Raw genomic sequence first — 46,833 nt, forward strand, 5'->3', positions numbered from 1 at the left:
ACAGAATAATCAACTATGGATTTTTTATTAGTTCAATTTCATTTTACAACAGGTCGTTAATAATTAAAAGAAAACCAAGTAACAATAGGAGGAAAATAAGTGAAGAATAAATTAAAGAATATTCTATTTCTTACTATGAGTGTATTTCTTATTATTTATATATTTAATGAAAATATATGGAGCGTTTCTGCAACATCTAAAGCTGCAAGTAAAAAGGTAATTTACTTAACCTTTGATGATGGACCTAGCCCTATAGTAACAAATGAAATTCTAGATGTATTAAAAAAGTATAAGGTTAATGCAACATTTTTTCTAATAGGCAACCAGATTAAATGCAATGAAGAGGTGGTAAAAAGAATTTATAATGAAGGAAATAATATAGGGCTCCATAGCTATACCCACGATTATAAAAAAATTTATAGCAGTGAAGATAAGTTTATTCAAGAAATGATTCAATGTCGTAACGAGATAAACAGAGTTATTGGAATTTCACCCAATATACTTAGGTTTCCTGGCGGCAGTGCCAGCCATCTGAATAAAAGCTTTTTGAAAAGATTGCATGATAATAATTTAAAAGTATATGATTGGAATTTAGATACGACAGATGGGGTAAACCCAAAACTATCACCTAATAAGATATATAGAAAAGTTAAAAAGGGAAGCGAAAAATTACAAACTATAATACTTCTTATGCATTGCACCGATGCAAATGAGAATACATATAAGGCTCTTCCTAAAATAATAAAGTATTATAAATCGCGAGGATATGAATTTGCTACTATTAATGAGAATACTCCAGAATTATATTTTCATATAAAAGAGTGAATATAAAACATTTATGTTATATATGTTTCAATAATAAAATTACAGTTAGGATGTCTATCCGCTAAATAAATATTCAGATGGAAAATGTAGAAAAACAATTGCAACATATAAAAAATCCAAAAATAATTTATATTAGAATCTTAAAATAATAATTGAAAAAGGATTTTTTATAATATATAATGATAACAATTAAATCTCAGGAGGAAAAGTTATGAAAGCATTTAATATGAAACTAATAAATTTCATACATCATCATCGGTAAGACTTGGTCTGTTTAAAAGCAGATTCAAGTCTATAAATTGTAGGCTTGTATCTGCTGATGGTGATGAATTAAATGTTAGTAGTAATTTATTGAACCATGCAGGATATGCCTGCATGGTTTTTTGTATATTAAAGTAAAAATAAGTTTGTGGAATAAATGTTAGGAGGAGAATAGAATTATGAAAATTAATAAAATACAGCCAAGTATATTACCGGGGTTTATGGAGCTATTGCCTAAGGAACAAAAAATATTTAAGGATATATTAAGAAAGATAACAAAAGTATATGAGGAGAATGGATTTTTAGAAATGGATACACCTATTATTGAAAAATCAGAGGTGTTGCTTGCTAAGAGTGCAGGAGAAACAGAAAAGCAGGTTTACAGATTTAATAAAGGAAATAATGATTTATCTTTGAGATTTGATTTAACAGTGCCTTTTGCTAGATTTGCTGCTCAACATTTTAATGAACTTATATTTCCGTTTAAAAGATATCAGGTTGGAAAAGTTTTTAGAGGAGAAAGAAATCAAAAGGGAAGATATAGAGAGTTTTATCAGTGTGATATTGATATTATAGGAAAAAATGAACTTAGTATTAATAATGATGCCTTAGTAATAAGTTTGGTATCAAAAGGATTTAAGGCTATTGGCCTAAAGAACTATAAATTTCAAATAAATAATAGGAAAATACTAACAGGCATTTTAAAGAGTTTAGAAATAATAAATATAACTGAGGTTATGAGATTAATTGATAAGTACGATAAAATAGGATCTGAAGAATTTAAACAATCTTTATATGAATTGGTTGGAAAAGAAAAAGCCGATGCTGTTAATAAGATCATCAACATTAATGGAAGCAATGAAGAAATAATTGAAAAATTAAAAAAATTAAATGTAAATTCAGAGGAATTTGAAAAAGGTATTGATGAGCTTGTCTCGGTTGAGAAAATGCTAAAGCTTTTTGGAGTAGAAGATAAAGAGTATGTAATAAATTTAAAGATAATAAGGGGACTTGATTATTATACAGGAACAGTATTTGAGACATTCTTAGTAGGAAATGAAAACTATGGTTCTATATGTTCAGGGGGAAGATATGATAACTTGGCTCAAAATTACACAGATAATATCCTGCCTGGAGTTGGAATATCAATTGGCCTCACAAGGTTATTTTTTGTGTTAAAGGAAATAGGGTTTATTGATAATTATAAAGTTGAAAAATCAATAGAATATTTGATTATTCCAATTGGAAATACCTTAGAATATTGTGGTGAGGTATATAAGAGACTATTGGAAAAACAAAAATATACAGAGATATATCTTGAAGACGATAAACTTAAGAAAAAACTTAACTATGCCAATAAATTAGAAATAGCCAATATAGTGCTTGTTGGAGAAGAGGAAGTTCTAAATAGACAAGTGAAACTTAAAGATATGTCTAGTGGAGAAGAAAAGATAATCAATATTTATGAAATTTAAAAAATGTGAATGTATGAAAAAAATTAATGCTATTAATAAATGTGACATGCAGTTGTCAGTTTTGCCTAATTATAATAAGAATATAAGAATCAAAATTAAGTATTGATTCTAAAATAAGGAGGATATTTTTATGGAAAATTTAATTTGTCAAAGCTGCGGTATGCCTATGGAATCTAAAGAAATTCATGGTACAAATAATGATGGAAGTAACAATGCAGAATATTGTATTTATTGTTATCAAAAGGGAAATTTTACTTCTCCTAATGTAACTATGGAAGAAGAAATTGAAATTTGTGTTCCTTTTATGAAACAAACTGGGATGCCTGAAGTTGAAGCAAGGAAGCTCTTAAAAGAAACCTTTCCTAATCTTAAAAGATGGAAGAAATAAGAGGAATTGTTTGAAGGATAAGAAGTATCTTGGGGTATTTCTTATTTTTCAATACAAGAAATTACCATATAAATAAGAAAAGGTATTATATAAAGAAATTTTTTGGTAAAATGGATATAATGAGAATAAGTTATTTTAGCGTAAGCATAGAGAAAAATAAAAAGGGAGGAACTATAATGAATAATACAATTACAAGGGAAGAAGCATTTGATTTGCTTAAAAAATATAACAAGGAGCCATTTCATATACTTCATGGTCTTACAGTTGAAGGCGTTATGAAGTGGTACGCAGAGCAGCTTGGTTATGGAGAAGAAGCTGAATATTGGGGGAACGTGGGACTTTTACATGATATTGATTTTGAAATGTGGCCAGAAGAGCATTGCATAAAAGCACAAGAATTATTGAAAGAAGCCAATGTAAGTGAAGATATAATTCATTCTGTATGTAGTCACGGATATGGACTTTGTGTTGATATCAAACCTGAGCACACTATGGAAAAGGTATTATTTGCAACAGATGAATTAACAGGCTTAATAGGTGCAGCAGCAAGAATGCGCCCTTCAAAGAGCGTAATGGATATGGAATTATCTAGCTTAAAGAAGAAGTTTAAAGATAAAAAATTTGCGGCAGGATGCTCTAGAGATGTTATTAAAGATGGAGCAGAAATGCTTGGCTGGAGCTTAGATGAACTTTTAGAAAAAACAATTTTTGCAATGAGATCCTGTGAAGAATCTGTAAATGAATCAATGAAAGCCTTTGAATAATTAATTTTAAGGAGTTGAAAGGATAGAACATGTTAGAGAAAAAAAGATGTAGTTGGTGTTTAGATGAAGGAATAATGCAGGATTATCATGATCGTGAATGGGGAATACCTGTTCATGATGATAGAAAGCAGTTTGAATTTATCACACTTGAGATAATGCAGGCAGGATTAAATTGGAAATTGATGCTTAAAAAGAGAGAAGTTTTCAGGCAGTGTTTTGATAATTTTGATTTTGATAAAATAGTTGAATATGGAGAAGAGAAAATAGAAGAAATCTTACTGACTGATGGAATGATAAAATCAAGAAGAAAAGTAGAAGCAGTCATCAATAATGCAAAAAATTTTCAAGAAATAATAAAGCAATATGGTTCTTTTGATAAATACATATGGGGCTTTACAGAGAGAAAAACAGTGATTTACAAGGAACATCAATCTGGAAATATACCATCTAAAAATGAATTATCTGATGAGATAAGTAAGGAATTAAAGAAACGAGGTTTTAAATTTCTCGGATCTGTCACTGTATATTCTCATCTACAAGCCAGCGGTATTATAAATGATCATGTTTGTGATTGCTTTATGTATGAAGACTTAATAAAAAAATATCCTGTTATATATAAATAATGAAAATGTTTAAAGCACTATTCTATAAACTGCTCCTTGTCAAGTAGACATAGAGTAGTTAAGAATGAGTGCTTTTTTAGTGTAATTTATATAAATCACTAGAACTCAAAAATTTTTGTTGCAATATTCTTTGAAAATTCACTATCGTGTTCTACAAATAAAATGGTTGGTGAGTATGACAGTAATAATTCTTCTATTTGCATACGCGAAATAACATCTATAAAATTAAGAGGTTCATCCCAGATATATAAATGAGCTTTTTCACAAAGGCTTTTGGCAATTAATACTTTTTTCTTCTGTCCACCGCTAAAAGCTGACATATCCTTTTCAAATTGAGTCCTTGAAAAATCAAGTTTTCTTAAAATAGATTTAAAAAGACTTTCATCAATATCATTATATCTAGCATAATCGGTTAAATTACCATTAAGATTAGATGTATCTTGTGAGACATAGGATATTTTAAGCTGACTTCCTTTTCTGAAAGTGCCTGTATAATCTATATCCTCACCATAAATAAGTTTCATAACACTTGATTTTCCACAACCATTTCTACCTATAAGGACTAATCTATCACCTTGTTCGATAGTAAAGCTTACATCCTTGCAGATAGCAGCATCACCATAAAGTATTGATATATTTTCAAGTTCTACAAGTTTGTCTTTATGATACGGAAGCTGAGAAATTTTTAAGATCTCAGAGTTTTCAACATTTTTAAGAAGCTTAGATTTTTCATCAATAGCAGCTTGTTGTCTGGTTTCAATTGATTTAGAGCGCTTCATCATTTTAGCAGCTTTATGTCCAATGTAGCCTTTATCCACCTTTGAACCAGAGTTTCGCATTCCGTTTTTTGTCTTCTCTACTTTGTCAGACCAGCTACCTGTTTGTTTAGCAGCTTGAGATAATCTATTGATATCTTTTTTAAGTTGTTCATTTTCTGCAAGCTCAAAACCATCTTGTCTTTTTTTATTTTCCCACCATGAGGAAAAATTGCCCTTTTGAATTTCGATATTGGTTTTATTGATTGAAAGAATATGATCAACACAGTTATCGAGAAAAGCCCTGTCATGTGATATTAAAATAAAACCTTTTTTAGTATTAAGATAGTTACTAACAAGTTTTCTTGCCTTCATATCAAGATGATTTGTTGGCTCATCAATCAATAAAAAGCTATTTTCCTTAAGAAACAAAGCAGCAAGGAGCACTTTTGTCTGCTCTCCATAAGATAATGACTTAAAAGGGCGGTACAAAATATCATCAGAAACTTCAAGTAAAGAAAGTTCACGCATTAATTTCCACTCAAGAAAGTCTGGATAAATCTCTTCAACTACATCAATAGTTAGATAATCTGTATTTTTTACCTTAAAAGGAAAGTATTCGAAGGTTACATTAGAAGAAATGCTACCACTATATTCATATTTGCCAAGGAGTAAATTAAAAAATGTTGTTTTACCTCTTCCATTTCTTCCTGTAAAACCTAGTTTCCAATCAGTATTTATTTGAAAGTTTACTTTTTCAAATATATTATCATAGCTGCCATCATAGGCAAAAGTTAAATTTGTTACGTTTATTAAAGACATGAATTTATCCTCCTGTATAAAAAATTGAGCTGCAAGAAAGTTAATTCTTGCAGCTCAATAAATACAGCAAAATCAAACCAATTATAGGCATGATTAATATATACCGTACGAGTGAAAAGATTAATAACTTTCTTGCATAAGCACAATAAAACAAGCGATATTTTCGCCTTTATAAGTCTATTATGCTTTAAAATATTAGCAAGAAAAGTTAATCATCTTTCCACCTCCAATCGTTTTGTTAATAAGTACTATAACATAATGCTAAAATAATTTCAACAAGTAAAATATTGTTTATCTAGATAAGTTATATGTTTGCAATGATTATTTATCACTATTTTAGGCTAAAGCTATAGTTATACTATAAAATTTTTAATTAAGGGATAGTGTCACAAGATAATTCATGTAAAGTGCTATTGTGGAAAATTATTAAATTTAAGGAATATGCCTATATATGAATGAATGAGCAGTAGTTTTATGTTATTTGACAAAAACAGACTCAACTATACTTTGAAAGTTATAACGATTTGGAATATAATTTTATAGAACATATTATTTTTGGAAAACGTGTTCCAAAAAATAAAAGTATTCTTTGTAAATAGAATAATATTAACTAAAATTATCATAAGAGGTGGAAAAATGGGAAAGATAGTAACAATAGGAGAAATGATGCTTAGACTTTCGCCAGTAGGGTATGACAGATTTTCTCAATCTAAGCAGTTTAACGCATTTTACGGTGGAAGTGAAGCAAATGTATCAGTTTCGCTTGCTGTATTTGGAAAGGAAACAAGTTACATAACTAAACTTCCAGATAATGATATAGCACAATGCGCAATAAATGAATTAAGAAAATATGGAGTTGATACTAAAGACGTAGTTAGAGGCGGAGAAAGAATAGGTATTTATTTCAGTGAATATGGAGAATCTCAAAGACCAACTAAGTTTACATTTGACAGAAAAGGCTCTTCAATGGCAACAGCTAAGAGAGAAGACTTTAACTGGGACAAAATTTTTGAAGGAGCAGAATGGTTCCATTTTTCAGGAATAACTCCAGCGCTTTCAGAAGAATGCGCAAAGATTACTTTAGATGCAGTAAAAGCAGCTAAGGAAAAAGGATTAACAATAAGTGTAGATTTAAACTTTAGAGAAACTCTATGGAATAAAGAAGCATTCAGCAAAGCAATAAGAGAACTTCTACCATATTGTGACGTATCTCTTGGAAGTCTTGATGAAGCACAAATGGCATTAGGTGAGCCAATAGATGAAAAAGCAGATTGCAACGAGATACTTAAAAAGTTTGTAGAAAAATTCAATATGAAGTATGCTACAATAATTTTAAGAAATAGATTTACAGCAGAAGATGTAGACTGGACAGCAGTATTATATGATGGAAAAGAATTCTATAATGCTAAGAAGTACGATATACATGTTATAGATAATATAGGTGGAGGAGATGCTTTTGCTGCATCACTTATATATGCAATAACATCAGGATATTCAACTCAAGATATCATTGAGTTTGCAACAGCTGGTTCATGCCTAAAATATAGTATGATGGGTGATGCTAACCTTTCAACAGTAGCTGAAGTTGAAAATCTTATGTATGGTGATGCTACAGGTAAAGAAAAAAGATAATATAAATACGTATATAGCAAAAAAACCTGCATTTAGCAGGTTTTTTTGTGTTTACTCTTGCACTATATAGTTCGAATTATTCCACCATCAATAATATGCTCACTACCAGTAATATAAGAAGCTCTGTCTGATACAAGAAAAGCAGCAAGCTCAGCAATTTCTTCAGGTTTTGCAGGACGGCCAAGTGGTATGCCGCCGAGGTTATCCATTAGTTCTTGACGTGCTCCATTATAATCAGTTCCGGAATTTTGTGCCATCCTTTCAATGAGGCGTTCAGCGGCTTTTGTTTCTGTAAAACCAGGAGCAATCGTATTTATTCTTATACCATCTCCACCAAATTGTGTAGCTAGATTTTTGCTGTAATTGGTTAAAGCTGCCTTAGTAGCAGAGTATGACATAGTCATTATTCCAGGAAGTTTTCGTTGGATAGATGAAATATGAATTATTACACCTTTTTGCTGTTTAACCATAGATGGTAGAAATCCACGATCAAGTCGTACAGCTGAAAAAAGATTTTGATTGAAGGTTTGCAGCCAGTCGTCGTCATTTAATGTTAATGCTCCGGCAGTGGAAGATGAGGAACCACCCACGTTGTTTATTAAAATATCCAAACCACCAAGCCTATCAAGGGTTTCGCTAATAATTTTTTCAGTGCCCTCTGGTGTACTTACATTTGCTTGAATGAAGCCAACAGAATTAGGTAAGTCATTAGGTATACTTCGGGCAGTTGTTATTATTGTTGCACCAGCGTTAAGTAAACGATCAACAATTGCTCTTCCAATACCTTTAGTTCCACCTGTTACAAGTACGCGTTTACCATCAAGTTCTTTGTTAATATCAAACGATAAAATATTTTCCATAAATAAAAATACCTCCTAAATAAATTAATTAATTAATTAATTAATTTTAGGCATCTTAAAGAAAGTAGATTAGTTATTCTTTTGAATGTGCCTTATTTAATTAGTATAACCAGGTAAACTTGACGACATCATGTCAAGTTTACCTGGTTATACTTATTTCTTTCATAATACCAGGATATTATGCTCTGAGTTTGTGTGTAAGTATAGTTAATATTTTAGATTAGGTTTATTTTTAATTTAGCTATATAACTTGACGTGATGTCGTCAGGTTATATTTGATATATTTAAAAGAGATCAATAATATAAAATAAACATTAAAAAATAGAGTTATAAAGGAGATACACTAATGAATATAAAATTACAAGAACCTATTAAAACTTATTTCAACTCATCAAATAATTCAGATTCTAATAAGTTTATTTCAATTTTTGATAAGAATGCTATTGTAATTGATGAAGGGCAAGAGTACATTGGTCTAGATAAAATCCAAGAGTGGAGTTTAAAACATCACTTTGCTGTTAAGCTCAAATTAGAAGTTATAAATGCTGCTAAAAAGAATTCAATAGATGTAATTACAGCTAAAGTGGATGGTGATTTTGATAAAGCAGGACTTCCAGATCCTCTTCTATTAGATTTTCATTTCTCTGTAGTAAAAGGAATAATGGTAGCTAAGTTAGAAATTTTGCTTGCTGGAAGCAGGTGAATTAAAGTGAAACGATGCGAAAGAAAGAGAGTGTATGAATGATTTTATTATAGTAAATTCTGAAAAATGTATCAAATGTGGCTTGTGTGTAAAAGTCTGTAGAGGAACCTTAGTAATGAGTGATTCAGGACCAAAAGTAGCTAAGGATCTTTGTATCGAATGTGGTCATTGTGTAGCTGTTTGTCCAAATGGTGCCTTAGATAATACAAAAAACCCACTACAGAAACAAGTTGAAATACGAGAAGATAAATTGATCAATTCCGATACTGCTGACATTTTTCTTAGATCTAGAAGATCCATTAGATCATTTCAGAAAAAAGAAGTATCTCGTGATACAGTTTATAAGCTTCTAGATATAGGTAGATTTGCACCAACAGCCTGCAATTCCCAAGGAATTTCATATCATGTTATCGATAATCGCATCATTCTACAAGAGATTGCTTCAGCTATAGCTGACTGGGCGGAAGAATCTATAAAAAATGGTGCATTGAAGAATTCACCATGGGTGCAAAATACTGCTTCAACTATAAATCAATATCGTGAGGAGAACAAAGATACTATTTTAAGAGAAGCCCCATGTTTAGTGGTTGCAACTGCAAAAAGAGATCAACAAGCACTTGGCCGTGACAATACACATTTCTCATTAACATATGTGCAATTATATGCTCAAACATTGGGGCTTGGAAGTTGCTGGTCAGGATTATTTGAATATTGTACTATGACAGAATATGAACCTCTTTTGAGGTTACTGAATATTTCTAAGGAGAGAGTGGTAACAGGTGGATTACTGATAGGATATCCGCTATATAGTTTTAAAAGATTGGTAGATAGAAATCCTTTAGAGATTATATGGCAGTAAAAAGTTATAATAGAAAGAAAAATATTTTAAATTAATAACAAAAATAAGGAAAATAATAAAAAGTAGATAATCTTATTATTTTCCTTATTTTTATTTTTTTAATAATAGCTTTATTCCAAAGAAAATCTAGATAATAAATACGAAAGTATTAATATATTTATGAAAGAAATTTAAAATACAATCGGCTATGCTGATAAAATGATTAGGGAATTTAAGGAAGTGAAAGAAAACGAAAGAAAGAGTAATGTAGTTAATAAAATTATAGATTTTTACAGCAAAGCGAATGTTTGTTCGTATCGGCAATTATGATAAAATATAACTATGTTGAGACAAGATAGTTATTAAGAGAGATTTTTGTTGAGAGGAAGTGAAAAAATGAAATTAACACCAATAAGATTAAGAAGATTAAAACTAGGTCTTCAAAGTGAAGAGGTAATGGAGTCACTTAACATAAGTAAGAGTACATTTTACAAGTTGGAACAGGGGTGGGCAAGCCCATCACCAAAAGTAATAAAAAAACTTGCAGAAGTTTATGAGTGCACAATTGATGAAATATTTAAGGATTTAAAAATAGCAGAATAATTGGCAATAATTTGAGAGGTGGAAGCTCGAAAGGTTAGTAAGTTAAAGTTAGTAAAAAAATCTTAGCCTAATAACAATACTGCCAGTTAGGTTTACAGTATAAAAATTATTTTTGTATAAATTAGTAATATGGAAAAATTAACTGAAAGAAAACTTATATTTTAATAAAATTATGATCTTTGAAAATTTAATAATATGGTATTTAGAAATTATGATATAATAGCAATACACTAATTCTATAATATGCCTAAAAAGGAGGAATATGAGATGGATAAGATATTGGTATTTATTTTTGATAATATGACTGACTATGAAATCGCATTTATCCTTCATCTGCTGGCAGCAGATGCTGGTAAAGAAATAGTTACCATTGCATATGATGATAAAATAATAAGAAGCAGGTCAGGAGTATTGTACAAGCCAAACAAACTAGTTTCTGAAGTATTAAATGAGGAAGCAGAAGGCTTAATAATATGTGGAGGTTGGTATGGTGAGGTTAGACCTGAACTAATGCAATTGATTAATAAGCTTAATTTAAAAAAGAAATTACTTGGAGCCATATGTGGAGCTGGAACTTTCTTTTTAGCAAAAGCAGGTGTATTAAAAGAAGTTAAATATACTACACCTATTGATCAGTGGACATCAAAGCATGTTGAAGTATTTGGAGAAGAAGATCCTTTTCCAAGAGAAAATTTTGTTTCTGGAAGAGTTGTAAGAGATAAAAATATAATAACAGCTCAAGGAATAGCATTTATCGATTTTGCTATAGAAATATGTGATTGGTTGAGCTTATTTGAAAATCAAGAAGATAGGGACAGTTTTGTGAAAAGTATTAAAGGATAACATTTTTACTAAATTGAGAAATAAAAAAATATAATTTTAAATGCCGTATATTCGAAATGAATTTACGGTATTTTTTATGGAGAATAAGGAGAGTGATTATATGAATAGAATTATTGATAAGGTAAGTAGATATAAGGAAATTTTAGCTGATATACAGGATATAGATATAAGAGTTCAGGAACTTGAAGAAGAGATACTGGGAATAAGTGGACAAAAACTTGAAGAAAGAACAGGTAAAACCTATAAAATCACCTCAAGTGTAGAGATACAGGCAGAAAAGCTGATGGAAAGGAAAGACGAATTATATAGAGAGCAGGCGGCTAGAAGAAGAGAACTAAAAAAAATAGAAAATGCAATGACAATATTAACAGAAGAAGAAAGGGATATTATACAAATAATTCATATAGAACATAGAAGATATTATGTGGTTCAAGATAAACTTAATTTGTCATATCAAAGAATTAAACAGTTAGAAAAACAAGCCGCACAGAAAATGGAAAGATATATATGTTAATGTGAATTTAATCTAAGAATTGAAAGCAATCTAAATGAGAACGTTAGTGAGGAGTTTAAATATAACAATTAAGTTGAAGCTTAGTAACGGTACTACTAGGCTTTTTCTTTATGTGAATAAATTTTATGGAATACAAAAAATGTAGAATTAAAAAAGTGTGTTAATAAATTAAGGAAAATATACAGTAAAATAAAAAATAAAAGTTACGTATCAAAATATAATATTTACGTTTGTTTATGAACTTTAATTCCCGATTCACAATAAAATAAAAACAAAACAAAGCGTTTTAGTGTTTATTTATTTGGAATTATGTGAGATAATAAATTATATAATATAAGAAACCACAGCAATACATAAAAAACAAATTTCTAAAAAGTTGTGGAATTTTAATGAAAAAAATAAATACCATATCATTAAAAGGAATATTTAATAAAGGGGAAGATAAACGGTGAAGGATTATAATATTTTGAATTATGGAGCCAAACCAGATGGAATAACAAATAACCGTGAGGCTATTCAAAAGACAATTGATGAGTGTACTGCAGGTGGTGGAGGGCGTGTCATTATTCCAAACGGAAATTTTTTAAGTGGAACATTAATTTTAAAGAGTAACATTGATCTTCATTTAGAAAGCGGAGCCTATTTAATTAGCAGTATCCACCAAGAAGATTTAATAGATTTTGCTAAAAATTTTGAAGATGATAATAAAGATATTGGTTGGGAAGGGGGCTGTTTTCTATGTGCTTTCCATGAAGAAAATATAAGTATTACAGGTCAAGGCATTATTTATGGCCAAGGTGATGAAATATTCTATGATGATAATGCAGATGGAGGCTTCCATGAATGTCCTTTAAACATAAGGACAGAATTACGTCCCAGAACAACTTTTTTTGAAAATATTAAGAACTTAGTTGTAAGGGATATCACTTTCAAGGATGCTGCATTTTGGACATTACATATGGCAGGTTGTAAACACGTTATCGTAAATGGTGTAAAAATTTTAAATGATCAGCGTGGAGCCAATAATGATGGTATAGATCCTGATACCTGCAAAGATGTTATTATCAGTAACTGCATTATTAAAGCTGGAGATGATGCTATTGTTATAAAGAATTCTGAACCTATGGCAGCTAAATATGGAAGCTGCGAAAATATAGTTATCAACAATTGTATTTTATATTCTCATGATAGTGCATTAAAAATTGGTACAGAAACCTTTAACGCTATTCGTAATGTCATATTAAGCGATTGTGTATTCCGTGACTGCTCACGGGGAGTAGGAATATGGGTAAGGGATGGTGCAACTATTGAGGATATTCATATCCATCATGTATCAGGCAACACTAAACGATATGCAGATTGCCCAGAGCGAAGTTTTGCGCCAAGATGGTGGGGAAAAGGAGAGCCGATATTCATTAGTGCTACATATAGAAATTCACAGCATAAATTTCCAGGAAAAATTCAAAATATTACTTTTGACCATATTTATATGAAATGTGAATCAAGCATATTTATTGCAGGAGAAGAGGATTCTCGTATTAGAAATATATCAATTCGAAATATTGATTTGACGATGGAGAAGCAAGGAACACAACCTGCTGATATTTTTGATGAGCAGCCTTCTGAACGTAATGTTTATTCTCATACAATTCCGGTAGTATATTCTAGATATACAGACAATCTTGAGATAAATGGAAACGTAAAATATGTGGAACCTTATAATGTAATAGATAATAGGATATATGAAATTGAAGACTGCAACAAAGTGAACATTTCTATAAAGGAACGTGAATAATTATGAAGACAGTTTTAAGATGTCATTATAGAGCAAATTTAAAGGACGATTCTTATAATGAACTTTTTAAAGGAGCTCTAGAAGAATGTAAGCAAAAAGCTTCAGTGGAAATTAGTAATAATAAAATTTTAACCTGTGCTCTTTTTCACTATAAAAATATGGTATTTCTATATGTGGAATATATTATAGAAAAAGAAGAACCTGAAGATGTGAATAATAATCAAATCTACCATCAAATAGCAGAAAAAGTGTTTGAGCCTCTTGTAGCTTTTTTAATGGTCTGGCCAGGTATAGACAGTAATCGTGTATGGGTTCCAATGTTCAATATTTATTGCTTTGCCTATCCTGAAAGTTTAGAAGAATGGAAAAGACCTGTTGATCCAAAGAAAAGATGTGGACGCATTGCAATATTATATCCTAATAAATTATATTCATATATTTATCACCATTACGCTATAGTAAAAGAAGGATGCTTTAAAGGAGATAAATATCAATCAATTGCAATACATGAAAATATTGCTTTTTCATATTTTGAGACACCACGAGATAGATACATAACTAGTGTGAAACGAGATGCGATACAAGAATCTATTGAACTTAAGAATTGGATTGATGTAAATCCAGAAAGTCATTTTATTAATTTGCCAAATTCAAATGGGCAAAACTTTTTAGAAATCCCATGTTACTTTGCAATTTCTAATAGTTAGATTTTTTATATTATAAGTAATAGAAATGCTAAATTTCAAGAAAAACAAGTATTTATTTTTTATTACTTTATGAATAATATCAGGTAGTCTAAATTAAAGTTAAAATTAGACTACCTGTCTTAATGTGTACATATTAGAAATTAAGGTTATAGAAGAAGCCTTGTTGTATAAAAATGTATTCTATAAAAATTCTTAGTCTATTATTTCATTTAAACTTACAAAGTTATTTTTATATCTTTTTTTACCTTCAGTATTTTTCATAAATTGTATAGCATTTTTTGGACAGTAATTTAAACATCTAAAGCACATTTCGCATTTATGAAGCCAAATAGGCGTATCATCTTTTAGTACAATATTTTTCATAGGGCATATCTTTTCACATAATCCACATGAAATACAATCAGTAGTTGTCCAAAATCCTTTATCCATTTTATGAATTGCAGTAGAGGCGAATCTATAAATTAATCCTGTTTGTATAAGACAATCTTTTAATGATCCTTTTTCTATTTTCGCGGATTTGTTATTTTTTATTAATGATGTTATTTCATCTAATCTTTTTTCCGCAACTGTAAATAGCTTTTGTTGATTGTCAGTAGTATCATCACCGTCTTTAGGAATATAAGGAATATAATTTGAAGGAAGAACCAGTGAAAAGCCTAAGGAAAGCTTAAAACCTTTTGAAGATAGTTCTTTAGACAAGCGCAATAAAGAACCAGCGACTTTACCGCCACAAGTTGCTATAGCAAAAAAATATTTGCCTTTATTATCAGTTTGGATTTTCTTTATAAATTTAGATACTATTTTTGGAATACCCCAGATATATACAGGATAAATAATGCCAATTTTATCAGCGGTGATAGGAACACTATCATTTTTTTTCATTATACTTGTAATAGATACAACATCAGCATTTTCTAATTTGACAGTTAAGTCCTTAGCAATTTTTAATGAATTCCCTGTCCCAGAGAAATAATAAATTGTGGTTTTCATAAAATCAACTCCATTTTTAAGATAGTTTTTACTATAAGTAAGATAATTATCATAGTGAAAAGATAATATTAGTATTTAGTAATAATGATTTTAAACATAAAGATATGCAATCAAAGAGGCATATATGTTTGCAATTATTGATTTTACATATATGCCGTAGTTTTCTTATGCTAATTCTGGTTTAGCTTTGCTTAATTCCGTTTTATTTTTTGTTTTTTTATTAAAGGGTACTGCTATTAATCCAAAGATTGAAATAATTGCTGTAAATAAAAAGCACTTATTATAAACCTTATTACTTTCATCATTTTTTATGATGGTTATTTCATCTAGAATTTTATAAATCTCTTTTGTTTGAACGTTAAAATTTTCTTTAATTGTTGGTTTCATATTATCAGGAACAGAAGCTAATATTGTATTCTCTTTGTCTTCAATTAATTTATCAACCATGTCCTTTGAGAACGAATTATTTTGACTAGTATCTATATTTTTAATTCTATCGCATATTGTAGATTTTACTTGCTCTTCAAGAATTACATTATTATTAACTATATACATTATTCTATTTTTTGAATTATCTATAGCTTGAGTAGTATAATAGCTGCTCAAGGTTGAAACCAAAGCTATAGCTAGACATGCGGTCAATTGTCTAAAGCTATTTAATATTCCTGAGGCAATACCGTTTTTATCTTTAGATATTTCATCAAAAGCAGTTTTATACAAGGGTGAAGTTGCACCAACTCCAAGTCCTACTATTATAAAAGCAATATGAATTAACTTTATATTGTTAGAACTATTCATAAATACAAACATGAAATCACCAAGACATACAAAAATTATAGAAAGTAGAGAAATTATTCTAGCTCCAAATTTTGTGGATATAATTCCGAAAATTGGAGACGTACAAAAGGAAACACAACTAACAATACCTAATGTCATTCCTGCATTTAATACTGTATAACCAAGTTGATTTTCTAAATAGAAATTCATCAAATAAGAAATAGGCATATAGGCAAAGAATATTACTCCAACTATTGTTACGGAAGAAGTAAAACTTTTAGTTTTAAAAAGTTTAAATTCTATCATTGGATTCTTAGAATTAAATTCGTAGATGAGAAAAGAAATAACTGAAATTCCTGAAGTTGCGATTAAAGTAATAATTCTTAAACTTCCCCAGCCATAGGCACTACCTTTAACAAGTAAAAAGGTTAGTGCTCCAATTCCATAAGCTAATAATATAGAACCAATAAAATCTACTTTTTTTTCAATTGTTCTATCGTAACACTCTCGAAGATGTTTAGCTCCAAAGATCAGAGAGAGAATGATAAACGGCACATTCACATAAAATATAGCTTTAAAACCAAAGGCTTCATTTAAAATTCCACCTACTACAGGACCAGAAGCTGCAGATATGGAGATTGTCATGCCGACTATAACAGCGAGCTTTGACATGGCATCTTTGCCAAATAACTCAATGCCTAGGGGGATGGCAAGTGGTGTAAGAATCGCGGCACCTATACCTTGTAGAATTCTAAAAATAATGATCATAGAAAGTGAAGTAGAAAGTCCGCAAAATATTGAGGAAGAACCAAAAACTATAAGACCAATTAAAAATAACTTCTTTCGTCCATAAATATCTGCAAGTTTTGAAAAGTTTATCAAAAGAGCAGAAAAAGGAATTAAGTAAGCTGTACTTACCCAAGATATTCCTGTTATGTCTGTACTGAAATAATTAGCCATAGATGGTAGTGATACATTTACTATTGTTGAATCTAGTACTGTTAGAAAACAAGCTATTGCTAATGAAATAAACGCTAATACTTTTTGCTTTTTATGCATGATAACCTCCATAAATTATAATTTAAAATATGAAATTAATTTCATATTCATATGATATACTGGTGAAATTTAAAAGTCAATACATGAATTGAATTTCATATTTTGTTGACTTTTATTTTTTTATCTTTTATCATTAAGGCAGGTGATGATAATGGAGAGAAAAACAAGGATACCAACTCAAAAAAGGGCTTTAGAAAAATATGAGAGAATATTAGATGCAGCTTATAAATTATTTAATGAAAAAGGTTATTATAATACTACGACTGCGGATATATCTAAAGAAGCAGATGTTGCAACTGGTTCTGTATATGCCTATTTTGAGGATAAGAAAGAAATCTATATTAAAGTGATTGAAAGATTTAACAAAAAGTTTGATTACCCAACTCATGATTTTTGGGTAGAAAATAAAAATAAGCAATTTAATAATGCTGAAGAAGCAAAAGAGTTGTTTAAAATATTTATAAAAATGATGGTGGATTTTCATGACTTTACAAAAACCTTTCATAATGAAATGGAAGCATTAACACTTTTAGATAAGGATATAGCTGCAGTTAGGAAGAAAGAGAATCAAGAAAGAGAAGATAAGATAAGAGAGATTTTTAAAGTGTTGTCTTTACCTTTTAATAGTAAAAAGGAAGAAGAAGTATTTTTGCATTACTCGCTTTTTCTTGTAGATGATGTATGCCATAAAATTGTCTTTGATAATAAAATTGAAGATGTAGATTTATATATTGAAAGATGTGTTAATATGCTGTATTGCTTATTTGAAGATTGTATAAATTATGAGAAGAAATAAAAATTAATACAAAATATCACTATGTACAGAAGATATACTCTATCGGAATAATTAACTCACAGAATTTAAAATTGATTTTGGATTTTTGTGGGTTATTTTAAATTCAAGTAAGGATATTTATATAATTAAAATAATAATTAATCTAACTGTGAGTTGCCTTAATAAGATTTTTTTACGTTAATTTACATTTAAATATATATTTGGTATGCTATTAGTATATTTTATGTTAAAAATAAAATATTAAATATACACATTTGGTGCTTTTAGAAGGAGCAAAGTTATGGGAAATTTAGAAAGTATAATATCGATTAAAGACTTGAGAATGAGTTATGGAAATAAGTATGTACTTGATGGAATAAATTTAGAGATTCCAAGAGGGCAGGTAATAGGGTATATAGGAACTAATGGTGCTGGTAAAAGTACAACTATAAAAATAATGCTTGGTATAATAGAAGGCTATCAAGGGAAAGTTGAAATATTAGGGCAGGATATAAGCAATGGAAATGTAGAGTATAAGAAGAAAATAGGATATGTTCCAGAGCTTGCAGATATATATGAAAATTTAACTGCATTTGAGTATATAAGTTTTTTAGGTGGGATATATGAATTAGAACAAGAAAAACTTATTGAAAGAGCAGAGAAGCTTATGAAGTTGTTTTTAGTTCAAGGGGTTATGCATTCTAGAATATCATCTTATTCAAAGGGAATGAAGCAAAAATTACTTATAATATGCAGTTTGATTCATAATCCAGATATACTATTTTTTGATGAACCTTTAAGTGGGCTTGATGCTAATAGCGTTATGATATTCAAAGAAATTATGAGCAATCTTGCTAAGGAAGGAAAAACTATATTTTATTCTTCTCACATAATGGATGTTGTTGAGAAGGTGAGTAATAGGATTGTACTTATTAATAATGGAAAAATAGCAGCAGATGGGAGTTTTGAAGAACTTAAAAATAGTAAAAAGGAAAGTTCTTTAGAGGAAATATTCAATCAATTAACAGGTTTTAATGAACATGGACACATTGCTAAAGAATTTGTTTCTTTAGTTGAAGAGGTATAGCTATGAAAGAATTTAGAATATTAAAGCTATTAGATAAATTTCAAATTTTATATAAAAAATCTGGCGTTAACTATGATATTATGCGGATGATTTTACAAATAAAATTAACTATGGACGGACGAAGAGTAAGTACTGTTTTAAATAACAATAGGAAATCTGCTGAAAATGAAGATAAAAATAATTATATACGATTACTTATGTTTAATGGGTTTCTAAGTATTTTTATTGGGCTAATGCTGACAAGTAAGATATCAGCGTTAAGAAATATAAACATTGTTATAGGCGTAAATTTATTTATGATGGTATCTCTTATGATATCAGATTTTTCAGCAGTTTTATTGGACGTACAAGAAAAAAATATACTATTACCAAAGCCAATAGACAGTAAAACTTTTAATGCTGCAAAGCTAACCCATATATGCATATATCTTATGGGCATATCCTTGTCTTTAAATTTTATTCCTTTAATCTTTGGAACAATAAAATATGGATTTATATTTCCACCAATTTTTATTATAGAAAATATATTATTAACTTTAATAGTTATAGTAATAACTGCATTTTTATATACCATAGTTTTGAAGCTTTTTGATGGAGAAAAACTAAAGGATATAATAAACTATTTTCAGATTTTTGTGGCATTTGTATTTACTTTTGGATATCAGTTATTTAGTAGAATTTTTGCTATTACAGGCATTAAGACTACTTATGTGCCAAAGCTTTGGCATGCTCTACTTCCGTCCATGTGGTTTGCAGCCCCTTTTGGAATATTAATTGATGGAGATAGAAATAAATTTTTGATGGTTTTATCTGCAATGGCTGTAGTTGGACCAGTTATATTGATTATGTTTTATATTAAAAAAGTAGTACCTTATTTTGAAAAGAATCTTCAAAAGTTAAATGATAATGGAGGAAACATAATTCGTGGAAATAAAAAAGGAAAAGAATTTATAGCGAATTTAGTTTGCAGAGATAAAATTGAAAAAAGTATGTTTATATTTACTAAAAATATGATAGCAACAGAAAGAAATTTTAAGCTTAAGGTATATCCATCTCTTGCAATGGCGGTATTTATACCAGTCGTATTTATGTTTACTGATAGAAGAAAATCATTTATCGAAAGCATTCAAACAAGCTGTGATGGGAAAGCACAATTGTTAATATATATAAGTGTATTAATGTTATGCTTTTGCACTGCTTATATAAATAATAGTGATAACTATAAAGGTGCATTTATATATAAAACATTGCCAATAAAAGATCCTGGAGTGATATTAAAAGGAGCAGTAAAGGGAACCTTGTTTAAATTAGTTATACCGATTTATTTATTATTAGCTATAATATTTTTAGTTTTAAAGGGGCCATCAATAATTATGGACTTAATTACAATGTTTTTAGTTTTGTTAATATCAGCCTTGATATATTTTAAAATGTCAAATAAAACGATGCCTTTCAGTGTGAAATTTGCTATAGTTGATAGCGGCAAACTTATAGGCCCAGGAGTGATAACATTGATTTTTATTGGGATATTTGCAGCAATACACATAGCAATTATAAATAATATTATATATGTTGGAATATTTGCATTCATACTTCTTATTATTAATATAATTCTTTGGAGAATAAGCTTTAATATAAGTTGGAAAGACATAGAAAGGTAAAAGATTGCACTATTTTAAATTTATTATTAGAATAATATTGAGTTAAGAGTGGAGTATAATATGACAAGTTTTTTTGAAAATGTAATTAAAAGTATGGAAATTGAAAGGTATATCAGAAAGGCAAGTGGAAAAAAGATAATCATCTGGGGAGCTGGTGAAGAAGGAGGAGCAATATGATTTTGGTAAATTGTGTATGGAGACAGGAAGATATTATAAAAGCAGTAGAAAGTGTAAAAGTAGATGATAAAAATGTTTTTAGAACTGTAAAGGTTGAAGGTTTTAGAATGTTTTTTGAAACAATAGTTGATGATATACAAGGTATAAAAATGATTAAAGCAGCTATAAAAGAGATTCCTGGATATGAAGCATTATTTATAGATATTGTGCCAGTTGTTAATGATAATGTATTTGAAGGATATAATAAATTATTGTATAAATAAAAGTAGAATTACATTGAATAAGCTATATATAATTAAAAAATATTACATATTTATAATGATGAAAAGTTATTATTTAGAATGATTATTTAAAATAAATTAAGGTACCTAAAATGTTACATAGGTGACATTTTAGGTACCTTAATAAAAGCTGATATTTTATCAATTACTGTTCTGCGGAATCTGTTTCATTTTGAACTGAAACATTAAAAATTAACGATGTTAACAGAGTTCCTATAAAGAAAAGTAATCCTGCTGTAATGTAAAGAACAGTTAATGAAAATTGACTTTTAAGCCAGCCAGTAAGTGACATAGTAATTACCATAAATCCCATAAACATAGGATTTAAGACTCCATTTACTCTTCCTACAAATTCAGCTTTTGTAAGCTGCAAAATCAGTGTGTTAATTCCAATCTGAATGCAAGGCATGAAAAATCCATTGAAGAATTGAAACATAAGTATGACAATCCAGCTTGAGGACAACCCCATACCAACCATTGAAATAGCATTTACTAAAAGTCCTATTGCAAGAAGTTTTTGAGGCATTACCTTTTTGGATATGGTCATAACTAAACCGCCGCCAATAAACATGGCTGCTCCATTTACCATAAGCAGTAGCTGAAGATTCTCTTTAGGAAGACCTAATCTTTCTACTATTAGAAAAACTCCAAGCGGCTGTATAATTCCAACAGCAAGACCTGCAGTTGCAAATACAGAGCCTAGAATAGTTAAGGCTCTTTCCTGCCAAACATAGTTGAAGCCTTCTTTTAATTCTTCCAAGAAATTATTTGAATTCTCTTTTTTCTCAACTATGTTATCAGGTGGTAATAGCGTTAATACTGAAGCTGATAGAAAGAAAGCTACTCCCATTATTGATATAGAAACATCTATTCCAAACTTTTGAAAAACAATTGTACCGAGCATTGGTCCTATGATCATAAATATAGACAAAAGAGTTTGAAAAATAGCCATTCCTGTCTGCATAAATTCTTCTGGAACATGAATTTTGAATAGCTTCATTGCAGAAGGCTGAGAAAACTGAGATAAAATCGATGAAATAAAGGTTACAAAAAACACAGCCTGCCAGCTTCCAAATATTATTGTAAGGAGAACTGCAAAAACTGAAACAGAACTTAATAAGTCACACCAGACCATTGTACGTTTTGGACGCCATCTATCTGCAAAAGTTCCTCCTATGAATGAAAATATAAATATTGGTGCAAATTCAGCAACTGAAATTAGGGAAACTGCAATTGGATTATTATCTGTCTTATCCATTACAAATAATAATATGGCAAAGTTACGAACCCATATTCCTATTTGTAAGAAAATAGAAGAAACCATAATGACCTGAACAAATCTGTTCCGGAAAAACGAAGACATTGACATTGAAGGTTGTGTCATATAATTGCTCCTTTTAAATTATTCTAACTTGTAGTGAATATATATAATACTATAGCATAGGTTAAAACTCAAGTTAAAGTTTTATAAAGATAAAGAATAATATTTTATAAGAGATTTAAGGAATAAAAATTGATGCTATTTGTAAGTTTAGTAAGGGTTAAATTGAAAAAATAGAACTTATTCATCTGATAAATACTTCTTTTTATATTCTGAAGGTGTCATTCCTAATAATCTATGAAATATCTCAGTAAAATAGCTGCTATTAGAAAATCCTATTAAAGCTGCAGTTTCAGTAATATTCAATCCATCATTTAGTAAATAAGGAATGCTCTTCTGAATACGATATTTTAAAAGGTAATTAAAAGGTGTCTCGTTTACGATTTTCTTGAATAATCGGCAGCAGGAACTTTTACTGAGATTTGATGCGTAAGCTATATCATCTAAAGCTATATTTTCTTTATAGTGAGCATGAATGTAGTCTAAGGCAGTTTTTATTTGTATAACATTCTTATAATTTTTAAGTGGTTCTTTTGGAAGATTACAATAAACATCTTTATAAAGATGGAATATTAACTCAAACAACTTACTTTGAATCAATAATTCATAACCATCAAATTTTTCATTATATACTTTTTCTATTTCTAATAAAGTTGAAATTATATGTTTATTTTCATTGTCCATACCATTAAAATATGCAAAAGGTACTCGTTCACTAGTAATTAATTCAGCTAAATATTTACTTTCAAAAATACTGTTTTTATGTCCTGATAATAAAACTGGAAGGAAGGTCATTCCAAAATATTCACAATTTAAACTGCGGTAAGATGTTCCAGAATGTAGACAGTTTTGATTTACAAACATAGCATCTCCAGCTCTAACAAGGTATTGATTATTATTTACTTGATATATCATTGAGCCACTTTTTATATATGCGAATTCTAGTTCTGGATGCCAGTGGCATTGAAAGGTAGATCCAACATAATTAGTGATTTCTTCATAGCCAATTCGGAAAGGAAAACTATCATTTCTAGCATATTCCCTGTCTTCTAACTGATTTTCATAGATATTTAATTTTTTAATTCCCATAAATCCTCCATATGATAATATTGTTATAAAATATAACGATATAAATATATAACATCTTAATATATAACATTATACTTATGATTATAATCATAAACAATATATAGGAGGTATACTCATGAGTGAACTAGATAAATGTATGAAAGGTGATGTTTTTAACTGTATTGATAAGAAGCTTACTAATATAATTAGTAAGGCTAGATTGCTTACACATCAATATAATTTTATAGCTATTGTAAAAGAGAAGGAGAATATTATTAATGAATTATTAGAGAAAGTTGGCTCTAACGTGAAGATAGATACACCATTTTATTGTGATTATGGAAGGAATATATCTATAGGAGATAATGTCATTATTAATATTAATTGTACCTTTATAGATTGCAATAAAATAGAGATTGGCAATAATGTTTTAATTGCATCTAATGTTCAAATATATACAGCCACTCATCCGGTAAAGGTAGAAGAACGTTTGTTGAAAGATTGGAAAGAAAGTAGTGGACAAGCATTTTTTAGGACTTATGCTCTGTCAGTTAAGATTGAAGATAATGTTTGGGTTGGTGGAGGAGTTATTATTTTACCAGGAGTTACTATTGGAAAGAATAGTGTGATTGGAGCTGGAAGCGTAGTAACAAAGGATATACCTGAGAATTGTGTTGCAGTAGGAAATCCTTGCAGAGTAATTAAAAAACTTAGTGTGGAGGAGTAATAAATGATAAAGGCAATGATATTTGATTTAGATGGAACTATTGGAAACACAGTTCCATTATGCATTAAAGCTTTCCGTAAATCAATTGAACCTTTGATTGGAAGAAGCATTAGTGATAAAGAAATTGTAGCTACATTTGGACCATCAGAGGAAGGAACTATAAAAGAACTTATACCTGAAAATTATGAAGAAGGTGTAAAACAGTATCTGCAATATTATAAGGATCTTCATAAAGAAGAATGTCCAAAGCCATTTGACGATATTGCTCAGGTAATAAGAGAGTTAAAGAAAAATGGAATTCTAGTAGCTATGGTAACAGGAAAGGGCAGAAAAAGTGTTGATATTACCTTAGAACAGTTTGACATGGCAGGCTTATTTGAATGGGTTGAAACTGGTTCTATAAATGGAAGTAGAAAATGTGAAGGAATAACTTGTGTAATTGAACATTTTAATATAAATCCAAAAGAAGTATATTATATCGGAGATGCACCCAATGACATAGTGGCGGCAAGACATGCAGGAGTTAAGATTATTTCTGCAGCATGGGCAGATATGGTAGATTTGGATCAATTAAAAAGATTAAAACCAGATAAAATATTTAGAACAATTGAAGAATTTAAAGATTTCATTTTTATGTGTTTTTAGATGGATTTTTAGAGAGAGTTTTCTTACTTTTGATACAACACCCGCGAAAATTCATATTGAACTTTTGCGGGTGTTTTTGATTTTTAAGTTATATATCCATATTTACGTTTATAAATTATAGAATAGAGTTAAGCGAGAATATTTTATAGTCTTCGTATATTACATGAAATTGCTATCTTCTTCAACGAGTTGTTTACCGTGAGTGGTAAGTATATATTTTTTTTCACTACTTGGTGATTTTGATGTGTTGGTATCCTTAATCAAATTGCATTCTTCAAGATCCTTTATAGAAGCTTTTACTATTTTTAAATGTTTATTAGCAAACTTTGAGAGGATATCCAGTTGATTAAGAGTTTTATCTGGATAGAGTTCATATAAAATTTTCTTTGCATAATGTTTATGACTATCTTTAATTTTTTCATATAGCAATTGATAGAAAGTTAATTGTTTAGCACCCATTTAATACCTCAAATATAATAATTTTATTAAAGTATATGATTAGCTTTAGCTAGTATATTCATAATAAATAGTAAAGTTAAGTAATTTTTATTTAAGAGGAGAGAAGATGACTTTTTTATAATTGTGTGGTAAAATATAGGATATATGTATATTGGGAGGAGCTGAATAAATGGTAAGAAAGAGGATACTTTTAAGTTTACTAAGTTTACTAATAGCAGCCGGCAGTATTTCATTTGGCGGAGTCAATGCAAGTGCAGCTACGGTAGATCAAAGTAAAAATGAAGGTTATATAGTTAATAATAAAGCGTATGTATATAATCCAGAACTTCAAATTGATTTAAAAGTAAGATCAACTCCAGATTTAAATGGAAGTATAGAAGGAAATTTATATAATTATGACAACGTTCAAATTTTAGGTACAGCACAGGGAAACGGTATTGTATGGGATAAGATTATGTATAACAATGGCCTTGGATATGTGAGTGATGCGTACATAAAACATTATACTTCTCCAACAGATAGTGTAATTAATGTTGCAAAAAATATTAGCAAGCAGTTTGAGATTGGAAATTTAAATCAAGTTGCAGGAAATTTTGACGGACAAGGCTTATCTTTAGGATATCTTCAATGGTGCATAGGTCAAGGGACTTTGCAGCCACTTCTTAATAGAATGGATAGGGAGTATAATGCTGAAATGAAGAGCATTTTTGGGACAAACTATGATGCTATTCATAACATGATACTTGATACTAAAGAAAATCAACTTGCATGGGCAAAGTCTATTAATAATTCAGCAAATGCAATTTCGCAGCCTTGGTATTCACAGTTAGTTAATTTATCTAATAATCAGCATTTTATAAACATTGAATTGGATGCTGAAGCATATAAAACTGAGCAGGCAATGATTATCTGTGATAAGTATAATTTAAAAACAGTAAGGGGATTTGCTCTTGCTTTTGATATAGCAGTGCAAAATGGAGGTATAAGCCCAGAAGCTGCACAAATTATTGATACAGCTCGCTCAAAAAATCCTAATATGGCTGAAAAAGATTTACTAAAGGTTATTGCAAATGCAGTGGCAGACACTTCGGTTACTAATAATGAAGATATCCGTCTAAGAAAGATGGCTATAGTTAATGGGTCAGGAACTGTTCATGGATTTGTACTTGATTTAGATAAAAATTATGGATTAAGTGATAGTTATTGGAGATAAAAAAGAAGCGGTTATAAATTCAGTGAAAATTGAGGAGCTTATCTTTATAAAGTTTTACATGATATAAATAAGAAATGCAGAAAATGAAAGTAGCAGTGATCAATTTGTTTTGAAACTGCTACTTTTTTATATTGGAATAGCAAATTTTATTAAAATGCTGCACAAATATAGAGTGATTTTATGGCTATCATTAACTTATATAGATTATTTTATATTATGATATTTTATAAAAAATTAGCGAATAGTTGATTTGGTTAAATGTTTACACAAACATATAAAATTATAGATAAAAGATGAATTATTCAATTTTTATTTATTGTTATAGATGGTAATATTTAGATGTGTTAATTATATTAATAATTATGGGGGGAAAATTGTATGAATAAGAATTTTAAGAAGATAGCATCAATCATAATGACTGCAGCTATTGCTTCTACACTTATGATTGGCTGTGGAAATACTTCTACTCAGACAAGTGGAAGTGCATCATCAGGAAAGACAAAATTGACCTTATGGCATATTCAAACATCAACAGCAGCAGATGCAATAAAGGCTTCTGTAAAGAGGTTTATGGAGGCAAATCCTCAATATGATGTGGAAGTTGTTGATCAGGTTAATGATTCTTACAAACAAAAACTATCTATGGCAATGAGTTCAAATCAAACTCCAGATGTATTTATTCAATGGGGAGGATCAGGATTAATCGATTATGTTAATTCAGGAAAAATCGCAGATCTGACAGATTTTATGAACAAGGATAACTATAAAGATAAATTTATAGATGCAGGTATTCAGCAATCTTCATATAATGGCAAAATTTATGCCGTTCCTGTTGAAAACGTATCCGTTGCAGGATTTTTCTATAATAAAGATATTTTTGCAAAGTATGGTTTACAAGAACCAAAAACTATTGGAGACTTAGAAGCTGTCTGTGATAAGTTAAAAGCAAACGGAGTAACACCATTTGCATTAGCTAATGCTACAAAATGGACAGGATCAATGTACTTCATGTATTTGGCAACTCGATTTGGTGGTCTTGACCCATTAACAAACGCAGCATCAGGAAAGGGTTCTTTTGAAAATCCCGCATTTGAATATGCAGGAAATAAGATTCAAGACTGGGTTAAAAAAGGATACTTTATAGATGGATTTAATGGTATGGATGATGATAGTGGTCAAGCTAGACAAGCATTATATAAAGGTGATGCAGCTATGGATTTAATGGGATCATGGTTCACAGGTACAGTACTTGGTGAAAATCCAGACTTTATGAGTAAATTAGGATTCTTCCCATTCCCAGCATTAGAAGGTTCAACAGCTGATCAATCACTTTGCGCAGGAACTGTTGGAGATAATTTATATTCAATTTCAGAACAATGTAAAGATAAAGAGGGAGCTTTTAAATTAATCCAATCATTATTAGATGATCAAGCATTACAAGACCGTAAGAAATTAGGTAAAATTATTCCACTTAAATCTTTCAAGCCTGATGATGCTTTGACACAAAAAATCTTAGATACAGTTAATAATGCCAAGGGAGTTCAATTATGGTATGACCAATACTTACCAGCAGAAGTTGCAGAAGTACACAAGTCAACTTGCCAAGAGATATTTGGTTTAACTAAGACTCCTCAAGATTCAGATAAAGAATTACAGGCGGCTATGGATGCCTATAAAGCAAAAAATAAATAATTATAGCAACATAAATTAAGATTAAAGCTGTTGTAAAATAAAGTTTTCATAATATGGATTTTAAATCACAAAGATTAAAAAATATATGATGAATAAATTTTACAGCAGCTAAATTAATTATGAAAAGGAGAGAGAAAGTATGTGGGCACAAAATAGTAGTTTAGCTAAAAGGCGTGCTGCGTCAACAAGAAATGCAGCAATTATATTTCTTGTACCAGCATTTTTATTCCTAATAGTATATATAGCATATCCAATTGTATATTCTTTCAATTTAAGTTGCTATAACTGGAATGGATTTGCATCGAATAAGGCATTTGTAGGTTTAAATAACTGGAAAGAACTTTTAGGGGATGCAGTTTTTAAAAAAGCTTTTTTAAATAATATAATCATTATGGTTTTATCTATAATTGTTCAATTGCCAATAGGTATGGCACTTGCAACTTTTTTAGATTTTGGTGGAAAGAAGTTAAATGTGTTTAAAGTAATCTGGTTTATACCAATGCTAATGTCATCTGTTGCCATTGGTTATTTATTTAAATATGCCTTAGACGCAAGTTCTGGTATAGTAACTGGAATTTCAAAATTATTTGGAGGACACTCAATAGATTTATTAGGGAACCCTAAGACAGCATTATTAACTATTACTGTAGCAATATGCTGGCAGTTTATACCTTTTTATATGGTGTATTTCTTAGCTGGATATAGCAATATACCTGCAGATTTATATGAAGCAGCAATTATCGATGGTGCTAAAAAGAGTCAGTATTTTTGGAAGATAGCACTTCCACTTATGAAGCCTGCTATTAAGAGCGCAATAGTATTATCAATGGTTGGATCATTAAAGTATTTTGATCTTATATATGTTATGACAGGTGGAGGACCAGGTAATGCATCAGAACTCATGGCAACATATATGTATAAAAATGCCTTTTTATCTCAGAGAATGGGATATGGTTCTACAATTGCCTCAGGAATGTTTATTCTCATAACAATAATATCCTTAGTTACAATTAAGGCATTAAATAGAAAGGAAGAGATGTGATTATTATGAAGCAGGATTTATCAATAAAAAAAATATCTATAAAAGTTATCATTGGAATACTTGCAGTAGTCTGGCTTTTAATTACAATAGTTCCTTTTATATTTATGTTACTTGCAGGATTTAAGCAGCAATTTGAAATGCTCATGGGAAGTGTATTTGATTTACCAAAAGGTTTGTATTTAAAGAATTTCATTGAAGTATTTAAAGGAAACATATTTATTTATTTAAAAAACAGTATATTAGTACTTATAGTTTCATTGGTAATTTTACTATTCTTAAGTGCATGTGCATCATATCCATTATCTAGGTTCAAATTTAAACTAAATAAACCAATTTATGGTATAATAGTAGCATGTATGTCAGTACCAGTTCACGTAACACTTCTACCTATATTCCTAATGACTAATAAGATGGGTTTATATGATAGTCCTTGGGCGCTAATAGGCCCGTACGTAGCTTTTAATCTACCGATTTCAGTCTTTATATTAGTTACATTTATGCAGGCTATACCTAAGGAGTTAGAAGAAGCAGCTGAAATAGATGGATGTAGTAAATATAAGATATTCTATAATGTTATGCTGCCACTAGTAAAGCCAGGGCTTGCAACTTTGGCTATTTATAATGGTGTTGCTATATGGAATGAATTTAGTTTTGCTTTGGTTTTAACTCAGACATTGCCTAACAGAACATTACCTCTTGCTATCTGGGAATATCAAGGACAATATACAATGAATGTTCCAATGATCATGTCAGTGCTTACTATTTCTATGTTGCCAATGATCATAGCATTTATTTTTGGACAAGATAAATTGATAAAAGGTATGATGGCAGGGGCAGTTAAAGGGTAAAAATATCATAATAAACATAGGAAGTATTATTTCTGATATACAAAATATTTATAAAAAAGGAATAACAATATGTATAAAGGGTTAAGAGAAATAATAAATAAACTTTCTAGAATGAAATTTAACCAAAAGATAACCATATTCTTTATTTCAGCAGTTTTAATTACCAATAGCTTTGTAATTTTTGCAGTTTATCAGTTAGCAGGAAAAGAAATTACGGGAAAATCCAGTAGATTAGTGCAGGGACAGTTTGAAACTGTAACAGATATTTTAAATATAACCTTAAAGAACATTATTGGAACATCAAATATAATTACAGGAGATGATCGTGTAAAAGAATTTTTAATGAATAATAGGCTGACTTCAAAAAACTACAATAAGGATACAAGTGATGCTTATTCGTCAATAAGATATTCTCTAGATTCAAACCGCTATATAGATTATATTGCATTAGTAAAATTTGATGGGCCAGAATTAATATATGTAGGAGAGACGTGGACAAGTAATGATTTTAGAACTCAGACATTAAAAGATTATCAGGATGCAGTGGACACTAATTTTGGTAATTTTAAAATAAGCATGAAGAGAAAAGTGTTTTATCCGGATCAGTATGTTCTAAATATCTATCAACCCATTAATGATAAATACAATTTTAATAAATACACTGGATTTTTAGTTATAGGAATTGGAGAAAAAAATATTAAAGAGTTCTATTCCAATTTAGATAAGGGGTTAAAAATACAAACGTATTTAACAGATAAGGATGGAATTATAATATCAAATGAAGATAAATCCCTAATAGGAACTGAAAGCCTTTATAAGGATGTACTGCAGGGAAAAAGCGGACAGCAAAAAATAGGAAATAAGATGATTATCTATGAAAAACTCGATAATTGGGATTGGTATATGGTAGGAGAGATACCGAGGGAATCAATGCTGAAAGATACTAATACGGTGATATTTATAATAATAATATTGGTATTAGGAGCTGGGGTATTAATAAGTATAGCTTGTTATAAACTCAGTAATAATTTATATAAACCTATGGATACTATTGTAAAGAAAATGAGAGAGGTGTCTATGGGAAATCTTGAAGTTAGAATGGAACAAAAATATGAAGGTAAAGATTTTAAACAATTGGCAAACGGCTTTAATATTATGATTGAAGAAATTAATATACTTATGTATAGGATAAAAAAAGAGCAGTCAGAGATTAAGCAGATAGAATTAAACAGATTACAATCTCAAATTAAACCTCATTTTTTATATAATACTTTAGAGTGTATACATTGGCAGGCTTTATTAGATGGAAATAAGAATGTATCAAGAATGGTAAAAGCTTTGGCTAATTTTTATCGATTGTGTTTAAGCAAGGGAAAAGATATTATATCTCTTTCTCAGGAATTAGCTAATGTAGAAAATTATCTGATTATTCAGAATATGAGATATGGTGATATTGCTGAGTGTGAAATAAGTATAGATGATACATTTAAAAACGTATTAATACCTAAACTTACCCTGCAGCCATTAATAGAAAATTCTATTTATCATGGAATACGAGTTAAGGATGGATATAAAGGGAAGATATTGGTAAGTGCAAAGGAAGAAGGAGATAAGATAATAATATCAGTTGCTGATAATGGAGTGGGAATGGAGCAGGAACAAATTGATGAAGTAAATAATTCTATATCAATATTTGATGAGAAGACAGGCTATGGATTGAGAAATGTCCATAAGAGAATAGAAATATTGTTTGGCAGCGGGTATGGCTTATATTATAGAAAAAATGAATACGGTGGGATTACAGTAGATGTTCTATTACCTAAAGGTAAAGGAGAGAATAATTAATGTATAAGGCTATAGTTGTGGATGATGAAGAGATGATTCGAAAAGGAATATGTAACGTTATTCCCTGGGAAAAGCTCAAAATTGATAATGTGAAAATGGCATCCTCTGGATTTGAAGCTTTAAATATTATGGAAAAAGAAACATTTGATATTATGATTACAGACATATGTATGACTGAGATGAGCGGATTATCTCTAGTTGAAAAAATTAATTTGTTAAATCCAAAACTTAAAGTAATAGTACTAACAGGATATGATAATTTTGAATATGCCCAAAAATGCTGCAGGATGAAGGTTGAGGATTATCTTTTAAAACCAGTAGATGAGATAGAACTTGAAAATGCTATTGAGAGATTAATTGAAAATTTAGAGAATGAGAAAAGAGTAATTCATAAGCAGAAGATAAACAGGAGGATACAAGGAGTAACTGAACAATTAAAGCTTGAGCAGATAATGCAGAATTTACTTTATGATCTGACTAAAACTAATCAGATTAGCACAGTATTAGAAGAGTATTCCTATGATAAAGATGAAATGCTGCAAATTGCATTGTTATGTCCAGTTATAGATGATAATTTAGCATGGAAACAGCACTTTGAATTATTAAATTTATCTATTAAAAACACCTGTATTGAATTGTTTGACTCCCCAAAAGAAGGAATTACGTTTGAGGATAAAAATAAAAATGTAATAATTGCTATATTTGTACGAGAAGAGCTAGAAGAGGTAACTCGGAGAATACAACATTTAATCACGTATTTAAAAAATGAATATGATATCAATCAAAAAGTAATTTTAGGCAGTGTTGTATGTGGATTCAATAAGATAAATATTTCATATAATGATGCGTATGTGTTACTTAATAATAGGAGTTCTTATGATGGAATTATTACAGAAGAGCACATGGAATTACATTTAAGCTTGTTTAACGAGAGGGTACAGGTCCTTCGCAAAAATATGATAGATAATATAGATAATTTAGAAAAAGTGATGGAAATCTACGAGACTTATACAGAAATAATAGAATTTTATAATCTGTCGACTTCATTAGTGAAGAAAACATGTTTTGACATTGGTGGAGGAGTATATTTTGCCTATATGATGGAAAAAGGAGAAGTATCAGCAGATAATAAGTTAAATTCTTTATTAATCTCCCTCCAAAGTTGTAATAGAGATGATGCAGTTAAAATAACTAGAGATTTTATAGTGCAGATGCTCCAAACTGACATTGGAGAAAGCCATGAAATTATAAGAAAAGCAAAACTGTATATTAAAGAGCATTTAAATGATGATATTTCAGTTTATAGTATTGCAGAAATGCTTTATTTGACTCCAACTTACTTCTCAAAACTATTTAAGCAAAGCACAGGGGAAGGCTGCAATAACTATATTATTCGTAAGCGAATACAAAAAGCAAAATCATTGTTAGAGACTACTAGTATGAAGACTGGAAAAATAGCGACTTTAGTAGGATATAGGGATACAAATTATTTCTCTTTAGCCTTTAAAAAGCAAACAGGAATGTCTCCAACTGAATTTAGGGAAAATGGAGGTAATTAATATGCAGAGTGGAATTTTAATTTCAACGACTCAGCAAGAAAATTTAGTAAGCAGTAAAGTATGTGCAGGAGATAAAAAATTATATCATGCCTTAGAACTAGATGGACAATCCTATCAGACTATGGAAGGGTTTGGTGGATGTTTTAATGAGCTTGGATATATAGCTTTAAATAAGATTTCTACAGAAAAGAAGGAAGAAGTGCTAAGAAATTTATTTGGAGTAGAAGAGTGTAATTTTACTTATTGCAGACTACCCATTGGTGCAAATGATTATTCAGCAAACTGGTATAGTCTAAATGAGATCCAAGGCGATTATGAAATGAGGAATTTCAGTATAGAAAGGGATAAAGAATATTTAATTCCTTATATTAAAGAGGCAGAAAAATATGGCGGAAAGCTTAATTTATTTGCATCTCCATGGAGTCCACCAACGTGGATGAAATCTTCTCCTGTATATAACTTTGGAACTTTAATATGGGAAGAAAGAAATTTAAAGGCATATGCTCTTTATTTTAAGAGATTCATTGAGGAATATGAAAAGGAAGGTATTAAAATTAATCAAGTTCATATACAAAATGAACCAATAGCAGATCAAAAATTTCCTTCTTGTGTTTGGTCAGGGAAAGAATTACGTGATTTTGTGAAAAATTACATTGGACCATTATTTGAAAAAAGTAAAATGGATACAGAAATATGGCTTGGAACATTGAATTCACCTTATGATGATTATGGAGACAGTAACTGGCAGTTTGGCCAATATAATAATTTTGCGAATACTGTACTAAGTGATAAGGAAGCTAAAAAATATATAAGTGGGGTCGGATATCAATGGGGAGGAAAGCATGCCTTGCTGCAAACCAAAGTGGCATATCCAGAAATGAAGTTGATACAAACAGAAAGTGAATGTGGAGATGGGAAAAACAGCTTTGAATATGCTGAATATGTATTTAATTTAATATGGACATACTTAATAAATGGAGCGTGTGCGTATACTTATTGGAATATGGTACTTGAAGAAGGAGGAGGCAGTACCTGGGGATGGAGTCAGAATTCTTTAATTACAGTGAAGGATAATAAGGAAATTAAATATAATCCAGAATATTACTTAATGAGGCACTTTTCAAAATATATAAAGCAAGGAGCAATTATGAAGGGATTAAAAGGAGACTATGCCGGAAATGCTTTAGCTTTTGAAAATCCAGATGGAAGCATCATATTAGAAATATTAAATCCTTTTGATGATATTCAAGAAGTAACTTTTCATATTAAAGGTATAAATTATAACTTTAATATGAAAGCACATTCGTTCAATACCTTAATAATAGATGCTTAATTTATGTTTTCAACCCTGTAAAATCTAAAATTTGGATTTTTGCAGGGGATTTTTATTTAAAGCTATAGGTTTAGATGATAAATTAAATATATTTCAATAATTAAATATATTTGGAAAATAATATGTGTAGAGGTATAATATTAACAAGAATTAGATAATAAACTCTCGTTATTAATGGAATATAGGTACATTGACAAAGAAATATTAAGGTAATTATAAAGTGAAGGATTAAATTAGGATGAATGTATTAGAAATTAAAAATGTATGTAAAAAATACAATATTAATAAAAACGCCAATATACAAGTGTTGAAAAGTATAAATTTGATATTGGAAAATAATGAATTTTTAGCTATCATGGGAGCCTCTGGAAGTGGGAAAACAACTTTATTAAACATAGCATCTGGAATAGACAAGTGCGATCAAGGTGAAATAAATGTATGGGATAATAATATATGTAAGATGAAAAAGAATGAGTTATCTTTATTTAGAAGAAATAATATTGGTATGGTATTTCAGGATTTTAATTTACTTAGCAGTTTAACCGTAAAGGAAAATATTATGATTCCACTAATTTTGGATAAAAAGTATGAGCTTATGGAGAGCGATATCGTTTATAAAATTGCAAATATGCTGGATATAGGGAAAATTTTAGAAAGATATCCTTATGAAATATCTGGAGGGCAGCAGCAGAGAACGGCAATTTGCCGTGCTATTATAAATAATCCTAAGATAATATTTGCAGATGAACCAACAGGAAATCTTGATTCAAAATCTTCTGAGAAAGTCTTATCATACTTTGAGCTATTGCACAAGGAATATAATTCAACCATACTTATGGTAACTCATGATCCTTTTTCAGCAAGTTATTGTGATAGGGTAGTATTTCTACAAGATGGATCAGTTATTAAAGAAATTAAAAAACAAGGTGATAAAGTTAAGTTCTTTAATAATATAGTAGAAGAATTACAAAATTTTAATCGGAGTAAAATTAAAGGGAAGACAAGTTAAGAATTTGTATTTCTGAAAAAGTAGATTAATAAAAAATTAAGAACCAGTATACTTTAGAAAGGAAAAGTGTGATGACATCATACAAATTCTAATTATGACTTTTAGTAAGATTGCATTTAAGATGCTCAAAGCAGAGATTAATAAATATAGATTGTTTATATTATGTAATTTAATATCTATTGCTATTTTATATAGTTTTATTTCAATAGCAGTAAATAAGCAATTTATGGATAGAACTATCGTCGATCCAATGATATCAAGTAATATTTATGCTCCAACTTTTTTTGTATTATTGTTCATGGGAATATTTATTCCTTATTCACAAAGTGTTTTTATAAAAACTAGGCAAAAGGACTATGGTATTTTATTAACAATTGGAATGACAGATAATGAGGTTAGAAATAATGTTCTATTAGAAAATTTAGTATTGTGTATAGTATCATTAATAATAGGATTAATTTTAGGAACAATTTTATCCGTATTCTTTTTAGGGTATATTCATATTATTATGGGAATTAGTAACATTAACATTACTATTTCAATATTACCATATGGCTTAACAGCTGCATATGTATTGGGGATATTTGCAGTTTCATTAATTATTAATCTTGTTGGAATAATACGAAGTACAATACTTGAAAAGTTAAAATATGCAGAAAAAGCTGAAAGTGGAAAGCACTACAATATCATTTTTATTCTTTGGGGAATAGTATTTACGATTGCTGCATTAATTGTAATGAATTTTTTTTATAATAGGAATGATTTATTTTGGTTTTTAAGTTTGCTTTTTTCAATATTAGGTTCAGCTTTAGTGTTTTTCAATGGAGAAGCGTTGATTGAGTATTTTCAAAAGAGGCACTATAAAAGATACATAAAAAATATCTTCCTATTTTCAGATATAAAATATTACTATGGTAAAAGTAAAAAAATATTTCTTGCTACGACTTGGATATTTTTTGTGATTTTATTTTTTACTTCGCTTTGCTTTGCAAGCTATCATGGTCTTAAAAATAATGTCATTACGTACCATCCATTTCATATGGCTTATGGAGAAGTAAAAGGTCATTTTGAAGTCTTGGAAGTTGGTGAGATTGAAAAGATTGCAGAGAATAATGGAAATAGTATTACTTCAAATGATAAGGTTAAATTCATGAGAAACAATACATTTACAATATTTTGTGTAGATGATATAAATAAAATTTTCAAGAAGAATTATGAAGTGAAATCAAATTCACTTATATATGTTTATCCATATGATATGAATGATGGTTACAAACATAATGTGAATTTAAATATCTCCAGCATTAGTATTGAGGATAAAGAAGGAAACAAAAAGTTTGATATACAAGATGAAATTATTGATCCACTATTTGGTCAAACAAATTGTATATCAAGTAATATTCTTTTAGTTAATAAAGAGGATTATGAATGGATTTCATCAAATAGTTCAGATTATCGAATACAAGGAATATTGAATTTATATAACTTTAAGGATTGGCGCAATTCAAATGAAATAGTAAAAGAAGTATCTAATAAATTATTAGATAAGAATAACATTAAAACGGTAGATCGCTTCTATAAAATAAGTTCTAGAATTGAAGCATATAATACTGCTTTAAAAAGTTGTGATTTTTTAATTTTTAATATCGTATATATGTGTATTCTTTTATATTTTGCTGCAATAATAATGTTTCATTTCAAATTTAAAATGGAATATAAAGATGAGAAAAGAAAGTATTTTAGTCTTTATAGAATTGGAATAAGGGATATAGAGATTAAAAAAATAATATCTAAAAAACTGCTAATAATTTATAGCATATCTCCCATATATGCAATAATAATGAATGTTATGTATAGTTATTATATCAATAATTCTTATGAAAATGGAAAAGTGGGCAGCGAGTATGCATTCATTATATCATTTGTTTTTTTAGCAATTCATTTAATAGTGTATAGAATATATTTTATTAAGTATCATAAAAGAGTTATTTTAGAATTGAGTATAAATTAAGAGAACGTATGATAGTATAATTATTCTCTTGCTTGAATATAAAGAACAGCAAATTATAAAAATATATTGTTTGGAAATACCTAGAGAAAGTTTAGGTATTTCTTTTTTGTTTTGAAAAAAATTAAACAAATGTACTGCAAAAAATTCTTGGAGTAATACAATTCAACTATAGTTTTTATATTACAAAAGAGAACTTAATAAATTCTTCATAAATTTAGTAAATAGTTCTTAAATTTTTATGATTAAAATTTAAGCATACCAACAATTGGAAACAGGAGGGATTTAATGAAGTGTTTGATTATAGTACCAGCTTATAATGAAGAAAAAAATATATATAATGTAGTAGCTTCTATAAAAAACAATAACATACATGCAGATATTATAGTTATAAATGATGGTTCTAAAGATAATACGTATTTGGAAGCTAAAAAAGCAGGGGCAGAAGTCATAAATTTAAATGAAAATCTAGGAATAGGAGGAGCAGTTCAAACTGGTTATATTTATGCATTAAAAAAAGATTATGATGTGGCTGTGCAAATAGATGGAGATGGACAGCATGATCCTAAAGAATTGGAAAAATTAATTGAGCAAATGGAGGAAAATCATTTTGATATGATTATAGGTTCAAGATTTGTTGAAAAAACAAATTATATACCAAGTATATTTAGAGCAGTAGGTATAAAGTATTTTTCTAAATTAGTTTCTATCTTATGTAAGAATAATTATTATGATACTACTTCAGGTTACAGAATAATAAATCAAAAGGGAATAAGGCTTTTTGCGAAATATTATCCAAAGGATTATCCAGAAGTAGAAACTATAGTATATGCATACAAAAATGGGCTCACGATTAAAGAAATCGGTGTAAATATGAGGCCGAGAAATAAAGGAAAATCATCTATAACATTTAATAAGTCAATCTATTACATGATTAAAGTTACAATAGCAACATTAATGGTGGCTCAGAAACAAGTTTATTTGAATAATAATTTTGAAAAGGAGATGAGATCATGAGTTTAGTAGAAATTATGCTTATAATATTATCCTTTATAACAGCATATTCAATTATGCAAATAGTTGAGATTAAGAAAAAGTTAGTTCGATTAGTTCAAGAAAATGCTGTTATATGGCAATTTATAAAGGAGCATGAATATAAATGATATATATTTTGTTGTTTATAAACGTTATAATGCTGGTTTGTGGTCAAGTATTATGGAAGTTTGGAGTAAATAAAAGCAATTTTGATTTTTCTATACATGGAATTATTAATATAATTTTTAATCCATACATATTGGGTGGAGGAATTGTTTATGTGTTTGCTACAGGAATTTCGATTTATATATTATCAAAAGAAGAACTCAGCAGAATATATCCTTTCCAAAGTTTATGCTATGTAATTGGAATATTAGCTGGAGTTTTAATATTTAAGGAAAGCTTTACACCTAGTAAAGGTTTAGGGGCATTATTTATTATTATCGGAGCAGTTATTATTGCTGGTAAATAGTATCCAGCTTAGATAACAGCTAATGATTACGGGGGAAAACAATATTAATGAGAAATGAAGAAATGATGATTCATGTGTTTAAGGAAGATAAAAAGATTAAATTAGGACTTATACTAGTAGAAATATTGTTTATAGTAATAGCATCAATTTCAAGTTTTAAATATGGAAATTCAACACTTCTCGGAAGTTTAGAACAATTTGATAATGATGATGTTAAATATATAAGAAGTGCTTGGAATTTAGTACAAAGTGGAATATTTTCATATGAAAATGTAAGCAAGTCCACAGTATACATAATGCCAGGACTTACATTTATATTATTACCTTTTGTAATATTATTCGGTAAATTTCAGGCAATTATAGCATTTAGGATATTTCAAATTGCTTTGCAGGCTGGCAGTTTAAATTTAATATTTTTAATAGGAAGAAAGATTTTTAATAAAAAGGCGGCTCTAGCAGCCTGCATTATTGATTCGATTTATATAGTTGAGATATATGCAGGAAATCTCATACTTATGGAAGTTACATTTAAGTTCATATTTTTACTTCTTGTATATGTAAGTATTTTAGCATTAGAAACTAAAAAAAAGAAGCATTATGTACAAGCAGGTATAGTTTGGAGCTTGGGGTGTTTGTTTAAGCCTACAATAGCAGCTTATCCAATAGTTATATTTATTGTCTGGATTAAAAATAGGTATAAGGTGAAAGAAATGGTTAAGTATGCTAGTATAGTAATATGTATATTTTGTATAATAATGTCACCTTGGTGGATAAGGAACTATAAAGATTTTAATATGTTTATACCATTTACTAAGTCTAGTGGCAACCCTTTTTTGCAAGGAACTTTTATTAATTATGATCAAAGTAACGGATGGGGTGTAGAGTATAGGCACAGTGAAAATTTTATACAAAGCAACGAATACGAAATAGAAGCAGGAATGGAAAGATTAGAGAAATATGGAGTACAAGAACCTCTAAAATTTATTTATTGGTACACCATTGGAAAGACTTTATATTTTTGGTATGAACCATTTTACTGGTACGAAATTTTAGGGATTACCTATAAGTGGGCATTCTTAGAACATTATCTTATATTAATAACGGCTGTTATTAGCATTATTAATACTGTTAGATCACAAAAGTGGAATTTAGGAAAGCAGGTAATTGCATTAAGTATAATAGTGATGAATTTAGTATACTTACCATACTATACATGCAGCAGATATGCATATCCGCTTATGCCTTTAGTGATTATTTTTTCGGGTGATTATGTGTTGAAGTTTGTAAGTTTAAAGGCAGGGAGTAAAAAATGGAAAAGAAGCAATCAATATTAGTGGTAGATGATGAAAAAGATATTAGAGAAGTTATTGAAATTTATTTAGTTAATGAAGGCTTTGAGGTTATTACAGCATGTGATGGATTAGAAGCTTTAGAAAAATTAGAAAATACTAATATAGATTTGATAATTTTAGATATAATGATGCCTAAATTAGATGGCATTAGGACATGCTTAAAAATAAGAGAAGAAAAGAAGATGCCTATAATAATGCTATCAGCGAAAGGTGAAGATAGTGATAAGATTTTAGGCTTAAATATAGGTGCGGATGATTATGTTGTAAAGCCATTTAATCCTTTAGAGCTCGTGGCTAGGGTGAAATCTCAAATAAGAAGAAACACAAGTTTTAATGAGCCAAGGGAAGAAAACAGCGATGAGATATGTGTAGATGGACTTGTTATAAATAGAGCTACAAGGGAAGTCTTTGTAGATGACAAGTTTGTCAGGCTAACTCCAAGGGAATTTGATATATTAACAGTTTTAGCATTAAATCTTGGGAGGGTTTTAAGTACGGAGCAGATATATGAAAAGGTATGGGATGAACCTTTTTTTAATTCTGATAATACTGTAGCTGTTCATATAAGAAATATAAGAGAAAAGATAGAGATTAATCCTAAAGAACCTAGATATATAAAATTAGTATGGGGGATAGGGTATAAGATTGATAAATAATAAAATAAATAGATTAGCTATATGCAGGATTTCTTTTAAATATGTTTAAGCAGTAGGGGTGGATCAGTTGAAAAAAAAGATTATAAGAAGTTTACACAGTTTGAATGTAAAATTTATATTAATGAATATACTTAGTCTTTTTATAATAATGGGGGGAATTAGTGTAATTGTATATTCAATTTATGTAGATAGTCCTTCTAAAAATATTACTGATTTTAACAGCGCTTTTGTTGATGCAGAGAGATTTGTGAATAGAAATGATGATTCCTGCGAGGAATATTTAAATGATGTTTCAAAATTACATAAAGTGAATGCAGCTGTTATAGATAGAGATGGGAGAATATTACTAAAATCTAAAAGTATTAAAGAAAATGAATTTGATATGGATAAATTACACAAATGGTTTCATAGAGAATATGAGGATGGAAATTTTTATCAAACTTATGATATTACAATAGATAATAAACTAGAACAATTGATTATATATAGAAAATATAATCAATGGTATAAGCGGTTAGATGATAATACTATTTTATATATCTTAATGATACCAGCAGTTATAGCGATGTTTTTTACATTCTTTTTAATAAATAGAAAAGTAAAGTACATTAAAACAATGGCAAAAGGAGCAGAGGAATTTTCAAGTGGAAACTTAGACTATAGAATAAAGAGAAAAGGCAATGATGAATTAGGATTTCTAGCTCAAAGCATGAATGATATGGCTGAAAAACTTAAGGAAAATATGGAAAAGGAAAGAGCTCAGGAAAAGTTTAAAAGTGAACTGATAACTAATGTTTCTCATGATTTAAGAACTCCATTAACGTCGCTTATAGCCTACTTACAACTTACAGGAGATGAAAAAACTTCACAGGAAAATAAAGAAAAGTATACTGATATATCCATAGAAAAAGCTTATAAGTTAAAAAAGCTTATAGAAGATTTGTTTGAATATTCAAAGTTAGAATCTGGTGGGATATCCTTAAATAAAAGCGAAGTGAATGTCGTTGAGATATTAGAACAAAGCATTGGAGAATTATTTATAGAAGCGCAAAAGAAAAATATGAATTTTAAGAAAGAATTTGAAATGTCTAAAGTGATTTTGAATGTTGACTCCAGTAAATTAGGAAGGGTTTTCGAAAACTTATTATCAAATGCAGTTAAGTATGGTATCGAAGGTACAGATATATATGTAAATTTAATTGATTGTAATGAATACGCAACTATTGCATTTAAAAATGAAATGGCGAGCGAGATTTCTGGAGATATATTAATGCTTTTTGATAGATTTTATAGAGGTGATAAATCTAGAAATTCTAAGATAAGTGGTTCTGGTTTAGGTTTGGCTATCTCAAAGAATATAGTAGAAATGCACAATGGTGAAATTTGGGCGGAGTGTAATAGTAATACGTTTGAGATTTATGTGAAGATTTATAAAAGCTAAAAAGTCGTAAGAAAAAGCACTAAAAACATTATTTATTATTAATTATTAAACCAGCGAAAATCTAAAGTTTAGGTTTTTGATGGTTATTTTTTATTAATGGCCTATTTGCATTAAAACAACTTAAGTAATAAGAAAAATAAGAAAAAATATTTAGAATTTTCAAACAAAAGAATAAAATAGCAATATTTTATGCTATAATGTTTGCTGTAAATTTAATTTTTTATATAAAATTTTAAAATAATCATATTGGATTAATAGCTGATTATGAAAATTACAAAATGTTTGTAAGGTAATATTATTTCTGTACAAGTAAACATTTTAATGAATTTTATATAATTAGAAATTTCAAATTTCTTAATCTAATATAGAAAATTTCATTGATATTCATTCTATTTTTAGGAATGAAAGAGGGAAAATTTTAAATTATAAATTATTGAAAGGGGCTATTATAATGAAAAAAATCGGATTAGCAATTCAAATTCTTATTGGGCTTATACTTGGTATTATAGTAGGAGCTATGTTCTACGGTAATCCAGCTGTAGCATCATATTTACAACCATTTGGGGATATTTTTATCCGCTTAATTAAAATGATTGTAGTTCCAATAGTATTTTCATCGCTTGTTGTTGGTGTAGCAGGCGTTGGTGACATCAAGCAGGTAGGTAAAATAGGAGGAAAAACAATACTCTATTTCGAGTTAGTAACAACTGTTGCTATTATAATAGGTTTAGTGATAGCTAATTTAGCACATCCAGGAACTGGTATAAATATTGAGCAGCTTTCAACAGTAAGTATTGATTCGTATATGAATACGGCAAATGATGCATCTAAGCATAGTTTTATTAGTACTTTTGTAAATATTGTTCCAACTAACATTTTTGATTCACTTGCGAAGGGAGATTTACTTCCAGTTATATTCTTCTCAGTTATGTTTGGTTTGGGTGTTGCTTCAATTGGAGAAAAAGGAAAACCAGTTCTTTCTTTTTTTCAAGGTGTGGCTGATGCGATGTTTTGGGTAACAAATCAGATAATGAAACTTGCTCCACTTGGAGTATTTGGATTAATAGGGGTAACTGTTTCTAAGTTTGGAGTAGCATCTTTGATTCCATTAGGAAAATTAATTGTTACTGTTTATGTAGCAATGATTCTTTTTGTATTTATTGTTCTTGGTTCTGTTGCAAAAATATCAGGGACAAGTATTGTAAAACTTATAAGAATTTTAAAGGATGAACTTATTTTAGCCTATACTACAGCAAGCTCTGAAGCAGTTTTACCAAAACTTATGGAGAAGATGGAGAAGTTTGGATGTCCAAAGGCGATTGCATCGTTTGTTGTACCGACAGGATACTCGTTTAACTTGGATGGATCTACATTATATCAGGCTATCGCAGCACTTTTTATAGCACAAATATATGGAATGCATTTACCAATTGCTACTCAAATAAATCTAGTACTTGTATTAATGCTTACTTCAAAAGGTATGGCAGGAGTTCCAGGTGCATCCTTCGTAGTTTTATTAGCTACTGTTGGTTCCGTAGGAATACCAGTAGAAGGTGTAGCTTTCATTGCAGGAATAGATCGTATTCTTGATATGGCAAGAACTGCCGTTAATGTAATTGGAAACTCATTAGCTGTTGTCGTTATATCTAAATGGGAAAGAAAATATAATAAGAAAGAGGCAGAAGAATATTTTGAATCTATTCAAAAGACAGCATAAATGAAATAGGAAATATTCAGAGTAACCATAATATAAATGGGTTAAAATAAATTTAATTAACAAGAATTAGGAAATACATATATAACTTAGCTTGTTGAGCTTATTTTTTAATATTAATGAAAAAGTGAAAACAGGGTATCTATAAATTAAAGTAGATATCCTGTTTGTTTTATATAAAGAATTTTATTATGAAATTTTCTTTCTTCTGTTTTTTCGCTGATCTAGAAAAAGAGACCAAATCATAGGACACCTTATAAATATAGTTAAGCTTCTGCTTATAAGCTGAGAAGAGAACATTATGAGGTAAGAAACACCGGCATTATTAAGTACCACAAATTCAGACGTAGATATTAGCGAGTGCCTTAATATATAACGTATAGGGATTGTAAAGAATAATACTATTGCGGCAGCTATTCCCCCTTGCTGATATAAAATTCCATCTTCTCCAGTAAATATTTTTGTTACCATGCCTGACGCTATTCCAGATATCAATCCTATTGAAGCAAGAAGAAATAAAGGTGCAGCTTCTTTATATATAATATTAGGACTTAGATTAGCCATTGCGTTAAAAGTAAGATATAAAAATATTATAGGTAATATTACATATTTCTTTGGCTTAACAGGTCTTAATATAACTTGCTTGTATATAGTATATGCCAGCAATAAAATAACTACAAATAACTGGGATAAATTTTGTGTTTGTAAATAATTCATATCTTTCACCTACTTAAATTTTTTCTATGGATAAATCTTAATACATAATAAGTTATATTTGTAGTTACTTAAGTTATAAAAAATATATTACTTAAGTCATATATTGCTCAATATATATACAATGATATAATTTGAAAATAAGAGGATATTTAAATTTCATTTTCTTTAAATATTATTTATCAGTGATCTTGTGGAAATTAAAATTGAGCATAATTAAATTTTCTATTCTCTTTAATATATTTAAAATGAGGTCGTAAAAATGTCTTTGTCAAAAAAATACTTAATAGTTTTGAAATATTGTTTATTTATATCTATATTTATTAATATTTATTCTTCCTATAGCAATAGAATTTTTCCTATGGTATTATTGCTAAGCTTAGGTATTATACTAACGATAAATGATTATATAAGAACGACGAAGTTAGTTAGTAATTTGAATTTTACATACTATTCATCGTTATTTTTAACTATCTGTGGAGTTATGTTAATAGCATATTTCATAAATGGGGTAGGTATTAGTATCTATGTATTTTTTTCATTAGTAGAGCTTTTAGGAATAAAGGCAAAAAAAATAAAAATTTTAATTTTAGTGCATATGCTGTTGTTTCTGACAATATTAATTCTTCAATTAGGGGTACCTAATACTGTAGATAAGTTATCAAAGTTAGGTATTGGTCTTCTAAATTATTTTGCAGTAGCCAGCATAGCATATTCTATAAAAGCTGTCAGAAGAGAAAAAGAAGAAGTAAATAAATTAAATGAGGAACTGAAACATACAAACATAAGACTTCACCAATATATATTAGAAGTAGAAGAATTAACAGCTTCAAAAGAGAGAAACATGATGGCCCAGGAACTTCATGATTCAGTAGGTCATTCACTAATGGCTTTAACGTTATAATTCTTACAACTTTTAATGAGGATGAATATATATTTAAGGCTATTGAAAATGGAGCTGACGGCTACCTTTTAAAAGATGCAGGCTCTGAAGATATAATTAAAGCTATAAAGGCAGTTTATAACGGAGATATGCTCTTTGATCCTGGGGTAACAGTAAAAATAGTTAAGGCTTTTAATTCGATTAACAATGAAAAGCAAGACAAAGTTGAGAAGGATAATGATAAATTAGAGTTACTTACAGCAAGAGAGAAGGAAGTTGCAAAATTAATTGCAACTGGTAAAAGCAATAAAGAGATTTGTAATCTTCTTTTTTTAACAGAAGGAACTGTAAAAAATTATGTCACAAGAATACTTGAAAAACTAGAATTAAATAGCAGAACTGAATTAGCTGTATTCATAAGCAAAGGAGATATATAAAAGAAAGTATATAGACAATTAATAATACTCGACCTGTTGTAAAATGAAATTGAACTAATAAAAATATCCATAGTGGATTATTCTG

At 29.1% G+C, this 46,833-nt stretch carries 44 protein-coding genes and 1 pseudogene; 37 read left to right on the forward strand and 8 right to left on the reverse strand.

Features of this window, described 5'->3' with window-relative positions; translation table 11 throughout:
* The first annotated feature begins 99 nt into the window (after positions 1-99).
* From CLOBL_RS15435 to CLOBL_RS15455, 5 genes are all read left to right on the forward strand, one after another.
* A complete protein-coding gene (locus tag CLOBL_RS15435; RefSeq protein ID WP_077859860.1) occupies positions 100-825 on the forward strand; it encodes a polysaccharide deacetylase family protein in 726 nt (241 codons plus the stop codon).
* Between the two features lie 440 nt (positions 826-1,265).
* Positions 1,266-2,561 carry a histidine--tRNA ligase gene (gene hisS / locus CLOBL_RS15440; RefSeq protein WP_077859861.1) on the forward strand — a complete coding sequence of 432 codons (1,296 nt, stop codon included), beginning with the start codon at positions 1,266-1,268 and terminating at the stop codon, positions 2,559-2,561.
* 130 nt (positions 2,562-2,691) lie between these two features.
* Positions 2,692-2,949, forward strand: a complete 258-nt coding sequence (locus CLOBL_RS15445) for a zinc ribbon domain-containing protein (RefSeq protein WP_077859862.1) — start codon at positions 2,692-2,694, stop codon at positions 2,947-2,949.
* A gap of 176 nt (positions 2,950-3,125) precedes the next feature.
* A complete protein-coding gene (locus CLOBL_RS15450) occupies positions 3,126-3,713 on the forward strand; it encodes a hydrolase (RefSeq protein WP_077859897.1) in 588 nt (195 codons plus the stop codon).
* A 29-nt stretch (positions 3,714-3,742) separates the two neighbouring features.
* A complete protein-coding gene (locus CLOBL_RS15455) occupies positions 3,743-4,336 on the forward strand; it encodes a DNA-3-methyladenine glycosylase I (RefSeq protein WP_077859863.1) in 594 nt (197 codons plus the stop codon).
* A 98-nt stretch (positions 4,337-4,434) separates the two neighbouring features.
* On the opposite strand, the gene CLOBL_RS15460 is transcribed toward CLOBL_RS15455, so the two are convergent.
* Complete coding sequence (locus tag CLOBL_RS15460; RefSeq protein WP_077859864.1) at positions 4,435-5,913, reverse strand: Lsa family ABC-F type ribosomal protection protein; 1,479 nt, start codon at positions 5,911-5,913, stop codon at positions 4,435-4,437.
* 636 nt (positions 5,914-6,549) lie between these two features.
* Here CLOBL_RS15460 and CLOBL_RS15465 point away from each other — a divergent pair.
* On the forward strand, positions 6,550-7,545 hold the full coding sequence (locus CLOBL_RS15465) for a sugar kinase (RefSeq protein ID WP_077859865.1): 996 nt from the start codon (positions 6,550-6,552) through the stop codon (positions 7,543-7,545).
* 62 nt (positions 7,546-7,607) lie between these two features.
* On the opposite strand, the gene CLOBL_RS15470 is transcribed toward CLOBL_RS15465, so the two are convergent.
* Positions 7,608-8,405 (reverse strand): SDR family oxidoreductase, encoded by a 798-nt coding sequence (locus tag CLOBL_RS15470; protein ID WP_077859866.1) that lies wholly within the window; start codon positions 8,403-8,405, stop codon positions 7,608-7,610.
* 346 nt (positions 8,406-8,751) lie between these two features.
* Here CLOBL_RS15470 and CLOBL_RS15475 point away from each other — a divergent pair, with 346 nt between their 5' ends.
* From CLOBL_RS15475 to CLOBL_RS15505, 7 genes are all read left to right on the forward strand, one after another.
* Positions 8,752-9,108 (forward strand): hypothetical protein, encoded by a 357-nt coding sequence (locus CLOBL_RS15475; RefSeq protein WP_077859867.1) that lies wholly within the window; start codon positions 8,752-8,754, stop codon positions 9,106-9,108.
* A gap of 34 nt (positions 9,109-9,142) precedes the next feature.
* Entirely contained in the window at positions 9,143-9,967 is an 825-nt protein-coding gene (locus tag CLOBL_RS15480; RefSeq protein ID WP_077859868.1) for a nitroreductase family protein, read from the forward strand.
* 375 nt (positions 9,968-10,342) lie between these two features.
* On the forward strand, positions 10,343-10,549 hold the full coding sequence (locus CLOBL_RS15485; protein ID WP_077859898.1) for a helix-turn-helix transcriptional regulator: 207 nt from the start codon (positions 10,343-10,345) through the stop codon (positions 10,547-10,549).
* A 267-nt stretch (positions 10,550-10,816) separates the two neighbouring features.
* Entirely contained in the window at positions 10,817-11,392 is a 576-nt protein-coding gene (locus CLOBL_RS15490; protein ID WP_077859869.1) for a DJ-1/PfpI family protein, read from the forward strand.
* 100 nt (positions 11,393-11,492) lie between these two features.
* Positions 11,493-11,906 carry a hypothetical protein gene (locus CLOBL_RS15495; protein ID WP_077859870.1) on the forward strand — a complete coding sequence of 138 codons (414 nt, stop codon included), beginning with the start codon at positions 11,493-11,495 and terminating at the stop codon, positions 11,904-11,906.
* 448 nt (positions 11,907-12,354) lie between these two features.
* A complete protein-coding gene (locus tag CLOBL_RS15500) occupies positions 12,355-13,701 on the forward strand; it encodes a glycosyl hydrolase family 28 protein (RefSeq protein ID WP_077859871.1) in 1,347 nt (448 codons plus the stop codon).
* Between the two features lie 2 nt (positions 13,702-13,703).
* A complete protein-coding gene (locus tag CLOBL_RS15505) occupies positions 13,704-14,408 on the forward strand; it encodes a hypothetical protein (protein ID WP_077859872.1) in 705 nt (234 codons plus the stop codon).
* Between the two features lie 192 nt (positions 14,409-14,600).
* Here CLOBL_RS15505 and CLOBL_RS15510 read toward each other — a convergent pair whose 3' ends face one another.
* Positions 14,601-15,398, reverse strand: coding sequence for an EFR1 family ferrodoxin (locus tag CLOBL_RS15510; RefSeq protein WP_077859873.1), 798 nt, complete (start codon positions 15,396-15,398; stop codon positions 14,601-14,603).
* Between the two features lie 165 nt (positions 15,399-15,563).
* Positions 15,564-17,234 carry an MFS transporter gene (locus CLOBL_RS15515; RefSeq protein WP_077859874.1) on the reverse strand — a complete coding sequence of 557 codons (1,671 nt, stop codon included), beginning with the start codon at positions 17,232-17,234 and terminating at the stop codon, positions 15,564-15,566.
* Between the two features lie 151 nt (positions 17,235-17,385).
* On the opposite strand from CLOBL_RS15515, the gene CLOBL_RS15520 reads away from it, so the two are divergent.
* The 4 genes from CLOBL_RS15520 to CLOBL_RS15535 all read left to right on the forward strand — a co-directional run bounded on the left by CLOBL_RS15520 (position 17,386) and on the right by CLOBL_RS15535 (position 21,197).
* On the forward strand, positions 17,386-18,030 hold the full coding sequence (locus CLOBL_RS15520) for a TetR/AcrR family transcriptional regulator (RefSeq protein ID WP_077859875.1): 645 nt from the start codon (positions 17,386-17,388) through the stop codon (positions 18,028-18,030).
* Between the two features lie 280 nt (positions 18,031-18,310).
* Positions 18,311-19,096 carry an ABC transporter ATP-binding protein gene (locus CLOBL_RS15525; protein ID WP_077859876.1) on the forward strand — a complete coding sequence of 262 codons (786 nt, stop codon included), beginning with the start codon at positions 18,311-18,313 and terminating at the stop codon, positions 19,094-19,096.
* Between the two features lie 2 nt (positions 19,097-19,098).
* A complete protein-coding gene (locus CLOBL_RS15530) occupies positions 19,099-20,757 on the forward strand; it encodes a hypothetical protein (protein WP_077859877.1) in 1,659 nt (552 codons plus the stop codon).
* Between the two features lie 173 nt (positions 20,758-20,930).
* A complete protein-coding gene (locus CLOBL_RS15535; protein ID WP_077859878.1) occupies positions 20,931-21,197 on the forward strand; it encodes a hypothetical protein in 267 nt (88 codons plus the stop codon).
* A 163-nt stretch (positions 21,198-21,360) separates the two neighbouring features.
* On the opposite strand, the gene CLOBL_RS15540 is transcribed toward CLOBL_RS15535, so the two are convergent.
* Together CLOBL_RS15540 and CLOBL_RS15545 are read right to left on the reverse strand one after the other, a co-directional pair.
* A complete protein-coding gene (locus CLOBL_RS15540) occupies positions 21,361-22,599 on the reverse strand; it encodes an MFS transporter (protein ID WP_077859879.1) in 1,239 nt (412 codons plus the stop codon).
* Positions 22,600-22,776: 177 nt separating this feature from the next.
* Entirely contained in the window at positions 22,777-23,685 is a 909-nt protein-coding gene (locus CLOBL_RS15545; protein WP_077859880.1) for an AraC family transcriptional regulator, read from the reverse strand.
* Between the two features lie 115 nt (positions 23,686-23,800).
* On the opposite strand from CLOBL_RS15545, the gene CLOBL_RS15550 reads away from it, so the two are divergent.
* On the forward strand, positions 23,801-24,391 hold the full coding sequence (locus tag CLOBL_RS15550) for a sugar O-acetyltransferase (protein ID WP_077859881.1): 591 nt from the start codon (positions 23,801-23,803) through the stop codon (positions 24,389-24,391).
* 3 nt (positions 24,392-24,394) lie between these two features.
* Positions 24,395-25,036: an HAD family hydrolase gene (locus CLOBL_RS15555; protein WP_077859882.1), complete on the forward strand. Its 642-nt coding sequence runs from the start codon at positions 24,395-24,397 to the stop codon at positions 25,034-25,036.
* A gap of 159 nt (positions 25,037-25,195) precedes the next feature.
* Here CLOBL_RS15555 and CLOBL_RS15560 read toward each other — a convergent pair whose 3' ends face one another.
* Positions 25,196-25,495 (reverse strand): hypothetical protein, encoded by a 300-nt coding sequence (locus CLOBL_RS15560; RefSeq protein WP_077859883.1) that lies wholly within the window; start codon positions 25,493-25,495, stop codon positions 25,196-25,198.
* A gap of 169 nt (positions 25,496-25,664) precedes the next feature.
* On the opposite strand from CLOBL_RS15560, the gene CLOBL_RS15565 reads away from it, so the two are divergent.
* The 16 genes from CLOBL_RS15565 (at position 25,665) to CLOBL_RS15640 (ending at position 44,717) form a co-directional block, all read left to right on the forward strand.
* Complete coding sequence (locus tag CLOBL_RS15565; protein WP_077859884.1) at positions 25,665-26,708, forward strand: SH3 domain-containing protein; 1,044 nt, start codon at positions 25,665-25,667, stop codon at positions 26,706-26,708.
* Positions 26,709-27,086: 378 nt separating this feature from the next.
* A complete protein-coding gene (locus CLOBL_RS15570; RefSeq protein ID WP_077859885.1) occupies positions 27,087-28,400 on the forward strand; it encodes an extracellular solute-binding protein in 1,314 nt (437 codons plus the stop codon).
* Positions 28,401-28,539: 139 nt separating this feature from the next.
* Positions 28,540-29,442 (forward strand): sugar ABC transporter permease, encoded by a 903-nt coding sequence (locus CLOBL_RS15575; RefSeq protein ID WP_077859886.1) that lies wholly within the window; start codon positions 28,540-28,542, stop codon positions 29,440-29,442.
* 5 nt (positions 29,443-29,447) lie between these two features.
* Positions 29,448-30,290, forward strand: coding sequence for a carbohydrate ABC transporter permease (locus CLOBL_RS15580; RefSeq protein ID WP_009171617.1), 843 nt, complete (start codon positions 29,448-29,450; stop codon positions 30,288-30,290).
* A 69-nt stretch (positions 30,291-30,359) separates the two neighbouring features.
* Complete coding sequence (locus CLOBL_RS15585; protein WP_077859887.1) at positions 30,360-32,135, forward strand: sensor histidine kinase; 1,776 nt, start codon at positions 30,360-30,362, stop codon at positions 32,133-32,135.
* Positions 32,135-33,694, forward strand: coding sequence for a response regulator (locus CLOBL_RS15590; RefSeq protein ID WP_077859888.1), 1,560 nt, complete (start codon positions 32,135-32,137; stop codon positions 33,692-33,694). The genes CLOBL_RS15585 and CLOBL_RS15590 overlap by 1 nt, the downstream gene beginning before the upstream one ends.
* Position 33,695: 1 nt before the next feature.
* Positions 33,696-35,027 carry a glycoside hydrolase family 30 beta sandwich domain-containing protein gene (locus tag CLOBL_RS15595; protein WP_077859889.1) on the forward strand — a complete coding sequence of 444 codons (1,332 nt, stop codon included), beginning with the start codon at positions 33,696-33,698 and terminating at the stop codon, positions 35,025-35,027.
* Between the two features lie 238 nt (positions 35,028-35,265).
* Complete coding sequence (locus CLOBL_RS15600; protein ID WP_077859890.1) at positions 35,266-36,036, forward strand: ABC transporter ATP-binding protein; 771 nt, start codon at positions 35,266-35,268, stop codon at positions 36,034-36,036.
* Between the two features lie 121 nt (positions 36,037-36,157).
* The gene (locus tag CLOBL_RS28555) at positions 36,158-38,047 is read left to right on the forward strand and encodes an FtsX-like permease family protein (protein WP_242953855.1); all 1,890 of its coding nucleotides are present in this window, start codon (positions 36,158-36,160) and stop codon (positions 38,045-38,047) included.
* 285 nt (positions 38,048-38,332) lie between these two features.
* On the forward strand, positions 38,333-39,061 hold the full coding sequence (locus tag CLOBL_RS15615; RefSeq protein WP_077859891.1) for a glycosyltransferase family 2 protein: 729 nt from the start codon (positions 38,333-38,335) through the stop codon (positions 39,059-39,061).
* The gene (locus tag CLOBL_RS28060) at positions 39,058-39,207 is read left to right on the forward strand and encodes a hypothetical protein (protein ID WP_179117770.1); all 150 of its coding nucleotides are present in this window, start codon (positions 39,058-39,060) and stop codon (positions 39,205-39,207) included. Before CLOBL_RS15615 ends, CLOBL_RS28060 begins: the two co-directional genes overlap by 4 nt.
* Positions 39,204-39,551: an EamA family transporter gene (locus tag CLOBL_RS15620; RefSeq protein ID WP_077859892.1), complete on the forward strand. Its 348-nt coding sequence runs from the start codon at positions 39,204-39,206 to the stop codon at positions 39,549-39,551. Before CLOBL_RS28060 ends, CLOBL_RS15620 begins: the two co-directional genes overlap by 4 nt.
* 47 nt (positions 39,552-39,598) lie before the next feature.
* Positions 39,599-40,885 (forward strand): glycosyltransferase family 39 protein, encoded by a 1,287-nt coding sequence (locus tag CLOBL_RS15625; RefSeq protein ID WP_242953856.1) that lies wholly within the window; start codon positions 39,599-39,601, stop codon positions 40,883-40,885.
* A complete protein-coding gene (locus CLOBL_RS15630) occupies positions 40,861-41,559 on the forward strand; it encodes a response regulator transcription factor (protein ID WP_077859893.1) in 699 nt (232 codons plus the stop codon). Before CLOBL_RS15625 ends, CLOBL_RS15630 begins: the two co-directional genes overlap by 25 nt.
* 58 nt (positions 41,560-41,617) lie before the next feature.
* Positions 41,618-43,000 carry a HAMP domain-containing sensor histidine kinase gene (locus CLOBL_RS15635; protein WP_242953857.1) on the forward strand — a complete coding sequence of 461 codons (1,383 nt, stop codon included), beginning with the start codon at positions 41,618-41,620 and terminating at the stop codon, positions 42,998-43,000.
* Positions 43,001-43,451: 451 nt separating this feature from the next.
* Positions 43,452-44,717, forward strand: a complete 1,266-nt coding sequence (locus CLOBL_RS15640; RefSeq protein WP_077859895.1) for a cation:dicarboxylase symporter family transporter — start codon at positions 43,452-43,454, stop codon at positions 44,715-44,717.
* Between the two features lie 186 nt (positions 44,718-44,903).
* Here the strand turns inward: CLOBL_RS15640 and CLOBL_RS15645 are convergent, their stop codons facing one another.
* On the reverse strand, positions 44,904-45,431 hold the full coding sequence (locus CLOBL_RS15645; protein WP_077859896.1) for a hypothetical protein: 528 nt from the start codon (positions 45,429-45,431) through the stop codon (positions 44,904-44,906).
* A gap of 844 nt (positions 45,432-46,275) precedes the next feature.
* Between CLOBL_RS15645 and CLOBL_RS28560 the strand changes: the two genes are divergently transcribed.
* The gene (locus tag CLOBL_RS28560) at positions 46,276-46,332 is read left to right on the forward strand and encodes a histidine kinase (protein ID WP_242953858.1); all 57 of its coding nucleotides are present in this window, start codon (positions 46,276-46,278) and stop codon (positions 46,330-46,332) included.
* Positions 46,326-46,748 (forward strand): annotated as a pseudogene (locus tag CLOBL_RS15655) (response regulator transcription factor); the annotation flags it as partial. The gene CLOBL_RS28560 and the pseudogene CLOBL_RS15655, both read left to right, overlap by 7 nt.
* Positions 46,749-46,833: the final 85 nt, after the last annotated feature.

It is taken from the genome of Clostridium sp. BL-8, assembly GCF_002006495.1.
Taxonomy (GTDB): domain Bacteria; phylum Bacillota; class Clostridia; order Clostridiales; family Clostridiaceae; genus Clostridium.

Coding starts and splice junctions, on each gene's coding strand:
- CLOBL_RS15515 (WP_077859874.1), bottom strand. CDS start 17,234: ATGCATAAAAAGCAAAAAGTATTAGCGTTTATTTCATTAGCAATAGCT.
- CLOBL_RS15575 (WP_077859886.1), top strand. CDS start 28,540: ATGTGGGCACAAAATAGTAGTTTAGCTAAAAGGCGTGCTGCGTCAACA.
- CLOBL_RS15465 (WP_077859865.1), top strand. CDS start 6,550: ATGGGAAAGATAGTAACAATAGGAGAAATGATGCTTAGACTTTCGCCA.
- CLOBL_RS15615 (WP_077859891.1), top strand. CDS start 38,333: ATGAAGTGTTTGATTATAGTACCAGCTTATAATGAAGAAAAAAATATA.
- CLOBL_RS15505 (WP_077859872.1), top strand. CDS start 13,704: ATGAAGACAGTTTTAAGATGTCATTATAGAGCAAATTTAAAGGACGAT.
- hisS (WP_077859861.1), top strand. CDS start 1,266: ATGAAAATTAATAAAATACAGCCAAGTATATTACCGGGGTTTATGGAG.
- CLOBL_RS15570 (WP_077859885.1), top strand. CDS start 27,087: ATGAATAAGAATTTTAAGAAGATAGCATCAATCATAATGACTGCAGCT.
- CLOBL_RS15620 (WP_077859892.1), top strand. CDS start 39,204: ATGATATATATTTTGTTGTTTATAAACGTTATAATGCTGGTTTGTGGT.
- CLOBL_RS15480 (WP_077859868.1), top strand. CDS start 9,143: ATGAATGATTTTATTATAGTAAATTCTGAAAAATGTATCAAATGTGGC.
- CLOBL_RS15625 (WP_242953856.1), top strand. CDS start 39,599: ATGAGAAATGAAGAAATGATGATTCATGTGTTTAAGGAAGATAAAAAG.
- CLOBL_RS15580 (WP_009171617.1), top strand. CDS start 29,448: ATGAAGCAGGATTTATCAATAAAAAAAATATCTATAAAAGTTATCATT.
- CLOBL_RS15475 (WP_077859867.1), top strand. CDS start 8,752: ATGAATATAAAATTACAAGAACCTATTAAAACTTATTTCAACTCATCA.
- CLOBL_RS15530 (WP_077859877.1), top strand. CDS start 19,099: ATGAAAGAATTTAGAATATTAAAGCTATTAGATAAATTTCAAATTTTA.
- CLOBL_RS15595 (WP_077859889.1), top strand. CDS start 33,696: ATGCAGAGTGGAATTTTAATTTCAACGACTCAGCAAGAAAATTTAGTA.
- CLOBL_RS15455 (WP_077859863.1), top strand. CDS start 3,743: ATGTTAGAGAAAAAAAGATGTAGTTGGTGTTTAGATGAAGGAATAATG.
- CLOBL_RS15535 (WP_077859878.1), top strand. CDS start 20,931: ATGATTTTGGTAAATTGTGTATGGAGACAGGAAGATATTATAAAAGCA.
- CLOBL_RS15490 (WP_077859869.1), top strand. CDS start 10,817: ATGGATAAGATATTGGTATTTATTTTTGATAATATGACTGACTATGAA.
- CLOBL_RS15540 (WP_077859879.1), bottom strand. CDS start 22,599: ATGACACAACCTTCAATGTCAATGTCTTCGTTTTTCCGGAACAGATTT.
- CLOBL_RS15470 (WP_077859866.1), bottom strand. CDS start 8,405: ATGGAAAATATTTTATCGTTTGATATTAACAAAGAACTTGATGGTAAA.
- CLOBL_RS15460 (WP_077859864.1), bottom strand. CDS start 5,913: ATGTCTTTAATAAACGTAACAAATTTAACTTTTGCCTATGATGGCAGC.
- CLOBL_RS15555 (WP_077859882.1), top strand. CDS start 24,395: ATGATAAAGGCAATGATATTTGATTTAGATGGAACTATTGGAAACACA.
- CLOBL_RS15590 (WP_077859888.1), top strand. CDS start 32,135: ATGTATAAGGCTATAGTTGTGGATGATGAAGAGATGATTCGAAAAGGA.
- CLOBL_RS28555 (WP_242953855.1), top strand. CDS start 36,158: ATGCTCAAAGCAGAGATTAATAAATATAGATTGTTTATATTATGTAAT.
- CLOBL_RS15485 (WP_077859898.1), top strand. CDS start 10,343: ATGAAATTAACACCAATAAGATTAAGAAGATTAAAACTAGGTCTTCAA.
- CLOBL_RS15525 (WP_077859876.1), top strand. CDS start 18,311: ATGGGAAATTTAGAAAGTATAATATCGATTAAAGACTTGAGAATGAGT.
- CLOBL_RS15550 (WP_077859881.1), top strand. CDS start 23,801: ATGAGTGAACTAGATAAATGTATGAAAGGTGATGTTTTTAACTGTATT.
- CLOBL_RS15495 (WP_077859870.1), top strand. CDS start 11,493: ATGAATAGAATTATTGATAAGGTAAGTAGATATAAGGAAATTTTAGCT.
- CLOBL_RS15560 (WP_077859883.1), bottom strand. CDS start 25,495: ATGGGTGCTAAACAATTAACTTTCTATCAATTGCTATATGAAAAAATT.
- CLOBL_RS15630 (WP_077859893.1), top strand. CDS start 40,861: ATGGAAAAGAAGCAATCAATATTAGTGGTAGATGATGAAAAAGATATT.
- CLOBL_RS15600 (WP_077859890.1), top strand. CDS start 35,266: ATGAATGTATTAGAAATTAAAAATGTATGTAAAAAATACAATATTAAT.
- CLOBL_RS15520 (WP_077859875.1), top strand. CDS start 17,386: ATGGAGAGAAAAACAAGGATACCAACTCAAAAAAGGGCTTTAGAAAAA.
- CLOBL_RS15445 (WP_077859862.1), top strand. CDS start 2,692: ATGGAAAATTTAATTTGTCAAAGCTGCGGTATGCCTATGGAATCTAAA.
- CLOBL_RS15510 (WP_077859873.1), bottom strand. CDS start 15,398: ATGAAAACCACAATTTATTATTTCTCTGGGACAGGGAATTCATTAAAA.
- CLOBL_RS15450 (WP_077859897.1), top strand. CDS start 3,126: ATGAATAATACAATTACAAGGGAAGAAGCATTTGATTTGCTTAAAAAA.
- CLOBL_RS15565 (WP_077859884.1), top strand. CDS start 25,665: ATGGTAAGAAAGAGGATACTTTTAAGTTTACTAAGTTTACTAATAGCA.
- CLOBL_RS15585 (WP_077859887.1), top strand. CDS start 30,360: ATGTATAAAGGGTTAAGAGAAATAATAAATAAACTTTCTAGAATGAAA.
- CLOBL_RS15545 (WP_077859880.1), bottom strand. CDS start 23,685: ATGGGAATTAAAAAATTAAATATCTATGAAAATCAGTTAGAAGACAGG.
- CLOBL_RS28060 (WP_179117770.1), top strand. CDS start 39,058: ATGAGTTTAGTAGAAATTATGCTTATAATATTATCCTTTATAACAGCA.
- CLOBL_RS15645 (WP_077859896.1), bottom strand. CDS start 45,431: ATGAATTATTTACAAACACAAAATTTATCCCAGTTATTTGTAGTTATT.
- CLOBL_RS15640 (WP_077859895.1), top strand. CDS start 43,452: ATGAAAAAAATCGGATTAGCAATTCAAATTCTTATTGGGCTTATACTT.